The sequence below is a fragment of the Mesorhizobium sp. B2-3-15 genome, assembly GCF_006442875.1.
GTDB lineage: Bacteria > Pseudomonadota > Alphaproteobacteria > Rhizobiales > Rhizobiaceae > Mesorhizobium > Mesorhizobium australicum.
Genome location: NZ_VFVO01000014.1, coordinates 1 through 57,671, shown reverse-complemented (window position 1 = coordinate 57,671; position 57,671 = coordinate 1). Strand labels below are relative to the sequence as shown.

Sequence of the window (57,671 nt, the reverse complement as noted above, 5' to 3'; positions counted from 1 at the left end):
GATCGAGACCACGGGCAACGAGCATGCCGCCAATGCCTTTGGCCGCCAGGTCGCCATGCATGTCGCCGCCACCAACCCGATGGCGCTGACCGCCGAGCAGATCGATCCGGCCGCGGTCGAGCGTGAGAAGGCAATCTTCTCCGACCAGGCGCGCCAGTCCGGCAAGCCGGAAGCCATCATCGAGAAGATGGTCGAGGGTCGCCTGCGCAAATTCTATGAGGAAGTCGTGCTCCTGAAGCAGGCCTTCGTGCTCAATCCCGACATCACCGTCGAGAAGGCGCTGCAGGATGCCGAAAAGGAAATCGGCGCGCCGGCCAAGATCACGGCCTATTTGCGCTTCGCCCTTGGCGAGGGCATCGAGAAGGAAGAGACGGATTTCGCCGCGGAAGTCGCGGCGGCGGTCAAGAAGTAACTTCTTACCGGTCCATTTCGCCTGTGTTTTTTCGGCCGGACATCCGCTGGGATGCCCGGCCGATTTCGTTCGCGGTGTCGATAAAGGCCCTGAGTTTGGGCGCCATCGCCGCGCGACGCGGAAAGTAGAGGAAAAGGCCGGGTTCCTCGATCGCTGATTGCGGCAGAACCTGCACCAGGCGACCGGCCGCGAGATCGGCGCGCGCCAGCGGCTCGAACATGTAGGCAAGGCCCACTCCGGCGAGAGCCAGATCGATTGCCGCAAGCGAGTCCGTCACGATGGCCGTACCGCTGGTTTCCATGACCACGTCCTTGCCGTCCCAGGTCAAATCCCAGCGATAGAGGGCACCGGAGCGAACGAGACGGTATCCGATGCAATTGTGGTTCGCGAGATCGGCCACGCTGCGCGGACGGCCATGTCGCCCGATATAGGCGGGCGAGGCGACGATAACGGCTTTGAAGGGCTGCGTCAGTCGGATGGCCACCATGTCCTGGGCGATCATCTCGCCGAGCCGGATGCCGGCGTCAAAACCTTCGCCGACGATATCGACCAACCCTTGATCGGCAAAAATCTCGACCGTGATGTCGGGATATCGCTCGGCCATCGCCGCCACGACCGGCGTCACAGCCAACGGCATTGCAATGTTGGAGGCGTTGATCCTGAGCAGCCCGGACGGCCTGCCCTTGACGCTGCGGATACGATCCATCCGCTCGGCGATATCCTGGAGGGCAGGGGCCGCCGTTTCCACCAGCGCCTTGCCCGCCTCGGTGAGCGAAACGCTGCGCGTCGTGCGCGCAAACAGCGGCTGGCCGATCCGCTCCTCGACGAGGCGCACTGCATGGCTGACCGCCGAAGGGCTCATGCCCAGTTCGGCCGCGGCAAGGGCAAAACCGCCGCGCCGGGCGACCGCAATGATGACAGGCAGATGGCTGAGCAGATCCCGGTCCATTCATGAACAGTATCGCATAGTCTTTGCGGACAATGCAATCTTATCGACGCCGAGGCAGAGGTCCACATTGTCGCCAACACATCGGCGATCGGGCTGATGGTATCGAGGAGAAGAGACATGAACGCCTTGAAACACGCTACCTTCGCCGCAGGGCTTGCCTTGGCGCCGCTCGACGCCGGCGGGGCCGAACCGATGGGCTGGCAGGCGCTTGCCGATGACCGCGCCATCATCCGCATCGCCGATGCCATCGACCGTGCGGTCGACGCGCAGGACTGGAAACGCGCGCGCAGCTATTTCGCGGATAGGGTCACCGCCGACTTCAGCAGCCTGTCCGGGCAGCCCGCAGCCAACATCGCCTCCGACGATCTGATCGGCGCCTGGGCCGGCAATCTCAAAGGCAGCAAGACCAGCCTGCATCTGCGCACCAATCACCAGGTCGTCCTTGAAGCGGACACGGCGACCGTTCTGTCGAACGGCTACGCCTGGAACCGGATGGAGGGTAATGGCGACCCGCTCTGGGAGGTCTGGGGCACGTATGAGCATCACCTCACGCGCTCCGCGGCTGGCTGGAAGGTCGATGGCTTCACCTTCCGCATGACGCATGAGCGCGGCAATCCCTGGGTCAAGGCGACACCTGGCCAATGACGCCCGCATCAACCGGACCAAGATCGGAAAAGACAATGACGATGAGCTACTACACACTCGGCAACAGCGGCCTGCGCGTCAGCCGGCTGGCACTGGGCACGATGACTTTCGGGACGGAATGGGGCTGGGGCGCGGACCGGGATACGGCGCGCGCGATGTTCGACGCCTATGTCGAGGCCGGAGGCAATTTCTTCGACACCGCCGACCTTTACACCGGCGGCACGGCCGAGACCTGGCTCGGTGAATTCGTGGCCGAGCGGGGCTTGCGCGACAAGGCGGTGATCGCCACCAAATTCACCATGAACTCGAACCCCGGCAATCCGAACGCCGGCGGCAATGGCCGCAAGAACATCATGCGTGCCGTCGACGCATCGCTGAAGCGGCTGGGTACCGACTATATCGATCTCTATCTCATGCATATCTGGGACAGGCTGACGCCGGCCGAAGAAGTGCTGCGTACGCTCGACGATCTGGTTCGGGCAGGCAAGATACGTCACATCGGCCTGTCCGACGTGCCGGCCTGGTATGCCGGGCGGGCGCAGGCGATCGCCGAACTGCGCGGCTATGAGCCGATCTCGGCGTTGCAGCTTGAATACTCTCTGGCGGAGCGTGCCATCGAGCATGAATTCGTGCCGTTCGGGACACGCCATGGCGCCGGCATCATGGTCTGGAGCCCGCTGGCAAGCGGACTGCTAAGTGGCAAATACCGCCCGGCGCAGGCGGGCAATGCCGGCCGGCTCGACGGCTTCCGCAACACCACCCACCCAGGCTTCCAGAAATTCAGCGAGCACAACTGGGCTGTGGTGGCGGAGCTGGAGAAAGTCGCCGCCGAACTCGGCCGCGGCATGGCTCAGGTCGCGCTGAACTGGGTGGCGACTCAGCCAGGAGTTGCCACCGTCATTCTCGGAGCAACGCGGCTTTCGCAGCTGCAGGATAATCTTGCGGCGCTCGATTTCTCCATACCGCCCGCGCTTCGCCAGCGCCTGGACAAGGTGAGCGGCACGCCGGCACCGTTCCCGCATTCTTATTTCGGTCCCGAGATCCAGGTCCGTGTCGCGGGCGGTGTCGTGACCGGCGACAAGCCGTCAGGCTACGCATTGCCGGTAGTGGTCGAAGGCGAGGCGGTTGCCATCAGCAGCAACTGATCCAGAAAGCCTGGAATTTTGCACAAGGGCGCGGCGTGACATCGCCGCGCCCTTCGTGTATCCGGTCAACCCGTCATGACAGCACCGCCGGGCGAAGCAGGGGGCGTTTTCGCCTTCAGAGCTTGCCACGCCGGAATTTCGAGGAACCAGATGACGGTCAAGCCCCGCTACCGACGTGTTCTGCTGAAAGCTTCGGGCGAAGCGTTGATGGGCGAACAGCATTTCGGCATCGACGTCTCGGTCGTCGACCGCATCGCCGGCGACATTGCCGAGGCCCGTGCGCTGGGCATCGAGGTGGGTGTCGTTATCGGCGGCGGCAATATCTTTCGCGGCGTGGCGGTCGCCTCCAAGGGAGGCGACCGCGTTACCGGCGATCACATGGGCATGCTTGCCACGGTCATCAATTCGCTGGCGTTGCGCACGTCGCTGAACAAGATCGGTGTCGATGCCGTCGTGCTGTCCGCAATTGCCATGCCCGAGCTTTGCGAGAGTTTTTCGCAGCGCCAGGCGACCGCCTACATGAACCAGGGCAAGGTGGTGATCTTCGCCGGCGGCACCGGCAATCCGTTCTTCACCACTGATTCGGCGGCGGCACTTCGCGCGGCCGAAATCGGCGCCGACGCGCTGTTCAAGGGTACACAGGTTGACGGCGTCTATTCGGCCGACCCGAAAAAGGACCCGAATGCGACACGTTTCGAGCGCATCAGCCACGCCGAAGTCATAAATCGCGGGCTTTCCATCATGGATACCGCTGCGATTGCACTTGCGCGCGAAAACAACATTCCGATAATCGTCTATTCGATCCACGAAAAGGGTGGTTTCGGCGATATTCTAAGGGGCGGCGGCCGCTGCACGGTCGTCGCGGACGAATGATCGGGGCCGATCCCTGGAAGGGGAAACCGGCTTTCGAAAATCAGGCTCGAACACGGGGCCCTTGCCCCGAAGCAGTGAACCCGCGGCAGACGGGTCGAGGAGACTAAGATGAGTGGTGAGTACGACGATCTGAAGCGGCGCATGGATGGGGCCATCGCCGCGTTCAAGCATGACCTGGCTTCGCTGCGGACCGGTCGCGCCTCCAGCAACCTGCTCGATGCGATCCAGGTGCAGGCCTATGGCACCACCATGCCGATCAACCAGGTGGCCAACGTTTCGGTGCCGGAGCCGCGCATGATCTCGGTCTCGGTCTGGGACAAATCGATGGTCGGCGCGGTCGACCGCGCGATCCGGGAATCCAATCTGGGCTTCAACCCGATCGTCGATGGCACCAATCTGAGGATTCCGCTGCCGGAGCTCAACGAACAGCGCCGCAAGGAACTGGTCAAGATCTCGCACGGCTACGCAGAGAACGCCCGTGTCGCCGCGCGCCATGTGCGCCGCGACGGCATGGATTTCCTGAAGAAGGCGGAGAAGGACGGCGACATCAGCGAGGACGATCAGCGCAAGCGTTCCGACCAGGTCCAGAAACTTACCGACGAAACCATCAGCACCATCGATCATCTGCTTTCCGACAAGGAAGCTGAAATCATGCAGGTTTAGGGTTGGCCCTTGGCTGACCCGAAAGCGAGATCATGACAACGCCCGCGCATGTCGCGATCATCATGGATGGAAATGGACGCTGGGCCAAGGCGCGCGGTATGCCGAGGCTCGCCGGTCATCGCGCCGGCGTCGAGGCCCTGCGCAAGGCGGTGCGCGCCGCCCCGGGTCTCGGCATCTCCTTCCTGACCGTCTACGCTTTCTCGTCGGAGAACTGGTCGCGGCCGAAGTCCGAGGTCAGCGACCTTATGGGTCTGTTGAAGCTGTTCATCCGTCGCGACCTTGCCGAGCTGCACCAGAGCGGCGTACGGGTCAGGATCATCGGCGACCGCACAGGGCTGCAGGCGGACATCAGAGGGCTGCTCGACGAGGCCGAATCGCTGACGATCCACAACACCTCGCTGACGCTGGTGATCGCCTTCAATTACGGCGGGCGCGACGAGATCGTCCGCACGGCGCGCAAGCTTGCGGCGGCCGTGGCCCGCGGCGAAATGGACAGCGAGGCTATATCGGCTGAAAGCTTTGCCGGCTCTCTCGACACGCAAGGCATTCCCGATCCGGAGCTGGTCATCCGCACCAGCGGCGAACTGCGCCTGTCCAACTTCCTCTTGTGGCAGGCCGCCTACAGCGAACTCGTCTTCCTGCCGTGCTACTGGCCGGATTTCAACCGCGAGCATTTCGCCGAGGCCTTGCGCGAATATGCCGGCCGCGAGCGCCGCTTCGGCGGACTGGGGCCGCAGGACGTCGCTTCGCGGCCGGCCGCGGGATGAGCAACCTTCAGCTGCGCGTCATCTCGGCCGTCGTGCTGGCCATTGTCGCCCTCGGCCTGACCTGGCTCGGTAGCCTGCCGTTCCGGCTGCTGTGCGCCATCATGGCGGCAATGATCTTCTACGAGTGGACACGCATGTCGCGGCCCGCCGCCGCCGACGGGCTTGGTTTTCTGCCGGAAGCGCTGATGGTCCTTTTCGTCGGCGCCTTGATTGCCGGCCTGCCCGCACGGTGGCTGCTGCCGCTCGTCGTGATTCTGGTTGCGACAGCTGCGATCACCGCCGGAGTTCGCAAGATCGGCCAGTGGGACGCCAGCGGCCTTGCCTATGCCTGCATGTCGGGCCTGTCGCTTGCCCTGCTGCGGGACGGCGACCATTCGGGCCTCGTCGCCATCCTGTTCCTGTTCGCGGTCGTCTGGGCAACCGACATTTTTGCCTATTTTGTCGGGCGTGCCGTCGGCGGGCCCAAACTGGCGCCTTCGATCTCGCCCGGCAAGACCCGCAGCGGCGCCCTCGGCGGGGCGGTCGGTGGTGTCGTGGCAGGGCTTCTGCTTGCCGCCTTCGCCGGCGCCGGCAACCTGGCGTTGCTGGGTGTTGTGGCGCTGGTGCTGTCGATCGTCGCCCAGGCCGGCGACCTCTTCGAATCCTGGGTCAAGCGGCGGCACGGCCGCAAGGATTCTGGCGTGCTCATCCCTGGGCATGGCGGCGTCATGGACCGTGTCGACGGGCTTGTCGCGGCCGCTCTTGCCCTATACGTCATCGGCTGGATCGCGGCGGGCGCCGAGCATCCGGCACAGGGGCTGTTTCCCATTTGAACGGTGTCATTCCACGATCTGGCGCGGGCGCCTTGGATTCGCCTGTATTGATGTCACAGTCACGCAGCGACGCGGAAGAACTTGAGGGCCTGAATTGAACGAGATTCTTCACGCGATTTTCAGCACGGAAGGCCTCTTTCTCGGCACGCTCGTGCCGTTTCTCTTCGTTCTGACCGTCGTGGTGTTCGTTCACGAGATGGGCCACTATCTCGTCGGCCGCTGGTGCGGCATCGGGGTCAGGGCCTTCTCAATCGGCTTCGGTCCGGAGCTCATCGGCTTCAACGACAGGCATGGTACGCGCTGGAAGCTTTGCGCCATACCGCTTGGCGGCTATGTCAAGTTTGTCGGCGACATGAACGCCACCTCCAGCCAGCCGACATCGGAAGAACTCGAAACGCTGACCGACGAGGAACGCAAGGTTGCCTTCCACACCCAGGCGATCTGGAAGCGCGCGGCAACGGTGGTGGCCGGGCCGCTGTTCAACTTCCTGCTGACGATCGTCGTCTTTTCCGTGCTGTTTGCCGCCTATGGGCGTTATGTCGCGGAGCCCATGGTGGCGGAGGTTACAACAGACAGTCCCGCGGCCAAGGCCGGCATCTTGCCAGGCGACAGATTCGTCAGCGTTGACGGCAGCAAGGTCGAAACCTTCGGCGACGTGCAGCGGCTGGTCTCGGGCCGCGCCGGCGACACCATCACCTTCGTCATGCTGCGCGGCGGCAAGGAGGTCACGGTGACCGCGTCGCCGCAGCTGATGGAGCAGGAGGACGCGCTCGGCAACAAGGTCAAGGTCGCCGTGATCGGCGTCGTCAACAACAAGGAACTCGGCCAGCCCCGCCTCATCACCTACACCCCGGTCGGAGCCGTTGCGGCGGCCGTTGCGGAAACCGGCCACGTCATCGAGCGCACAGGACAGTTCCTGCAGCGCTTCGCCGTCGGGCGCGAGGACAAGTGCCAGTTGGGTGGCCCGGTCAAGATCGCCGACATGGCCGGCAAGGCGGCCAAACTCGGTTTCGAATGGCTGGTGCAGCTCGTCGCGCTGCTGTCCGTGGGGATAGGCATTCTAAACCTTTTGCCGATTCCCCCCCTCGACGGCGGCCATCTGTTGTTCTACGGGGTGGAGGCCGTCATCCGCCGGCCGGTGTCGGAACGGATGATGGAAATGGCCTATCGGGCCGGTCTGCTTCTGGTGCTGTGCTTCATGGGGTTCGTGTTCTGGAACGATCTCTTTGGGTGCTGAAATCATGAAGGAATTTGGCCTGAGCATGGCGGATGTTGAGACGCCGTTTACCATGCACGGGGATATGAGTGACGCGAAAGCCACGCACCAGGGTTAAGTAAATACAAATTAACCAGAAGCCTTGCGTGTAGGGAAAATCCGGTTAATACGGTAGGGGAAATGACCGCACGTCCGGTTTTCTCGCCGTGGGGACTACGAGAAAAGGTTATTAAGCCCGATGAAGGCAGCATCCAAGTTTCTAAACGCCGCGTCAGCGGCGGCACTGTCCGCCGCTCTGGTCGTACCAGGTGCGCTCGCAGTGCAGTTCGTTGCCACATCGGCGGCCGAAGCCGCTGTCGTAAGCAGGGTGGAGGTGAGCGGCAACCAGCGTGTCGACGCCGATACCATCCGCAACTACATCACCATCAAGCCCGGCAAGGCCTTCTCCAGCTCCGATGTCGATAGCGCGGTCAAGGCGCTGTTCGGCACCGGCCTGTTCTCGGATGTCCAGATCAACCAGGTCGGCTCGACCCTGGTGGTCAAGGTTTCGGAATACAAGGTCGTCAACCAGGTGCTGTTCCAGGGCAATAAGAAGCTCAAGGACAACGCGCTTCAGGCAGCGGTTCAGCTGAAGCCGCGCGGCACGTTCTCTCAAGCTACGCTGGATTCGGATGTCGAGGCGGTCAAGGCCGCCTACAGGCGTATCGGCCGTGACGATGCCGGCGTGACCGCGCAGATCATGGAGCTTGGCGACAACCGCGTGAACGTGGTCTTCCACATCACCGAAGGCGATCGCACGCAGATCGCGGCAATCAATTTCGTTGGCAACAGCGCCTATTCCAGCCGCCGCCTGTCTGATGTGATCAACACCAAGCGCTCGTCCTGGGTCTCGTTCATCCTGCGCGACGACGTCTACGACGAAGACAAGCTGCGCGCCGACCAGGAGCTGCTGCGCCGCTTCTATTACAATCACGGTTATGCCGACTTCCAGGTCGTGTCCGCCGTCGGCGAGCTCGACAATGCGACCAACAAATACACGGTCACCATCACCGTCCAGGAAGGCGAGCGCTACAATTTTGGCGACATCAGCGTCGAAAGCACGATTCCGGAAGTCGACTCCAAGTCGCTGGAATCGGTGGTCGAAACCCGCAAGGGCGATGTCTACAATGCCAAGAACGTCGAAGACTCCATCATTGCGCTGACGGAGAAGGTGGCTGGTTCCGGCTATGCTTTCGCCCAGGTGACACCGCGCGGCGACCGCAACTTCGAGAGCCACACGATCTCGGTGGTCTACACCGTCGACCAGGGCACCAAGGCCTATGTCGAGCGCATCGAGATCCGCGGCAACGACCGCACGCGTGACTATGTCATCCGTCGCGAATTCGATGTCAGCGAAGGCGATGCGTTCAACCAGGTACTCATCCAGCGCGCGAAGAAGCGTCTGGAAGACCTGAACTATTTTGACAAAGTCGACATTTCGACTGTGCCCGGCTCGGCCCCTGACCAGGTCGTGCTGGTGGTCGACGTGGTCGAGAAGTCGACGGGTGAATTCTCGGTTGGCGCCGGCTATTCGACCGGCGGCGATTCGGCTGGACCGTCCGTCGAAGGATCGATCACCGAGCGCAACTTCCTCGGCCGCGGCCAGTTCATCAAGCTGTCGGCCGGTGGCGGCAAGAACTCGCGCGACTACAGCCTGTCCTTCACCGAGCCCTATTTCCTCGGGCGGCGTATCGCCGCCGGCTTCGACATCTTCAAGTCGACGCGGGAATACAACAACAATTACGACAGCGACACCACCGGCGCGACGATCCGCTTCGGGTTGCCGATCACCAACAGCATCACGACCCAGTTGGCGTACAACATCTCGCAGGAGAAATATAAGGTCGACGATAGTTGCGGCCCTACCGATCCTCCAAATCCTCCCGGCGGCACCTGTAACATCTCGCAGGCCATCCTGGACGGCATCGATCAGAGTCCGTGGATTAAGTCCTCGGTCAGCCTGGGACTGGTTTATAATACGATCGACGACATGAAGAACCCGCATGAGGGTATCTACGCCAACACGACCGTGGAGGTCGCGGGTCTCGGCGGCGATGCCAAATTCGTGAAGATCACCGGGCGCGGCAGCATCTACCAGACGCTGTCCGAGCAGCTTGACCTTGTCGGCCTCCTTTCGGGTGGTGCAGGACATGTCGAGGGTTACGGCAGCGACGGCGATCTGCGCATCTTCGACCACTTCCAGAGCACCGATCGAATGATCCGCGGCTTTGCCTACGGTGGCATCGGCCCCGTCGCTTCCGGCACCAGTGGCGATCACCTTGGCGGTACGACCTATTTCAACGCTTCGGCCGAGGCGCAATTTCCACTCCCGGTTATTCCCGAGAGCTTCGGCTTGCGTGGCGCGGTGTTCGCCGATGCGGCGACGCTCTACGGCAACAAGATTGCCGATCAGTCACTGGTCAATCAGGACTCGACCGGCTTGCAGATACGCGCCTCGGTTGGTCTCGGCCTGATGTGGGCGTCTCCGTTCGGCCCAATCCGTATCGACTATGCAATCCCGGTCAAAAAGGAAGCGAGCGACGACGTGCAGGAATTCAACTTCGGCATATCGACCCGCTTCTGATCGGCGGCCAACGATGCTCCCGGGTTTTGGGTCCGGGAGAAATGTTCCGACCTAGCTGGATATAGCTTCTGGAATGACCGATCCGGTGTTCTTCGCGCCATCACGCCGGTATACGGCGGCCGAAGTCGCGAATCTGACCGGCTCGGTGCTTGTCGATTCCGGCCAATCCGACGTTTTGATCGAAGCGCTGGCGCCGGCCAATGAAGGCGGCGCCAATGCGCTTGTCTTCGTCGACGGCAGGCGTAATTCCGCGCTGATGCCGTCGCTGCGCGCGGCAGCGGTCCTATGCACGGCCGAATTCGCAAACAAGGCGCCTTCCAGCGTCGCTGTCTTGACTCATCCACGGCCGCAGCAGGCTTTCGCGCTGGTTGGGCGCCTGCTGTTCCCGACAGCCGCCACGCCGGGGCCAATGACCAGTGAAACTGGTGTTTCGCCGCATGCCCATGTCGATCCGACGGCGCATGTCGAAGCCGGCGCTATCATCGAGGCCGGCGCGGTCATCGGGCCTGGTGTCTCGATCGGCAGCGGCACAGTCATTGCGCCCAACGCCGTCATCGGACAGTCCTGCCAGATTGGCCGTGACGGTTATGTCGGCCCGGGCGCCAGTATCCAGTACGCTCTGATCGGCAATCGGGTCATCATCCATGGTGGCGCCAGGATCGGCCAGGACGGCTTTGGCTTTGTCGGCGGCGCCAAGGGGCCGGAGCGTGTTCCACAGATCGGACGCGTCGTCATCCAGGATGATGTCGAGATCGGCTCCAATTCCACCGTCGATCGTGGCGCCATGTCCGATACGATCATCGGGCAAGGCACCAAGATCGACAATCTCGTTCAGATCGCCCATAACGTCCGCATCGGTCGCAATTGCATAGTGGCCGGGCTGTCGGGTATTTCCGGTTCCGTGGTGGTGGGTGACAATGTCACCATGGGCGGCGGCGTCGGGCTTGCGGATCATCTGACGATTGGTACAGGTGCCAAGCTTGCAGCCAGAAGTGGATTTATGAGCAATGTTCCCGCCGGCGAGATCTGGGGTGGCTATCCGGCGCAGCCGATGGCGGAAGCCATGCGAGAGATAGCCATGTTGCGCACGATGGCCAGGGCACGCAAGCAGGGCAAGGACAATGGCTGACATGGTGGCGGCGACAACGCTGGAAGCGGTCGACATATTGGGGCTGATGAAGCTCCTGCCGCACCGCTATCCCTTCCTGATGATCGACCGCATCGTGGACATCGACGGCGACGACTCCGCCATCGGCATCAAGAACGTGACCATAAACGAGCCGCATTTTCAGGGGCATTTCCCGGAGCAGCCGGTGATGCCTGGCGTGCTGATCGTCGAGGCCATGGCCCAGACGGCCGGAGCCATCTGCATCCGCAGCCTCGGGGCGTCGAAGCCATCGCTGGTCTATTTTCTGACCATCGACAACGCCAAATTCCGCAAACCGGTCGTCCCCGGCGACCAGTTGAAGATCCATGTCAAGAAAATCAAGAAGCGCGGCAACCTGCTCAAATTCGCCTGTGAAGCCCTGGTCGAAGGTACCAAGGCGGCCGAGGCCGAGATTTCAGCCATGATGGTCACCGGCGACTGACGATCGAGTGCCTATGAAAATCAAGACGTCAATCCATCCTTCCTCCGTCGTGGAAGAAGGCGCCCAGATCGGCCAGGGTGTGCGCATAGGGCCGTTCTGCCATGTCAGCGCCGATGCCGTGATCGGCGACGGGGTCGAACTGGTCAGCCATGTCTCGGTGATGGGCGCGACCACTATCGGGGCGTCGACCAAGGTCTATCCGATGGCGACACTGGGCGCACCGCCGCAAAACACCAAGCACAAGGGCGGCCGCACGACGCTGGTCATCGGCGCCAACTGCACCATCCGCGAAGGCGTGACCATGCATGTCGGCACCGACACCAGCCGTGGCGAAACCACGGTCGGCGACAATGGCAATTTCCTCGCCTACGCCCATATCGCCCATGACTGTGCCGTCGGCAACAACGCCACCTTCGCCAATGGGGCGACATTGGGCGGCCACTGCGAGATCGGCAACAACGTCTATATTGGCGGCCTCAGCGCCGTCCATCAATTCGTGCGCGTGGGTGACAACGCCTTTCTTGGCGGGTGCTCGGCTTTTGTCGGTGATGTCATTCCCTATGCCATCGCCGTCGGTAACCGCGCCAGCCTGCGCGGCTTGAACATCATCGGCCTCAAGCGCGCCGGTCTGCCGCGTTCCGAAATCCATCTGCTGCGCAAGGCCTACAAGACGATCTTCGACCGCTCCCGCACCGTGGGCGAGAACATCGAGTTCGCCAAGGTGGAGTTCGCCTCGTCGCCGACAGCGATGAAGATCATCGACTTCATCACCAGTCGCGGCAAGCGGCACTATGCGGTGCCATCGCTCAAGGGCGGCGATGGCGACGATGCCGATGACGAAGGCTGAGACAGCCGCGGCTGGTCTTGATCTCCCGCCTGGTGCCAGGGTCGGCATCATCGCCGGCGGCGGCAGCCTTCCGGTCGAAGTCGCTGCCGGTTTGGCCGGACAGGGTCATCCGCCCTTCGTCGTGCTCATGGACGGTGAGGCCGACCGCCTGGCTGAATTGTGCCGTTACGAGCATGAGACCCTTGCCCTGGAGGCGATAGGATCGCTCATTCCGCTGCTCAAGCGTAACCGGATTACGCATCTGGTGCTTGCCGGCGAGATTAAGCGCAGGCCAAGGCTGACACAGATGCGCCCAAGCCTCAGCCTGCTCGCTGTGATACCCGTCGTCGTCATGGCGTTGGCGCGCGGCGACGATGGACTGCTCAAGGTGGTGGCGCGCGGGCTCGAGGCCCGGGGGATAAAGGTCGTGGGCGCCCACGAGATCGTGCCGAACCTTGTCGCCGCCGAAGGGGTGTTGACCAGGGCCACGCCCCGGAAGTCGGACTGGCGCGACATCGAGGCAGGTTTTGCCGCGGCAAAAGCCATCGGGGCGCTGGATATCGGCCAGGCGGCGATCGCGGTCGGCGGCCGGACCATTGCGCTTGAAGGCATCGAGGGCACGGCCGGATTGCTGGACCGCGCCAGGCTGCTGCGCGGCCACGGCCGTATCGCCGGCAAGACGCGCGGTGTGCTGGTCAAATGCGCCAAGCCTGGCCAGGAGCTGCGCGCGGATCTTCCTTCCATAGGGCCCCAGACGGTAGAAGCAGCGCATGCGGCCGGGCTTGCCGGCATTGCCGTCGAGGCGGGACGCTCCCTGATCCTCGAAGGTCCCGCAACCCTCTCGCGTGCCAATGACCTTGGGCTGTTCATTGTCGGTCTGGCCGCAACGGAGTCAGGTCATGGCTGACAGGGCGCTGAAGATCGCGATCGTCGCGGGCGAGGAGTCAGGCGACCTGCTTGGCGCCGACATTGTCCAGTCGCTGCGCCAAATAACGGGGCGCGAGGTGCAACTCGTCGGCCTCGGTGGCCGCCACCTGCAGGCGCTTGGGCTGGTTTCGCCGTTCGACGCCAGCGAGGTCGCGCTGATGGGGTTTAGCGCCGTCCTGCGTGACCTGCCGCGCCTGATGCGGCGGATCGGTCAGCTGGCGGGGCTGGTTGCGGATGCCAAGCCGGACTGCCTCGTCACCATCGACAGCCCCGATTTTTCGCTGCGCGTCGCCAAAAAGGTGCGCGCCGCCAACCCGACGATCCCGATCGTCCACTATGTCTGCCCGAGCGTCTGGGCATGGCGGCCGGGCAGGGCGGTGGCGATGAAGCCGTATGTCGATCACATCCTGTGCATCCTGCCGTTCGAAGTGAAGGAGCTCGATCGGCTGGGTGGCCCGCCCGGCACCTATGTCGGCCATCGCCTGACGCATGATCCCGGCGTGCTGTCGGCCGCCAGGGCGCAGGCCCAGCCGCGTGATCTTTCACCAGACCGCGTGAAGACGCTGCTTGTCCTGCCCGGCTCGCGGCGCGGCGAGGTGCGACGGCTGCTCGAGCCGTTCGGCGAGACCGTGTCGATGCTGCGGGCACGCGGGCATCGGCTTCGGCTGATGTTGCCGACGGTGCCGCATGTCGCGGACACCGTACGATCCGCGGTCACGCGCTGGGATGAAAAACCCGAGATTATCCTGGAGCCGGAACGCAAATGGCAGGCCTTCGGCAAGGCCGACGCGGCGTTGATCGCGTCCGGCACCGTCTCCCTGGAACTGGCACTGTCCGGCGTGCCGATGATCTCTTGCTACCGGCTCGACCCTGTCGCACGCGCCGTGGCGCGATATCTCGTTTCGGTCTGGTCGGCGCTGCTGCCCAACCTGATCTCGGATCGCGCGTTGATCCCGGAGTTCTACGACGAATACGTCAGACCGAACAATCTGGCACGCCAACTGGAAGCGCTGTTGGCCGACAGTGGCATGCGCGCCTGGCAGAAAGACGGGTTCGCCGAGATTTCACGGCGCATGGCAACGGACAACCCGTCCGGTGAGATCGCGGCGCAGGTGGTGATGGGGTGTATCAAGAGAGTGAGTAGGCAGTAGTGAGTGGTGAATAGTGAGTAGTGAGTAGTGAGTAGTGAGTAGTGGTTAGTGAGTAGTGAGTAGTGAATAGTGAGTTAGAAAACTCTCTAACCTGACTACTCACTAGTCACTACTCACTACTCACTACTCACTCTACTCACTCGTCTCAGCGCTTGGCGATCGGCACGTAGTCGCGCTCCGGCGCGCCGGTGTAGAGCTGGCGCGGACGGCCGATCTTCTGGCGTGGATCCTCGATCATTTCCTTCCACTGGGCGATCCAGCCGACCGTGCGGGCAACCGCGAACAGCACAGTGAACATGGTGGTGGGGAAGCCCAGCGCCTTCAGCGTGATGCCGGAATAGAAGTCGACGTTCGGGTAGAGTTTCTTCTCGATGAAATAGGGATCGGTCAGCGCGATCTTTTCCAGTTCCATCGCGATGTCGAGCAGCGGATCATCCTTGATGCCGAGTTCGCCCAGAACCTCATGCGCCGTCTTCTGCATGATCTTTGCACGCGGATCGTAGTTCTTGTAGACGCGGTGGCCAAAGCCCATCAGGCGGAATGGATCGTTCTTGTCCTTGGCGCGAGCGATGAATTCCGGGATGTGATCGACATGGCCGATCTCGCCCAGCATGTTGAGCGCCGCTTCGTTGGCGCCGCCATGGGCCGGGCCCCACAGGCAAGCAATGCCGGCGGCGATGCAGGCGAACGGGTTGGCGCCCGAGGAGCCGGCGAGGCGAACGGTCGAGGTCGAAGCGTTCTGCTCATGATCGGCATGCAGGATGAAGATACGCTCCATGGCGCGCGCCAGCACCGGGTTGATCTTGTACTCCTCGCACGGCACGGCAAAGCACATGTGCAGGAAGTTTGCCGCGAAACCGAGATCGTTCTTCGGGTAAATAAAGGGCTGGCCGATGTGGTATTTGTAGGCCATGGCCGCGATCGTCGGCATTTTGGCGATCAGGCGCATGGAGGCAACCATGCGCTGGTACGGGTCGGAGATGTCGGTCGAGTCGTGATAGAAGGCCGACAGCGCGCCAACCACGCCGCACATCACCGCCATCGGGTGCGCGTCGCGGCGGAAGCCGGTGAAAAAGCGCGACATCTGCTCGTGCACCATTGTGTGGCGCGTCACGCGGTAGTCGAAATCGTCCTTCTGCGCCTTGGTCGGCAATTCGCCGTAGAGCAGGAGGTAGCAGACTTCGAGGAAGTCGCCATGTTCGGCCAACTGGTCGATCGGATAGCCCCGATGCAGGAGGATGCCGGCGTCGCCATCGATGAAGGTGATTTCCGACTCGCAGCTTGCCGTCGAGGTAAAGCCGGGGTCATAGGTGAAGGCGCCGGTGGTGCTGTAGAGCGAGGCGATGTCGATGACGTCAGGTCCGACCGAGCCGCTTCGCACCTTGAATTCGTGAGTCTTGCCGGCGAATTCCAGCGTTGCCGTGGCCTCTTGGCCGCCCACATCCAGTTTTTTCGCAGCTTCGGTCATTGCAAACTCCTTCTTGTTTCCTCATGCCGGCAAAGGCAAATTCCGCAGAGCGACACGTCGAAATCACCGCAATGCGCGTATTCGCCACCGCATTCTAGGAGGTGCGTGCCAGATTGGGCCAAGGCCTAATGTTGCACTGCGAAACCCGCCTTTCAATGCCAATCTTCTTGGGCCAGTTTGCTCCTAATCGATTTGATCCGCTACGCGCGCCAGGCTTTCCTCACGCCCCAGAACGGCAAGCACGTCGAATACGCCCGGTGACGTGCTCTTGCCGGTCAACGCAGCCCGCAACGGCTGGGCCACGGCGCCAAGCTTGTGCCCGCCAGCCAGCGCAAAGTCGCGGATCGCGGCCTCGGCCGTGGCCGCCGTCCAGTCGCCTGACAGCGACTTCAAAGCTTCGTGAGCGCCACGCAGGATCTTGCGCGCGTCGTCATTGAGCAGGAGTGCCGCCTTGTCGTCGATCGGCAGCGGCCGCGCGGCAAACAGGAAGGCGGCGCCGTCGACAAGCTCGACCAGCGTCTTGGCGCGCTCCTTCAGGCCCGGAAGTGCTGCCAGCAGCTGCGCCTTGTTCTTCTCGTTGAGCCGAGCCGCCATCGCCGGGCCGCCCTCCAGATAGGGCAAGGTGGCGATAAAGATATCGAACAGCTCGGTGTCGGCCATACGTCGCATATGCGCGCCGTTGATCGCTTCCAGCTTGGCGAAATCGAAGCGCGCCGCGCCCTTGTTGACGTCGCCAATGTCGAACCACGAGACCATGTCCTCGATCGACATGATCTCGTCGTCGCCATGGCTCCAGCCGAGCCGCGCAAGATAATTGAGCAGCGCCTCCGGCAGATAGCCCATGGCGCGATAGGCTTCGACGCCGAGCGCGCCGTGGCGCTTCGACAGCTTGGCGCCGTCGGCGCCGTGGATCAGCGGGATATGCGACATCGACGGCACGTCCCAGCCCATGGCGTTGTAGATCACGGTCTGGCGGGCGGCGTTGGTCAGGTGATCGTCGCCACGGATGATGTGGGTGACGCCCATGTCGTGATCGTCGACGACGACGGCATGCATGTAGGTCGGGTTGCCGTCCGAACGCAGGATGATGAAGTCGTCGAGATCCTTGTTGGGGAAGCGCACGTCTCCCTGGACCCGGTCCTGCACCACCGTCTCGCCCTCGGTCGGTGCCTTGATGCGGATGGCGCCCTTGACGCCGGACGGCGCCTCCGAGGGGTCGCGGTCACGCCAATGGCCGTTATAGCGTGGCGGTAGGCCCTTGGCGCGTGCAGCTTCGCGCATTGCCTCGAGCTCGGCTGAAGTCTCGTAGCTGTAATAGGCCTTGCCCAGGCGCACCAGCTCCTCGGCCACCTCGCGATGGCGCGGCGCGCGCTCGAATTGGGAGACCGCGTCACCGTCCCACGAAAGGCCAAGCCAGGTCAGGCCATCGAGAATGGCCGATGTGGCCGCATCGGTCGAACGCTCGCGATCGGTGTCCTCGATGCGCAGCAGCATCGTGCCGCCGGTATGCTTTGCATAGAGCCAGTTGAAGAGCGCCGTGCGCGCGCCGCCGATGTGCAGATAGCCGGTCGGCGAGGGGGCAAAACGGGTGATGACCTTGTCGGGCATGGAACTCTCGGAAAACGTCTGAAGCTGGGTGCAGAGCGTGCGGACTTTCGCGCGTTGCGCGTTCATGTAGCATAGGACGTCGAGGGTGCAAGGGGCAGACCCGATGACTGGACGAGGCCGGGGCTCGGATCGGGGCGAGGATGCCGCTATCGGCGTCAGCGAGCGATCCCTGTTTGCGGCGCCTGCGACGATCCCACTGCCATCTCCGCTCGTGGCTGCACCCGAAACCAGGTCGCTGCAGGCAGGTGGGCAGGCGCCGGCGCCGGCTCCTGCCGCGGGCAGGATCGCGCGCGTGCGCCGGCAAATCGGCCTGGTATCCTTGCCTCGCCTGCGCCATGGCGTGACCCGGGCGGCGGAGCTTGAACTCGACCGAGGCATCGCGTTCCTGCTGGTGCCGGTCTGTCTGGCCGTTGGGGCGATCGCCTATTTCTCGCTGGCGTCCGAGCCCGACTTTGCAAAGCCCGTCGCGGTCGTGGTGCTGATGGCGGTCTGTGCCTTCGTCTCGCGTTCCTGGCCCAAAACCCATCTGTGTCTCATGGCAGTGCTGTTGTGCGCGCTGGGCCTGCTCGCGGCGAAGGTCGAAACATGGCGAGCCGGAACCCGGATGCTGGGTTCGGAAATCTCCACGCAACTGACCGGCCGCGTGGTCTCGATCGAGGAGATGGAGAGCGGCCGCATCCGGCTGACCATGGACGTGATTTCGACCGCCCGGCCGAAACTGCGCTATGCGCCGGAAAGGGTCCGGCTTTCCGCACGCAAGATACCGCCGGGAATGACCGCCGGCTCGCTCATCACAGGCTACGCCAAACTGTTGCCGCCGACCGGCCCGGTGCGGCCGGACAGCTACGACTTCTCTTTTGACAGCTATTTCGCCGGCATCGGCGGCAGCGGCTTCTTTCTCGGCAATCCAACGGTTGTTTCCGCCGACGACGGTGAGATGCCGCTATCGGCTCGCCTTTTTTCAGGCATCGAAAATGCCCGCGAAGCCATCGCCGACCACATCAGGGGCAGCGTCGGCGGCGCTGAAGGCGAGATCGCGGCGGCGCTGATCGTCGGCGTGCGCGCCGGCATACCCGATGAAATCAATGAAGCGATGCGGCGTACCGGCATCTATCACATCATCTCTATTTCGGGACTGCATATGGCGCTTGTGGCCGGCACCATCATGGGTCTGCTGCGTGGTGCCTTCGCGCTGTTTCCAGACTTTTCCGCGCGCCGGCCGGTGAAGAAATACGCGGCCGCCGCCGCACTGTTCTCGATCGCGGCCTATCTCATCATTTCCGGTGTCGTCGTTGCCGCCGAACGCAGCTTCATCATGCTGGCGGTGATGCTGATTGCCGTCTTCTTCGATCGCGCTGCGCTGACCATGCGCAATCTGGGGATCTCGGCGATCGCCGTCATCCTGGTCTCGCCTCACGAGGTCGTCGGCCCGAGCTTTCAGATGTCGTTCGCCGCGACCGCGGCCCTGGTTGGCGCTTATGCCGGCTGGGCCGATCACCGTGCGGGAAAGACGCGGCCACCGCCGCCAAAGCGATCGCTGCCCGGGTTCCTGACGCGAAAATTCCTGCTGGCGACAGGTGGATTGGCCATGACGTCCATTATCGCCGGCAGCGCCACGGCGTTGTTTGCCATCTGGCATTTCCAGCGGGTATCGCCGCTCAGCCTGTTCGCCAATCTGGCCGTGATGCCTATCGTGTCGGTCGTGATGTTCCTGGCCGTCGCCAGCGCGCTGTTGATGCCATTCGGACTGGATTGGCCGGCTCTCTACCTCATGGGCAAGGGCCTGACCGCAATGATCGCCGTGTCGGCGTGGATATCGGAGCGCTCTCCGGTCGATGGAGTCGGGCTGATTTCGCAGCAATCCGTGCTGCTGGTCACCGTCGCGCTGGTTATCGCGACGATGGCGACGACATGGCTGCGGCTCGCGGCGCTGCCATTCGCGCTCGCCGGCCTGTTGACTGTGTCGCACACACGCGCGCCCGATGTGCTGATCTCGGAAGATGCGCGGCTGGTCGCGCTGCCGATCGGCAATGGCGAACTGGCCGTCAACCGGGAACGTCCGAACGAATTCGCAACCGACAACTGGAAACGCGCCCTGATCTCCGAAACAATCGTCAAACCGGAAATGTTCGACACGACAGACAGGCAATTCGATGTTGCCAGTCCCACCGACCTGCCGCCGGGATCGCCCTTCTACTGCCGCGAAGGCCTGTGCCTTGCCAGGCACCCTTCCGGCGCGATCATTGCCTATGTCGAGGACCGCAAGACCACCTGGAAAGCCTGCGCTTTCGCCGACCTGATCATCGTCAATGACGCAACCGCCTATGACGCCTGCCACAATCCACTGGTTCTCGTCGTCACCAAACGGCAGCTCGCCCGCAAGGGAAGCGCTGCCGTCTTCTTCAATCCCCAGTCGGCCACGACCCGGGCCGCGATCGCATTTGCCGTCGACGGACCATACCGGCCCTGGCACGAACAGCGAAAATTCTCACGCGAGGCGAGGGGGCTGCCGCCGTACAAAAAACCCGACAAGCCCGATAACAAGCCGGTTCAGTAGCGCCTGATCAACCCGACCAGCTTGCCTTGTACCTTGACCCTGTCCGGCCCGAAAATGCGCGTTTCGTAGGCTGGATTGGCGGCTTCGAGCGCGATCGAAGCGCCTTTGCGGCGGAACCGCTTCAGTGTCGCTTCCTCTTCGTCGACCAGTGCCACGATAATTTCGCCCGGGCTTGCCGTGTCGGCATTGCGGATAATGACCGTGTCTCCATCGAAGATACCAGCCTCGATCATCGAGTCGCCCTTAACCTCCAACGCATAGTGCTCGCCGCCCATGATCATGTCCGGCGGCACCGAGATCGAATGCGTCTGATGCTGGATGGCATCGATCGGCACACCGGCGGCGATACGGCCCATGACCGGGATGGACACGGCTGAAACCGCGTCGTCGTCGTTGCCGGCCGCGGGCAGGCGCGAAGGCGCAGCGGCCGGCCTGATCTGGCGTCCGAGACTGCCTTGGCCAAGGCTGCCTTGGATGATGCTTGGCGAGAACTTCTTTGCCGCATTGAGGCCCGGCGCGATCGAGTCCGGCAGCCGCAGCACTTCCAGCGCGCGCGCCCGATTGGGTAGCCGGCGAATGAAGCCGCGCTCCTCCAGGGCCGTGATCAGGCGATGGATCCCCGACTTGGAGGCAAGATCGAGTGCTTCCTTCATCTCGTCGAAGGAAGGCGGTATCCCGCTTTCCTTGAGCCGTTCGTGGATGAACATCAGCAGTTCATGTTGCTTGCGTGTCAGCATGGCGGCCCCCAAGACATTGAACGAAAGGTTGAACCAGAATCGAAAAAACAAACCCAGAACAAACACTATCTGTTCCAGTTGTGTTCTGCAACCGTTTAAAGTTTAATGAATTTGTTAAGGGGTCTGAAGTTTTTTGCCCGCGACGGCGGGCGGCAACCAGTCCTTTCCGCCGTCGGCAGGCGCATTGAAATCGTTTTGGTTAATGGCCTGTGGCCCATCCGCCGACGAGGCTTTGGCATCAGTTAGTTGGAAGGCTTCTCCTCGGAGGGACGTATAATTCGCGGAGCCATTATTCGCGGAACGAAACGAAACCAAAATGCCAACGATTGGTAGCTTCGGGCGGCCATGGATCGGGGCGTTCGGCGCACTCCGGCCAGCGCGTTCGAATAGGCGTCGCGGAAGCGCTGAAGTTATCCCGAACCCGCCTTCAAGCTGCCGGCGCGAGCGGCGTATCTGGTAGCGCCGCTGTCTTCGCTGTGGACATAGACGTGCAGTGTGTAGCCGATATGCGCCGTCATCAGCGCCTTGGCCCGCTCGACGTCACGGTCGAGCGCCGCTTCCATGATCGCGGTATGGTGTTCGATCGCAATCGCTTCGCGTAGCGCTTCGATTGCCTCTTCATAGCCATCCTTGAGGCCGGCCGCGGCCCGCAGTGTCGGCGCCAGACCAAGAAAGCGATGATGCCGGCGCAGCTGATCCGAGATCGTCGAGCGGAACCGCAACAGCCAGTCGCATGTGGCGGCGCTCAGCAGCGCCGCATGGAAAGCCTCGTGGTTCTCGTCCCATCTGTCGACGGCCGCGTCCGAGGGATCGTCGACCGCCGTCTTGCAACGCGAGAGCCGGTAGTGGGCGGTGACCACGGCATCCTCCCACTCCCTGCCGCCTTTTTCCATCGATTCGAGGAACAGGGGTATCTCGACCACCATCCTGGCGCGTGCCAGATCCTCCAGCTCGGCCCGCGACACCGGAGCCACGGCAAAACCACGATTGCTGATCGCGGTGACCAGGCGTTCGGCCTCGAGCCGCGACAGGGCTTCGCGCAACGGTGTCCAGCCGACGCCATAGGTGCCGCGCAGCGCACTCAGTTTGAGCGGGGCGCCCGGCATGAGGCGCGTGGTCAGGATGTCGCGCCGCAACAGCTGATAGGCGGCTTCCGTTTTTGTGGAACTTGTTTCATCCAGCATCGTGATCAATCCGTCGTCTGGCGAAAGTATATATGATACCGGGTCCTAGCAACAATTATATATAATGTTTGACACAGACCGGCGGACTGACCATGATCGCCGTAGTAGCCGCGTTTCCGAGCGGCCCTGATCAAATCTGGGAGGAAATGATGTTGAAGTCGAAATCCGCTTGGTTGTCGGGTTTGGCCCTGGCGGGCGCATTGATGGTCGGCGCCGGCAGTGCCGCGGCCGATCAGATCCGTATCGGCATTGCCAATTTCGGCGAGCATCCGCAATTGAACGCCGCCATAGCCGGCTTCAAGAAGGCGCTGACGGACAATGGCTTCGTCGAGGGCAAGGACGTCGTCTACACGGAGAGCCACACCAATTTCGATGCATCGCTGGTGCCGCAGATGATCGCCAAGCTGCAGGCCGAGCAACCCAAGCTGATCTACACCATCACCACGCCGGTCTCACAGATCGCCAAGAAAGCGCTCGCCGGTTCCGGCATTCCGATCGTTTTTGCCGCGGTCACCGATCCGGTGGCGGCCAAGCTGGTGCCGTCATGGGACGCCGGAGACGAAGGCATGACCGGCGCCAGCGATCTGCAGGACGTCGCCGCGGTGATGGCCTTCACCAAGAAGCTGCTGCCGAACGCCAAGCGCTTCGGCGTGCCTTATAATCCCGGTGAGGCCAATGACGTTGCCTTGGTCGAAAAGATCAAGGCGGCGGCACCGGCCGCGGGCTTCGAGGTGGTGGAGGTCGGCATCGACAACGTCAATGACATCCAGCAACGCATCGCTTCGCTCGCCGGCAAGGCCGACGTGATCTACGGCCCGGCCTCGAACCTGATACAGCCGGCGATCGCAGCTGTCTCCGCGGCCGCGCGCCAGGCCGGTATCCCGGTCGTCAACTCCGATGACAGTGCGGTCCGTAACGGCACCGTGCCGGCGAGCTTCGCGGTCAATTACACGCAGGTCGGCGTCAACGCCGGCAACATCGCCGCCGAGATCCTCAAGGGCAAGGATCCCAAGACGATCGCGCCGTCGCGCCCGGCCTACAAGGACCACATGGCAACGATCTCGCGCAAGGCGATGGCCGCGTTCGGCATCGAGATACCGGCTTCAATGGCCGATTGCGGCTGCATCGTCGACTAACATCGGAACTGCTGGGGTGACGGCGTCGGCGCCGTCATCCCGAGGTCAGGGAGAAACGATGCTCGAGATTCGATCCGCGCGCAAAGTGTTCTACAAGGGCCAGGCCGACGAGAAGGTCGCGCTGGACGGTCTCAGCCTGTCCTTGGCCACCGGAGAGTTCGGCATCGTCATCGGCTCCAACGGGGCCGGCAAGAGCAGCATGCTCAACGCCATTTCCGGCGCCCTGATCCTCGATTCCGGCCAGATCCTGATCAACGGCGCCGACGTGACTGCAATGCCGGTGCACAAGCGCGCCGCGAAACTGGCGCGCGTGTTCCAGGACCCGATGCGCGGCACCGCCGCCAGCATGACGGTTGCGGAAAACATGCTGCTGGCCGATTTGCGCTGCCAAAAGCGCACCTTGCGCCCGGGGCTGAACACCACCCGGCTTGCATCCTACAGGGAACGCCTGTCGATCCTGGGTCTCGGTCTGGAAAATCGTCTCGACACGCGCGTCGACCTGCTCTCCGGCGGGCAGCGGCAATCCTTGTCGCTGATCATGGCGGTCGGCGGATCGCCGGACTTGCTGCTGCTCGACGAGCATACCGCGGCCCTCGACCCGCGCACGGCCGAAATCGTCATGCAAGCGACCGTGCGCGCCGTCAACGCGCTGAAACTGACGACTTTGATGGTGACCCACAACATGCAACACGCCGTCGATTATGGCAGCCGGGTGATCATGCTCGATGCGGGCCGGGTGCTCCTGGAAGTCGCCGGGCAGGAGAAGGCGAGGGTCACGGTTATTGATCTGATCGGCCATTTCTCCGTCAAGACCGATCGCATGTTGCTGGCGAGCTGATCATCATGGATTTTGTTGGGGACGTTCTCACCAGCTTCGTCGCGATCATGCCGGTCACCCTGGCGCAAAGTCTGATCCTGGCCTTTGTCGTGCTCGGGATCATGATCCCGTTTCGCATGCTGAATTTTCCCGATCTCACCAGCGAAGGCGCTTTTCCGCTGGGCGGCTGCGTCTGCGGCGTTCTCCTTGCCGCCGGCGCATCGCCGCTGATGGGCGTTGCTGCCGCCCTTGTCGCCGGCTTCGCGGCGGGCTGCTGCACCGCCTTCATCCATCTGCGCTTCCGCATCCACACGCTGCTTGCGGGCATCCTGATGATGACGATGCTCTACAGCATCAACCTTCGCATTATGGGCAAGTCCAACCTGTCCGTCTTCGGTTCGCCCTCGGTGTTCGACTGGGTGCCGTTCGCGCGGCCGGGTTTCCCCGCCAGCAAGATTGTCGTCGCGGGTCTCCTCGCGCTTGCCGCCTTCATGCTGCTCTACATGTTCTTCAGGACCGAGAAGGGGACTGCCGTGCGCGCCGTGGGCGCCAATCCTGACATGGCCGAGGCGCAAGGCATCAATGTCTGGGCCGCGACCATAGGCGGTGTCGGGCTGGCCAGCGCTTTTTCGGCGTCAAGCGGTGCGCTGATGGTGCAGTCGCAAGGGTTCGCCGACGTCAATATGGGCCTGGGAATTCTCATCAACGGCCTTGCCGCGCTGATGATCGGCGAAGCCGTCGTCGGCAAGCAGACGGTGTGGCGGCAATTGCTAGCGCCCTTCGCCGGCGCGATCATCTACTACCAGCTGGTGTCGTTCTGCCTGGCGGCCGGCATGCCGCCGCCTGACCTGAAGCTTGCCACGGGCCTGTTCGTACTGGCCATGCTTGCCTTGCCCAGCCTCAAGCGCAGCCGGGGGCCCGCACCGGTTCGCGAAGCGATTCGTGAGTAACCCGGCGTGAATGACCAAGGCGTGAATAACCAGGGAATGTCACAAATGATGCCTACGACGCTCGATCTCGCAGCTGTCGATGCCATGGATGCGGCGGACCCGCTGCGTGCCATGCGCGACCGGTTCATCTTGCCGGAAGGCGTCATCTATCTCGACGGCAATTCACTCGGCGCCGCGGCACCCGCCGTCTTCGACGAGCTGCGGAAGGCCGCGACCCAGGAGTGGGCGCAGGATCTGATCCGTGCCTGGAACACCGCCGGCTGGTTCGACATGCCGGTCGCGCTCGGCGACCAACTGGGGCGGCTGATCGGCGCGGCGGCCGGCCAGACGGTGGTCTGCGATACGACCTCGATCAACATCTACAAGGTGCTGCATGCCGCACTCGGCATGCGGCCGGACCGCTCGGTCATCGTCGCCGAGGGCGACAGCTTTCCAACCGATCTCTACATGGCCGAAGGCGTGGCCTCGACGCGCCCCGGCACGGTGTTGCGGCTTGAGGGCGTTGATGCGCCGACCATTGAGGAGCTCATCGACGAGCGCGTTGCGGTCATCCTGGTCAACCACGTCAACTACAAGTCCGGCCAGCTGCGCGACATGGCGGCACTGACATGCAAGGCCCATCAGGTCGGAGCGCTGATCGTCTGGGATCTCTGCCACACCGCCGGCGCGCTGCCTGTCGAGCTCGACAGCGCCAATGCCGATTTCGCCATCGGCTGCACCTACAAATATCTCAATGGCGGCCCGGGCGCGCCGGCCTTCATCTACGCCGCCGAGCGTCATCACGATAAAGTCCAGCAGCCGCTCAGCGGTTGGTGGGGCCATGCGCGGCCCTTCGCCTTCGAGCAGGGTTATGCGGCCGGGAGCGGTATCCGCCGGTTCCTGTGCGGCACGCAGCCGGTGTTATCGATGCGAGCGCTGAAGGGGGCGCTGGATATCTGGGACGATGTCGACATGGCGACGGTGCGCAAGAAGAGCGTCGCGCTCACCGACCTGTTCATCCAGCTCGTCGAGACCAGATGCGGCGCCTACGGCCTGGAGCTGGAAAGCCCGCGCGACGGCAATCAGCGTGGCAGCCAGGTGTCCTTCCTCCATCCCAACGGTTACCAGGTGATGCGGGCCTTGATCGAGCGCGGTGTGATCGGCGATTTCCGTGCGCCGTCGACGATCCGCTTCGGCTTCACCCCGCTCTATGTCGGCTACGCCGATGTATGGCAGGCGGTCGAGGTCCTGGAAGATATCCTGCGCACTGGCGCCTGGCAGGATGCACGCTTCGCGGTCAAGACGGCGGTGACCTGAAGCCGGCGCGAAGCCGGGAAAAATGTGACGCGGTTTCCCACAGGAATTGCGTCAGACGAGAGTTCAGAGCCGGGTGCGAACCGTCCACAGTTCCGGAAACAGGACGACTTCGAGCATCTTCTTGAGATAGGAGGCGCCCGACGTGCCGCCGGTGCCGCGCTTCAGGCCGATGATGCGCTCGACAGTGGTGACGTGGTTGAAGCGCCAGCGGCGGAAATAGTCCTCGAAGTCGACCAGCTTCTCGGCCAGTTCATAAAACATCCAGTAGCGCTGTGGATCGCGGTACACCGTCTGCCAGGCGACCAGGACTTCTTCGTTCCCGGTCCGCGTCTCGCGCCAATCCGTGCGCTTTGCGTCCGCCCCGATCTCGAAGCCGTTGCGCGCCAGAAGCAGCAGCGCTTCATCGTAGAGCGACGGCTCGGCCAGGATCGCCTCCAGCTTCTGGCTGAGGTCCGGCCGATGCTTGTGCGGCCCGAGCATGGCGAGGTTGCGGTTACCGGCCATGAACTCGATGGCGCGATACTGCCAGGACTGGAAACCCGAGGACTGGCCGAGCGCGTCGCGGAACTCGGTGTATTCGCTGGGCGTCATCGTGCGCAGCACGTCCCAGGCATTGTTCAACTGCTCGAAAATGCGGGCGACACGCGACAGCATCTTAAAGCTCGGTTCGAGGCGGTCGGCACGGATCGAGCGGATCGCCGCGCCAATCTCGTGCAAAGCGAGTTTCATCCACAATTCCGATGTCTGGTGCTGGATGATGAACAGCATTTCGTCATGCGCCGAGGACAGCGGTGTCTGGGCCTCCAGCACTTTCTCCAGGTGCAGATAGTCGCTGTAGGACATGCGCTCCTTGAACGACATCTCTGCGCCTTCAGAGGCCGGATCGTAAGGCTCGCTCAATTGATCTTCTCCGTGCGCAGCCGAAACCGCTGGATCTTGCCGGTCTGGGTCTTCGGCAGAGCGGCGATGAATTTGACCGATCGGGGGTATTTGTAGGGCGCGATGGCTGCCTTGACGTGGTCCTGGAGGCGCTTGACGGTCATTGCGTCTGGCGGGACACCTTGCACCAGCACGACATGCGCCTCGACGATCTGGCCGCGCTCGCCATCCTCGGCACCGATGACCGCGCATTCGGCGACATCGGGATGCGACAGCAGCGCCGCTTCGACCTCGGGTCCGGCGATGTTGTAGCCGGCGCTGACGATCATGTCGTCGGAACGCGCGGCGAAGTGGAAGAAGCCGTCCTCATCCTGCGTGAAGGTATCGCCGGTGAGGTTCCAGCCATCGCGCACATAGTCCTTCTGCCTGTCATCGGCCATGTAGCGGCAGCCGGTCGGCCCGCGCACCGCCAGCCGTCCGGTCTCGCCACGCGGCACCTCGCGCATCTCCTCGTCGACGATGCGCGCCTCGTAACCGCCCACCGGCTTGCCCGTCGAAGCGGGCTTCCTGTCGTCAAAGCGGTTGGAGATGAAGATGTGCAGCATTTCGGTGGCGCCGATGCCGTCAAGGATAGGCTTGCCGGTCTTTCGCGTCCACTCTTCGAAGACCGGGGCCGGCAAGGTCTCGCCGGCCGAGACGGCAACGCGCAATGATGACAGATCGGCGCCTTCGTCCATGGCCTTCAGCATGGCCCGGTAGGCGGTCGGCGCGGTGAAGGAAATGGTCGCTTTGTAGGTCTCGATGATGTGGACCATGTTGGGTGGCGTCGCCTGTTCCAGAAGCGTTGCCGCCGCGCCGAAGCGCAGGGGGAAGATGGCAAGCCCGCCAAGGCCGAAAGTGAAGGCGAGCGGCGGCGAGCCGACGAAGATGTCGTCGGGCGTCACCTGCAGGACTTCACGGGCGTAGGCATCGGCGATGATCAGCAGGTCGCGGTGGAAATGCATCGTCGCCTTCGGCACGCCGGTCGTGCCCGAAGTGAAGCCGAGCAGGGCGACATCGTCGCGGCCGGTGCTGACGGCGGTGAAGGTAACCGGCTTGTCGAGGGCGGCGCGGTCGATCTCGGCGTCATGGTTGGCGGTGCCGTCGAAGCCGATCACCTGCTTCAGGAACGCGCTGTCCTTGGCGCAGGCGGTCATCTCGTCCATCAGCCTGGTGTCGCAGAGCGCGGTCGTGATCTCGGCCTTGTCGACGATCTTGGTGAGTTCACCGGCGCGCAACATCGGCATGGTGTTGACGACGACAGCACCGACCTTGGTGGCGGCCAGCCAGCAGGCGACCATTGCCGGGTTGTTGGCGGAGCGGATCAGCACCCGGTTCCCCGGCTTGACGCCGTAGTTCTCGACCAGCGCATGGGCAAGCCGGTTCGTCCAGTCGGACAGTTCCTTGTAAGTGCGGCGGCGGCCATTGCCGATCAGCGCGGTGTGGTCACCAAGGCCCTTCTCGACCAGCCTGTCGGTCAATTCGACACCGGCATTGAGGTGTTCTGGATAATCGAAGCCGTCGAGCAGGAAGTCGGGCCATTGCTCGGGTGGCGGCAGATTATCGCGCGTGAACGTGTCGGTATGCGCTGAAGGCCCAAGCATGTCGTCGCTGTCCCTGTCTGCCGCTTGGCAGTGTGCGTGGCACCTGGCCGGCGGCGGTGGATCTGAATTCCTGTCTCTCGCGGAAGGCTTCGTGCGGCCGGCTACACCCTTGTCGACATGTCACCGGAAAGGTGACCATCGGCGGGTTCGGACGGCACAGCGGACCTCCCATTTTGTCGGCTGTTCCGAAGGCAGGATCGCACCAGTCGAAATTTGTTTCAAGCCTAAAATGTTTCATCCCAAAGCCTTGACGCACGGCCTGGTGGCGGCCATTGCTAGCACTGAGACGACGCTTTTGGGGAGGGTGCCGATGCTCGACCATCGCATTGCCGATTGGGATAATGCCTATGCCAACGGCGCGAATATTGCCGGCAGCGACCGGTGGCCGGCCGCCTGGTCGGAACCAGCGCAAGCGTTCCGTGACGCACTGTCGGGGGAGGGCCGGGCACGGTTCGGCATCGCGTATGGCAATCGGCCACGCAACCGGCTCGATCTTTTCCTGCCGGAGGCCACGCCCAAGGGGCTCGTCGTGTTCATCCATGGCGGCTACTGGCTGGAGTCCGATAAAAGCGGATGGTCGCATCTCGCCAAGGGCGCGGTCGGCAACGGCTTTGCGGTGGCTATGCCTTCCTACACGCTGTGCCCGGACATCCGCATTGCCGGCATTGTCAGCGAAATCGGGGCGGCGATCGGCAAAGCGGCGGCAATGGTCGGGGGACCGCTGATGTTGACCGGACATTCGGCCGGTGGACATCTCGCCAGCCGCATGGTGACCACAACCACACCGCTCGCCACCGATGTCGTGCGGCGCATACGCCACGTCGTTTCGATTTCCGGCTTGCATGATTTGCGCCCGCTGATGCGCACCGGCATGAACGCCGTGCTGAAAATCGATGAGCATGAGGCGCTGACGGAAAGCCCGGCACTGCTGCGGCCAATCGATGGTGCCCGCATCACCTGCTGGGCCGGCGGCGGCGAGCGCTCGGAGTTCCTGCGACAGAATGCGTTGCTGGCCAACATCTGGACCGGGCTTGGCGCCACCACCAGTGCCGTGGTCGAGCCCGACCGGCATCACTACGATGTAGTTGATGGCCTGGCCGATCCGGCGCATGCATTGACGCGGACCTTGATCTCGGAATAAGCCCTGTGATCAGTAAGTTATTACGAAATACTTCAGCGCAACATCAGAACGCTGCAAGCGTCGCCCGCAGCGGATGCAGGGGCAAAAGGCGCGCGAACGACCAGTCCGTTGGCATCGGCCAGCATCCTCAGCATCGAGGAATCCTGGATGCCGAACGGCGTCGCCACCAGTTCGCCGTCATCCTCCCTGACCACCGCCCTCACATAATCCTGGCGCAGATCATTCGCCGCCATTGCGGCGCCCAGCCGAGCCGGGCGGATGTCCTGACGATGGTCGCGACCGCCCAGCCTTGCCAGAAGCGGCTTCAGGAACAATTGCGAGCAGACCAGGCTTGCTACCGGGTTGCCGGGCAGGCCGATGCATCTGATATCGCCGAGGCGCCCGAACATCAGCGGCTTGCCGGGACGCATGGCGATCTTCCAGAAGCCGAGCGTCATGCCTTCGCCGGTCAGCACGTCATGGATCAGGTCGTGGTCGCCGACCGAGGCGCCGCCCAGCGTGACGATGACATCGGCACCCGCCGCGACCGCTTTCCTGACCAGGCCGGCGATGTCGTCCTTGCGGTCGGCGGCGATCCCGAGATCGAGCGCACAGGCACCGACCGATTGTGCCGCCGCGGCGACGCCGTAGGCGTTGGACGAGATAATCTGGTCGGGCCCGAGTTCGCTGCCGGGCGGCAACAACTCGTCACCGGTGGCGATGATGGCGACCAGCGGCCGTTTCACCACGCCTACTCGGGGATGATTGGCCGATGCCGTCAGCGACAGTGCCGCCGGGTCGAGCACGCGCCCCTTCTCCAGCAGCACGTCGCCCTTGGAAAAATCGAGGCCGACGCGGCGAATGTTACGCCACACGGCGGTTGGCTCGATCACTTCGATGTTGCCGCCGCCGAGATCCCGGACGTTTTCCTGGATGACGATGGTGTCGGCGCCGTCAGGCAGCGGTGCGCCGGTGAAGATACGCACTGCCTGTGCCTGGCCGACCGCGCCGTCAAAGCCGCGTCCGGCCGGCGCCATGCCGATCACCGAGAGTTTCGACGGCACCGACGCGATATCGGCGGCTCGCACCGCATAGCCGTCCATGGCCGAAGCGTCGAAGGGTGGCTGGGTGCGCAGCGCCATGACCGATTCCGCCAGCACACGATCGATCGCCTCGATGAGCGGGACGCTTTCGCCGGCCAGCGGCACGGCGCCGTCGAGCAGGCGCTCGAGCGCGTCGGCGACCGGAACCAGTGCCATCAGAGCCCTGCCTTGTAGTCGCCGGACTTGCCGCCGGTCTTTTCGACCAGCCGTATGCCGGAGATGACCATGGCGCGGTCAACCGCCTTGGCCATGTCGTAAATGGTCAGGCAGGCCACCGAGGCTGCCGTCAATGCTTCCATTTCGACGCCGGTCTTGCCGGTGACGCGTGCAAGGGCGGTGACCTTCAGGCCGGGCAGAGCATGGTCAGGCTCTATGTCGACGGAAACCTTGGTCAGCAGCAGGGGGTGGCAGAGCGGGATCAACTCATGGGTCTTCTTCGCTGCCATGATGCCGGCGATGCGCGCCGTGCCGAGCACATCGCCTTTTTTGGCATTGCCGGCGAGGATGGTCTTCAACGTCTCTGGCTGCATCGAGACGAAACCCTCGGCGATCGCGGTGCGCGTCGTCTCGTCCTTGCCGCCGACATCGACCATGTTGGCCTCGCCCTGTGCGCCAAGATGGGTGAGAGCGCCTGTCATCGTCAAATCGCCATAGAGCGACGTGCGTCCATTCGGACGCACAGAGTGCGCTCTGTCACTTTGACTCTATGCATCGTGCTCTCCGAAAATCGATTCCGATTTTCGGCCCGCATCGGACGCCTTGCCCGTGAGCAGCGAGCGCGTTGCAGCGGTCACGTCCCGTTGGCGCATCAAGCTCTCGCCCACCAGGAAGGCACCGATGTCCATCCTTTGCAGTCTAAGGCAATCGTCATGCGAGAAAATGCCGCTTTCGCTGACCAGCAAATGACCCCCCGGCACCATCGCCCGCAGCCGCTCCGACGTATCGAGGCTGGTCTCGAATGTCCGCAGATTGCGGTTGTTGATGCCGATCAATTGCGATGACAGTTTCAGCGCTCGCTCGGTCTCGGCTTCATCGTGCACCTCGATCAGGGCGTCCATGCCGAGCTCGAACGCAGTCGATTCGAGTTGGCTGGCCATGGCATCATCGACGCTGGCCATGATGATCAAAATGGCGTCCGCGCCCCAGGCCCGCGCCTCGTAGACCTGGTAGGGGTCGAACAGGAAATCCTTGCGCAGGGCGGGCAGCGTCACGGCGGCTCGCGCCTCGGTCAGAAACTCCGGTGCGCCCTGAAAGGAGGGCGCATCGGTCAGCACGGAAAGACAGGCCGCGCCGCCTTTTTCATAGGCCCTGGCCAGGCTCGGCGGATCGAAATCGGCACGGATCAGCCCTTTGGACGGACTTGCCTTCTTGATCTCGGCTATCAGTGCGAAGCCACCCGATCCGCGCTTGGCTTCGAGCGCGGCGAGGAACCCGCGCGGCGCGTCGGCGTCCTTCGCGCGCGCCTTGATCTCTGCCAGCGGCACGCTTGCCTTGGCGGCGGCGATCTCGTCGCGCTTGTAGACTTCGATCTTGCGCAGAATGTCAGACACGGTTCACCCGTTCGAAATCTCGACCAGCCGGTCGAGCACCTGCAGCGACCGGCCGCTGTCGATGGCCTGTGCGGCGATGGCGATGCCGTCACCGAGCGTCGTCGCCTTGCCCGCAATCACCAGTCCGGCGCCGGCATTCATCAACACCGTGTCGCGATAGGCGCCGGCGGTGCCGCCCAGCATATCGCGCAAGGCCTTGGCATTGTAGGCGGCATCACCGCCACGCAACTCATCCTTGGTATGACGCTTCAGTCCAACCTCTTCCGGGGTCAGCGTGAAGCTGCGGATTTCGCCGCCAACCAGTTCGGCTACCTGTGTGTCGCCTGTGGTGGTGATCTCGTCATAACCATCGCCGTGGGCGACCCAGGCATGCTCGGTGCCGAGCGCCTTCAGCGTTTCGGCCACCGGCATGATCCATTCCGGCATGAACACGCCGACCATCTGCCGCCTGACGCTAGCCGGGTTCGAAAGCGGGCCGAGCAGGTTGAAGATGGTGCGCGTACCAAGCTCGCCACGAACCGGACCGACATGCTTCATCGCCGGATGGTGCGCTGGCGCGAACATGAAGCCGACGCCGGCTTCATGGATGCACTTGCCGATTAGCTCCGGCGCGATGTCGATCCTGACGCCAAGGGCAATTAGCACGTCGGCCGCGCCGGTCAGCGAGGACAGGCCGCGATTGCCGTGCTTGGCGACCGGCACGCCGCTGCCGGCAATGACAAAGGCGGAAGCCGTCGAGATGTTGACCGAGTGCGAATTATCGCCGCCGGTGCCGACGATGTCGATGGCGCCGTCAGGAGCATCGACGCGCAGCATCTTGGCGCGCATCGTGGCGACAGCGCCCGATATTTCGCTCACCGTCTCGCCGCGTACGCGCAACGCCATCAGGAAGCCGCCGATCTGCCCTGGGGTCGCATCGCCCGACATGATGATGTCGAAGGCCTCGCAGGCCTCCTCGAAGGACAGTGCGGTGCCGGTCGCGACCTTGGCGATATGGGTTTTCAGCGCGCTCATCTTGTCGAGGCTTGGGCAACGGCGGCCTGGTCGACGCGGACGTCGTACTGCGTCTGCAACTGCGCCACCAACTGGTCGAGCAGGTCGTCGGACATGCCGGAGGTGAATGATTTCTGCGCGTCGTCCGGCACCGAGCTGGCGTCGGCGCCGGCCGGTTCGAACACTTCGGCGACCTTGAACAGGATCTGGCCGTCGCCGGTGGGCGAGGGGATCAATCCGGTGCCGCCTTCGCCGACGCCGAACATGACGGCGGCGCCTTCCTTGCCGAAATCGGCATCGTCGGCTTCGCGCTTCAAGCCGCGCTTGGTCTGCTTCTCCAGCTTGAGTTCGCCGGCGATGACGTCGAGCGTGGTGCCGGCCTTGAGGCGCTTCTCGAGTTCGTCCGCCTTGGCGGCGAGCCGCTTGGCGGTCTCGGCCGCCGTCCAGTCGGCGACAACCTTTTGGCGCACCTCATCAAGAGTGCGGTCGCGGGCCGGTGTGATCGAACCGACCTCATAGAAGACGAAGCCGTTGTCCGCCGTGGTCAGCGCCTCGTTTTCGGTGTTCGGTTCCGCATCGAAGACGGCCTTGATCAGCGCCGGCGATTCCGGCAGGTCCTTGACGATGGAGCCATCGGGCCTCAGGCCGTTGCGATCGATGGCGTCGATGGTGATGTCCTTAAGCTTCAATTTGGCGGCGGCATCGGCCAGCGAACTGCCCGATGCGCGGGTGTCTTCATAATTGTCGTGCACATCCAGAAGGATGCGGCTTGCCTCGCCCAGCGCCAGGTCCTTGCGGATCTGGTCCGACACTTCGGCGAGCGGCTTCACCACCTCGGGCTTGATCTCGGTCACGCGCAGCAGCACCGGACCGAAGGCGCCCTGCACGACCTGGCTGACTTCGTTGGCGTTGAGCGCGAAGGCGGCATCGGCAACAGCCTTGTCGGCGATCTTGTCCTTGGCGAGCGTGCCAAGCAGCGTGTCGGCCGGGGTCTTGCCCTCGGCGGTCACCAGCTTGTCGAAGGTAGCGCCGGCCTTGAGCGAATCGAGTGCCGCCTTGGCGGCATCCGGTGTCTTGAACACAAGCTGCTCGATGGTGCGCATTTCGGGCGTGGTGTAGCGTGACTTGTTCTTGTTGTAGTCGTCACTGACCTGCTGGTCGGTGACCGCGGTCGTATCCATTATGTCCGCCGGTTCGAGGCGAACATACGAGAATTTGCGGTATTCAGGTGCGGCGTAGCTCTTCTTGTTGGCCTCGAAATAGGCCTGAAGCACGCTGTCGCTCGGCGCCGCGATCGGCTCGACCAGCGCCTTCGGCAAAGTCAAATAGTCGACGGTGCGGTCTTCACCGCGGTAGAGCGCGACCGCCTTGAAGAACGTGTCCGGCGCCTTGAGGCCGTCCGAGACCGCCTCGACGATCTGCTGGCGCACCGCTACCTGGGCACGGTTCTTCAGATAATCCTCGGGCCGCATGCCGACCTGGTGCAGCATGTAGTCGAATGTCCTTCGGTCGAACTGACCGCCAGGGCCCTTGAAAGCCGGGTCTTCGCGGGTGAGTTCGGCCAGCCGATCCTTGGAAAGGCCGAGGCCGAGCTTGCGTGCCTGCTCGTCGAGGACGGCACCGGAAACGAGTTGCGCCAGCACATGGTTGTCGATGCCGAGCGCCTTTGCCTGTTCATGCGTGAGGCGCTGACCAAACTGCTGCGACATGACGGCGAGCTGGCGGTCATAGGCGAGGCGGTATTCGTTGATCGATACCTTGGTGCCGCCGGCCGTTATTACCGAATCGTGGCCCGCGAAGCCGCCCATCAGCCGTCCGGAGATGCCCCAGGCGGCGAAACTGACCACCAGCAGCGAAAGCAATGTTTTCGCGACCCAGGTACCCGCCGCGCTTCTCAATATACCAAGCATGGTTACTTCCGATTTATGCGCATTTTCGCATGCGCCGAGTCTGAACCAAGCGCAATAGCGCCCTTCCTGCCCACTGTCGATTGCTTTGTGGCCTGATTTTGGTAGTGAGGGCCAGAGCTTGATATCGCCCGGAGAAGCACACCATGACACCAGGAATTCGCCCGCTTGTCGCCGGCAACTGGAAAATGAACGGCACCAGCGCCTCGCTGAACGAGCTCAGGATGATCGGCAACGGTTTCATGAGCGGGCTCGACGCCGAAACCGAAGCGCTGGTCTGCGTTCCCGCGACGCTGCTTTCCCATGCCGCGGAGATTTTGTCGCGCACGCCGGTCCATGCCGGTGGCGAGGACTGCCATCCCAAGGAAAGCGGTGCCTATACCGGCTGTATCTCCGCGGAGATGCTGAAGGACGCAGGCGCCAGCCATGTCATTGTCGGCCATTCCGAATGCCGCGAGCAAAGCGGCGAGGACGATGCGACGGTCCAGGCCAAGGCCACCGCCGCCTGGCGGGCCGGGCTCGTGGCCATCGTGTGCATAGGCGAGACGCGGCAGGAGCGTGAGGCTGGAGCGACGCTGGAGGTGCTGTCGCGCCAGGTCGCCGGCTCGGTGCCGCCAAGCGCCACGCCATCGAACACCGTCATTGCCTATGAGCCGGTGTGGGCGATCGGCACCGGCCTGACGCCAACCGCGGCCGATGTGGCCGAGGCGCATGCGCATATCCGCGAAAAGCTGGCGGAAAAACTTGGGACCGCCGCCGCCAGGATGCGCATCCTCTACGGTGGCTCGGTCAAGCCTTCCAACGCCGTTGAACTGCTGGGCGTCAGGAATGTCGACGGCGCGCTGGTCGGCGGCGCCAGCCTGAAAGCGGCTGATTTCCTGGGTATCGCCGAAGCCTATCGCAGCATTGCTGGCTGAAATTCACGAGGATGGACGGGTCTCGTCCCGTCCAAATTCGTTGCAAAGAGGGCGTTGCTTCCCATATTCCGGCCACGGGCTTGGAAATGCCGTGAAAGCATTGTATTGAGCCGCCTCCAATTCACCGGCCGTGTCCGCGGCCGGGCAGGGCCTTGCCAGGATAAATTATGCAAACCGTACTGATCGTCATTCATCTCATGGTCGTGCTCGCCCTTGTCGGCGTGGTGCTGCTGCAGCGCTCCGAAGGCGGCGGTCTCGGCATTGGTGGCGGATCGGGCTTCATGACCGCGCGCGGCGCGGCCAACGCATTGACCCGGGCGACGGCGATCCTGGCGGCAGCGTTCTTTGTGACGTCGCTGACCTTGTCGATCATTGCCCGCTACGGCGAAAAGCCGATCGACATTCTCGATCGGGTTCCCGCGACCTCGGATGGCGCCGGCAAGGGCGTGCTCAACCAATTGCCGGGTACGGCCACGCCGGCACCCGCCGGCAACATCACGCCGACGCCTCCGTCCGGCAACGACGCCGCGACAAAACCGCTGGCAACGGCCCCGGCCACCGCGCCCGCCGGCAGCACCACGCCGCCAGCGGCCAATGGAACCACCAACACCGCGCCGGCGTCGCCTCAGGTTCCGAACCAATAACCTTATGTTCTAAACCGCGATCTGTGTTCGTTTGAACACAGTCGCGGCAAATGCTGCGCAATCACGAAGATTCGACAGACCGCGGCGCGGTCTCGCGCTTGAGGCATACGCGCTTATTCGACTATAGATTGCACGCGGCATTTTCGGCGTCCTTGGGGGACGCCGGGCGACGCCGTGGGCAACAAGCATTGAACGATCGGATCTTCGCCATGCAGCTTCGCAGCTTCATTTTCCTGGGACTTTGCGCCGCAATCGGCATAAGTTCCCCGGCCTCCGCCGCCATGCCGGCAAACATGGCCGCACAACAGTCGGTGTCGCTCGAAAAGACCGACGCCATCCCCGTCGCTGCCAAAAGCGATGCGACGCAGTTGAAGCTTCTCAAGAAGAAGAAAAACCCCACGCCGGAGGATCTTGCCCAGATCAAGAAGATCGAGGCCAAGATCGTTGCCGACAAGGAGGATGCCAAGGCCAAGGCGCTTGAGGCCAGGAAAATGGCGATGCGCGAGGCGGCCAAGGCCAGGGCTGACGCAGATCGGCAGGCGTTCCTGGCCAGCAAGGGCCAGAAAGCAGCGGCAACCGAAGTGGCCGATGCCAAGCCGGCCAAGAAGACCGTCAAGATCATCGAACCGATCGAACCTGTCACCCCGATCCCGGCGGCCGAGCCGATCCCAGCCGAGGCGATGAATGTCGCTTTGACGGGCAACAATGGCGAACTGCGCAGCGAGGTCGTCGGCGGCCAGAAGCAGTCAAGCGGCGGCCTGTTCGCGGGTCTGTTCGGTGGAACATCGTCTGGCTCATCGATCAGCTATCTGCCCGAGACACGCGCGCTCGACTCGGCACTTGCCCAGAAGAACGCCAAGAAGCCGTTCAAGGTGAAGCCGGAATTCGTGCCTCAGGACGTGGAATTCACCGGCTATGACGCCGGCACAATCGTCATCGACACCAGCGCTCGCCGACTCTACCTCGTCGAATCATCGACCACCGCACGCCGTTACGCCATCGCGGTCGGCCGCGAAGGCCTGCAGTTCAAGGGCACGGTCGCGGTCGGGGACAAGCAGGAGTGGCCGCGCTGGATCCCGACGCTCGACATGCAGAAGCGCGAGCCCAAGCACTACGGCCAGTACAAGGACGGCATGGCAGGCGGCGGCCAGAACCCGCTCGGCGCCCGCGCCATCTATCTCTACGATGGCAGGAAGGACACGCATCTGCGTATCCACGGCACCATCGCGCCGCAGTCGATCGGCACCAGCGCGTCCAATGGCTGCTTCCGCATGATGAACGAGCACGTCATGGATCTATACAGCCGCGTCCGGATCGGCACCAAAGTCGTCATCATCTGACGTTTCCGTCATCATGCCGAAGGGCCGGCTCAGCCGGCCCTTTTGTTTTGCTTAGAGCGATTCAAAACCCTTTGGCCGTGATGCCTGTCCGTAAGCCGGATCCCACTTTTCGGGATCATGGTCCGAGCGCCTTTTTGGGAAAAAGCCTTCGCGGCGGTTTTTTCTCTGGCGGAATCAATCCGGCCGCGTTAAGCGATGACTCCCATGGCGCGATATGTATTCATCACAGGCGGCGTGGTTTCCTCACTTGGAAAAGGCATTGCCGCAGCGGCCCTTGGGGCTCTCCTGCAGGCGCGAGGTTATCGCGCACGCATCAAAAAACTCGACCCTTATCTGAACGTCGATCCCGGCACGATGTCGCCGTACCAGCACGGGGAGGTGTTCGTCACCGATGACGGTGCCGAGACCGACCTCGATCTTGGCCATTACGAGCGCTTCACCGGCCGGTCCGCCAATCAGCAGGACAACATCACGACCGGGCGTATCTACAAGAACATCATCGAGCGCGAGCGGCGCGGCGATTATCTCGGCGCCACCGTACAGGTCATCCCGCACGTCACCGACGAGATCAAGAATTTCGTCCTCGACGGCAATGACGATTATGATTTCGTGCTGTGCGAGATCGGCGGCACCGTCGGCGACATCGAGGCGATGCCGTTCCTCGAGGCGATCCGCCAGCTCGGCAACGATCTGCCGCGCAACAACGCCGTCTATGTCCACCTGACGCTGATGCCCTATATCCCGACGGCGGGCGAACTGAAGACCAAGCCGACCCAGCATTCGGTCAAAGAGCTGCGCGGCATAGGCATCGCGCCCGACATTCTTCTGGTGCGCGCCGACCGCGCCATCCCCAAGGAAGAGCGCCGCAAGCTGTCGCTGTTCTGTAATGTCAGGGAAAGCGCCGTCATCCAGGCGCTCGACGTGCCACATATCTACGATGTGCCGATGGCCTATCACAAGGAAGGTCTGGATTCGGAAGTGCTCGCTGCCTTCGGCATCGAGCCGGCGCCCAAGCCGCGCATGGAGCCGTGGCAGGCAGTCTCCAACCGCATCCACAATCCGGAGGGCGAGGTCACCATAGCCATCGTCGGCAAGTATACCGGCCTCAAGGATGCCTACAAATCGCTGATCGAGGCGCTTTCGCATGGCGGGCTGGCCAACCACGTCAAGGTCAAGCTCGACTGGATCGAATCGGAAATCTTCGAAAAGGAAGACCCGACGCCTTGGCTGGAGAAGGTGCACGGCATATTGGTGCCCGGCGGCTTCGGCGAACGCGGCTCAGAAGGCAAGATTCTGGCGGCCAAATTCGCACGCGAGCGCAAGGTGCCGTATTTCGGCATCTGCTTCGGCATGCAGATGGCGTGCATCGAGGCGGCGCGATCGCTGGCCGGTGTCGAACATGCCTCGTCGACCGAATTCGGCCCGGCCAAGGAGCCGGTCGTCGGTTTGATGACCGAATGGCTGAAAGGCAACATGCTGGAAAAGCGCAGGGCGACTGGCGATCTCGGCGGCACCATGCGGCTCGGCGCCTATCAGGCCGAGCTCGCCAAGGGTTCGAAGATCGCCGACATCTACGGCGACACCCAGATTTCCGAACGTCACCGGCACCGCTACGAGGTCAATATCGACTACAAGCAGCGCCTGGAGGATTGCGGGCTGGTGTTTGCAGGCATGTCGCCCGACGGTGTGCTGCCGGAGACGGTCGAATACCCCGACCATCCCTGGTTCATCGGCGTGCAATATCACCCCGAACTGAAGAGCCGGCCGCTCGATCCGCATCCGCTGTTTGCCAGCTTCATCGAGGCGGCGGTGGAGCAGAGCCGCCTGGTCTGATCGCTCCCATGCGGACCTATGTCGCGCTTCTCTACAGCATCGTCCTGGGAGAGGGGCGGCGGGTCGTCATGTCCGACCTCAAGGCCATGGCGGAAAGTCTCGGCCTGAAGAATGTCCGCACCTTGGTGGCGACCGGCAACCTGGTCTTCGAGAGTGAAAAGACCTCGATCACTACGCTTGAGACACGCCTGGAATCCGCCTTCGAACAGGCCTTTGGCCGCCACGTCGATATCATCGTGCGTGCCGCCGAAGACTGGCGCAAACTCGCAAGCGGCAATCCATTCCCGACCGAGTCGGTGGAAGCCGGCGACCAGGTGGCGGTGCGCGTAATGCGCAAACCTGTAGCCGAAGACGCCATATCCGGGCTTCAGGCCTGTGCCGCCATGGACGAGAAGGTATTTCTGGTCGGCGGCGACATCTGGGTCGCCTTTTCAAGGGAGAGGCCTAGCTCGCGCCTGCTTGCCGCCGCCAACCACAAGCGCATGGGCGTCGGCACCTCGCGCAACTGGAACACCGTGCGCAAGCTGGCCGAAATGGTCGCGCGGTAGAGCGGGGCGGCTCGGGCCACCCCGCTCTGGTTCATCAAGCTTTCGCCACCTTGGCGCCGGCGCTCACGGCCGCGGCGCGCAGCACGTAGTAGATGACGCCGGCAATCGCCACGCCGACGAACCAGCCATAGACGCCCCACCAGGACGGCAGCCAGTTGGTGAAGTTGGGCAGGATCGACGAGAAGATGGCGCCAATGCCGGCGGCGATGAACGCATTGACGTGCCAGCCACCCTGGAAGCGGAACTCGCCGTCCTCGCGATACAGCGCCTCGACGTCGACTTCACCTTTGCGGATCAGATAGTAATCGACCATCATCACGCCGAAGATCGGCCCCATCGTTGCGCCGATGACGTTGACGAAGGAAGCCGCACTGCCTTCCCACGGTGCGAAGGGATAGAGCACCAGCGCGATGACGGCCGCGATGTAGCCGCCTTTCTTGAAGTCGATCTGGCGGGGAAAGACATTGGAAAAGTCGAAGGCCGGCGAGACGAAGTTGGCCACGACATTGATGCCGAGCGTCGCCACCGCGAAGGTGAGCGCCGCGAGCGCGGCCAGGAACCAGCTGTCGAACTTGGCCGAGATCTGGTCGGGGTGCAGCAGCACCTCATGGTAGACGTCGTATGCGGCGATGGTGGTGACGCCGGCGACCAGCGAGAACAGGATCAGGTTGATCGGCAGGCCCCAGATATTGCCCTTGCGCAGCGATGCCTGGTCGGGGGCATAACGGGCGAAATCGCAGAAGTTTAGATAGAGCGCCGAGAAGTACGTCACCCAGATCGCCGCCACGGCAAACAGTGCGGTCCAAGACCCTGGAGTACCAGGGACGCCCGCATCCTTGGTCTTTTCCAGCAGTACATCCATTGGGATATCGCTGGTGAAAGCGAAGGTTCCTGATTTGACGCAGAGATAGATGGCCAGGATCAGCATCATCACCCAGACCGCCGGGCCGGCCCAGTCCTGGAAGCGGCGCACCGTTTCCATACCGCGCTGGATGATCAGCAGTTGCAGTGCCCATATGATCACGAAGCAGATCACCTCCAGGCCGGAATGGCCAAGGAAATGGGTATTGGCGTTGAAATCGGCGAACCATTGCGAGCGGATCAGCAATGCGACGATGGCGCCTGAGGCGGCCGCTGTCTGCGCGCCGTACCAGAAGCAGGCGACGATGGCGCGCACCAGTGCCGGAATGTTGGCGCCCCAGATGCCGAAGGAGGCGCGGGCGAGCACGGGGTAAGGCACACCGGTCTTCACACCGGCATAACCGACCATGTTCATCAGTGCGTAGATGATCAGCGAACCGATGCCGATGGCGATGATGAAATTGACGAAGCCGCCACAGAACAGAAACAGGCTGGCGGCGAGGTAGTAGCCCCACAGGCTATGGACGTCCGACGTCCAGACGTTGAAGATCGAGAACGGTCCCCAGTTTCGAACCTTGGCAGGAGCGAGGTCTTCATTATACAGGTCAGGCGATGCGCCTTGTATCGTCATTGCAATGTCCCCTTCTTGCAGCACGCGCCCTCACGCGTTGACCGCAGAGGTTACGCCTGACGCAGGGGAACCGGCAAGCAATCGATTTGCCGGCTTTGGCCTTAAAGATATTCAATGCGAACCGCGATTATCGAGAGCCCGTGATGGTGAGCCGCTTTTGAAACAGGCCTGCCTGTCGATTCGAATTCTCGATCCACGGCTTCCAAGCTGGACAAACCCGCGTTCCCGACGCCTATCGGCAAGCAAGGCTGCCTAGCCGATGGCCATCACCCGCTTGTGGTCCTCGACTTCGGAAAGCAGCCAATCCTGAAACAGGCCCGTACCCGGCTTGTTGCCGATGCTGCGGCGCTGATGCAGGTAGATGCCGGCCGGGTAGGTATGGCGGGCGCTGAACGGGGCGACCAGTTTGCCCTGCTGCAGCAGATCCTGGGCCATCATCGTGTCGGCGAGCGCTATTCCAGCGCCATTGATCGCCTCGCGCATGATCAGCGTACAATCATCCAGCGTCGTGCTGGATTTCGGCGTCGTGTCCAACACGCCTTCCTGCTCCAGCCAGCGCTTCCATCGCATGGTCTCGCATTCGTGGATCAGGTGGTGGTTGACCAGGTCGGCGGGCGATCGCAGCGGCATCGGCCCTTCAAGCAGCGAGGGCGCACAGACCGGCGTCAGGACCAGCGGGATCAGCAGCGTCAGAGCCGGGCCGGCCTTGTAGACGAACTCGTCGACGATGGCCAAATCGAAATTGGCCCGCTTGCCCGATGTCGAGATCTCCAGATCCACGGACGGATGCCGCCGGCGAAAATTCGGCAGCCGGTCCGCCAGCCAAAGGTTCAGGACGGCAGGGACGCACAAAACCCGGACACGCTGGGTCCTGCCGTGGCTTGGGGCCCCGGCGAGACTGACATCATCGGTGGCCCGCCAGATGGCTTCGAATGCTTCGGAGAGGCTGCGTGCGTAATAAGAGCCCCGAATGGTCGGCGTTATCTGCCGAAAGCCGCGCTCGAACAGGTCCTGGCCGAGATTCCGTTCGAGTGCGCGGATGTGACGGCTGATAGCCGAGGGTGTCAGATGCAGCTCTTCGGCTGCGTCCTTGACGCTGCCGAGACGGGCGGCGGCCTCGAAAGCGCGCATGCCATTGAGTGAGGGTAGGGCCATCGGCCGATCATGAATTGCCAGTTGAGTTTTTGTCAATCGATATGGACAAAATTGGCGTTTGATCGCCTGACCCATTCGGGGATACCCAAGAGGCAAGAGCAATTAAGTCGTCTCAAGAACGACAATTTGGGGACTTCGGCACGATCCAACCAGAGGTGACGGCCGGTTTGACCGGTTTCCACCGGCGGCAGGAGAAGCCTTGCGCAAACTGCAAGCCGCGCCTCGGCCAAAGCCCCGCAAAGAGGAGAACGCCTACCTATGCCTCAATCGCCAGTGCCGGTCTTTGAAACGGCGGACGAGCTTTCCGCTGAAACCTCCGTCGTCGTGATCTTGCAGGCCGCTCAAACCGGCTTTGGCCCGCGGGCAACGGCCCTGGACACCGAAATGGGCGGGATCCTCTCCCGGGCCTGTGCCGATGCGGCTGCCTTGGCTGAATCCGGCGCCTGTATCGATGTCATCGCCCCCCAGGCGGTATCGGCGCGGCGCGTGATTGTCCTGGCCATGGGCAAGGCCGAGGCCGTCACCGCACTCTCCTTGGCGCGTGCCGGCGGCCTGCTTGCCGCGCATCTGGAGGGCAAAGGGGAATGCGCGGCCACCCTGGTCCTGGACCCCATTGCCGGCATAAGTCTGCCGGGAGCGGAAATCCTGGCAAGGGTCGCGCTTGGCATGCGGCTGCGGCGCTATCGTTTCGATATGCGCAACCGGCGCCAAGGGGCGGGGGCCGATCGGACCCTGCGGGTGCAACTGGTCGGGGCCGGCGGTCCGGAGCTGAATTCGGCGCTGGCGCGGATCAATGCCATCGCGGATGGCGTCGAATATGCGCGCACACTGGTCAACCTGCCGCCGAACCACCTCCATCCCGACAATTTCCACGATCACCTGGAGCCTCTGCGCGAAGCCGGCATCGACGTCGAGATACTCGATACGGCGAAGCTCAGGGAATTCGGCATGAACGCGATCCTGGCCGTGGGGGCGGGTTCGGGGCGGCCGCCTCGGGTCGCCGTCCTGCGCTATCGCGGCAAGGGCGCCCCCGCGCAGCCGCTGGCGTTCGTCGGCAAGGGTGTCTGTTTTGATTCCGGCGGTCTCTGCATAAAGCGCGGCGAGCAGATGTTCGATATGAAGGCCGATATGGGCGGTGCGGCCGCGGTGGTCGGCCTGCTGATCGCGCTGGCCCGGCAAGGCAGCCCGGTGCACGCCGTCGGCGTGCTCGGCATTGCCGAGAACATGCCGTCAAGCACCGCGCTCAAGCCGCGCGACATCATCACGACAGCTTCCGGGCAAACCGTGGAAGTGTTCGACACGGATGCGGAAGGCCGGCTGATCCTGGCCGACTGCCTCTATTATACCGCCTCGCGCTTCAATCCGTCGGTGATCGTCGACCTCGCCACTTTGACCTATTCGGTGATGAGAGGTCTTGGATCGGTATTCGCCGGTCTCTTCAGCACCGACGATACCATCGCCTCGCGGATGATCGCGGCCGGAGAAATGGTCGGCGAGCGGTTCTGGCAGCTGCCGCTCGACCGGGCTTATGACGAGGGCCTGCAATCGCCGTTCGCGGACCTGCGACATCACGCCAAGGACATGGAAGACGGTGACGCTCCCTACGCCGCGGCGTTCCTGCGCCACTTCACGGAAGACCGCCCCTGGGTGCATCTCGACATCGCCGGCAAGGAACTGACCGAGAAGGATCAGCCCCTGGGCCGGGAAGGCGCTACCGCATTCGGCGTGCAGATGCTGGAAGAATGGGTTCGCTCCAGCCGGGTTGCAAACTAGGTGACCAGCGGCATGCCTTCAAACATTCAGGAGATCGGGATGTCATCGGAGATCGTCACCAGGGAAGGGCGGGCCGATTTCGGCGACTACGAAACCTGGTATCGCGTCAGCGGTAGCCTCGATGCCCACAAGGCTCCGATCGTCATTCTGCATGGCGGGCCGGGCGCCGCCCACAATTACGTCGATGCCTACAAGCTTCTTGCCCGAAGAGGCCGCGCCGTCATCCACTACGACCAGCTGGGCTGCGGCAATTCCACCTTGCTGCCGGACAAAGGCGCCGATTTCTGGACACCCAGGCTGTTCATCGACGAGCTTGAAAACCTTGTCGACCATCTCGGCATCCGCGGCGGCTTCCATGTGCTCGGGCAGAGCTGGGGCGGCATGTTGGGCGCCGAGTATGGGGTGACGCGGCCGAAGGGCCTGAAGTCGCTGACCATCGCCAACTCGCCGGCGTCCATGAAGCTCTGGGTAGAAGAGGCCAACCGGCTGCGCGCCGACCTGCCCATGGACGTACAGGAGACGCTGACCCGGCACGAACAGGCTGGCACGACGGATCATCCGGACTACCAGCAAGCGACGATGGTGTTCTACGAGCGGCATGTCTGCCGGATCGTTCCGTTCCCCGCCGAAGTGACCGAGACCTTCGCCCAGGTCGTGCGCAATCCGACCGTTTACAACGTCATGAACGGGCCGAACGAGTTCCATGTCATCGGTACGCTGAAGAACTGGAGCATCATCGATCGGCTGCCCGCCGTCGATGTTCCGACGCTGATCATTTCCGGCCGTTACGACGAAGCCACGCCCGCGACCGTGCAGCCGTTCAAGGACGGCATCGAGGGATCGCGCTGGCAGGTATTCGAGCATTCCAGCCATATGCCGCATGTCGAAGAGCAGGATCTATGCATGCGGGTGGTGGGAGACTTCCTGGACGACAACGACAACTGAAAAAAGGGGAACTGCGACATGAAGAAACTGCTCTTGGCGGCGTCAGCCGCGGCATTGCTGGCCGGCTCGTGGCTGGCTCCGGCACAGGCCGAATACCTCAAGGAACATCGCGGCGGCACTATTCGCCTGCTGGCCCGCTCGGCCGCCGGAACGCTCGATCCGCACATCAATTACACCGACCAGGGCTGGCAGATGTATCAGCCGATCTATGACGGGCTGGTCGCCTTCCGCAAGGCCGAGGGCATGGACGGCTTCACCATCGTCCCCGATCTGGCCGAGGCGCTGCCCGAGGTGACCAATGACGGCAAGACCTTCACCTTCAAACTGCGCAAGGGCATCAAGTTCTCCGACGGGAAGGATCTCGGCGTGAAGGACGTCGTTGCTTCCTTCCAGCGCATCTTCAAGGTCTCCGGACCGACCTCCGGCACCTTCTATGCCGGCATCGTCGGCGCCGACAAATGCCTTGCCGAAACCAAGAGCTGCACGCTGGAAGGCGGCGTTGTCGGCGACGAAGCGGCAGGCACCATTACGTTGAATCTCACCAAGCCGGACGCCGAGATCCTCTACAAGCTTGCGTTGCCGCATGCCGTGGTCCTGCCGGCGGACACGCCTGCGGAAGACATGGGCTCCAAGCCCATCCCCAGCACCGGCGCCTACATGATCTCCGCCTTCGATCCCAACAAGGGCATGACGGTGACCCGCAACCCCAATTTCAAGCAATGGAGCGAGGACGCCCAGCCGGACGGCTATCCTGATGTCGTCCAGTATGATTTCGGCCTCTCCGAGGAAGCTGCCGTCACCGCGATCCAGAACGGGGAAGCCGACTGGATGTTCGACGCGCTGCCCAGCGATCGTCTCGGCGAACTCGGTACCAAGGCCATGGACCAGTTGCATATCTCGCCGCTCTCGGCCTGGTGGTATGCGCCGCTCAACAACCGGCTGGCGCCGTTCGACAATGAAAAGGCGCGCCAGGCCGTTGCCTACGCGGTCGACCGCAACACGCTGGTCAAGCTGTTTGGCGGCAAGGTGCTGGCCTCGCCGGTGTGTCAGGTCCTGCCTCCGGATTTCCCCGGCCACGAAGACTACTGCCCCTTCACCAAGAACCCCGGCGCCAAGTGGTCGGCGCCTGACCTCGACAAGGCAAAGCAGCTCGTCGAGGAATCGGGCACCAAGGGCCAGAAGGTGACCATCATCGTCGAGGACACGGCCATTTCCCGCTCCATCGGCGTCTATCTGCAGAGCGTGCTGACCACCATCGGCTATGTCGCCGACGTCAAGCCGATCTCGTCGAACATCCAGTTCACCTACATCCAGAACACCAACAACAAAGTGCAGATGTCCGTCACCCAATGGTACAAGGACTATCCCGCGGCTTCGGACTTCCTGAACATCCTGTTCAGCTGCGCATCTTTCCGTGAAGGCTCGGACGCTTCGATCAACATCGCCGGCTTCTGCGACAAGGATATCGACGCCAAAATGCAGAAGGCATTGGACCTCGGTGTGACCGACCAGAAAGCCGCCGACAAAATGTGGGCCGAAATCGACAGGCAAGTCACGGACAAGGCACCGGCCGTCGGCCTCTTCACGCCGAAGCGGCTTGACTTCGTCAGCAAGCGCGTCGGCAATTTCAAGTTCAACCGGCAGTTCAACTGGATGATCACCCAGTCGTGGGTACAGTAATGGCCTGGGTACAGTAGTGGCCTGGGTGCAGTAACGAACCGCGGAGGGGCACGTCCGTGTCGTACCAAGTCGCTGCCGTGCCGCGCAAAACGCGAGGGCCCTGGGCCGTCGCGTTTGCGAAGCTGGCAAGAAACAGGGCCGCCATGGCGTCCCTGGCCGTGTTCCTCCTCATCGTCCTTGCCTGCCTCAGTGCGCCTCTCTACGCGAAATGGACAGGGACAGACCCCTTCGCCTCGACGCTCGACGCCGTCATTCAGATCGACGGTGCCGACGTTCCGGTGATGGAACAATCGACAGAGGGGCTCGGGCTTGGCTACACGCCGCTCGGCCCGACCTGGCGGGTCGGCAACTATTTCCTCGGCGCCGACAGCCAGGGGCGCGATGTCATGGCCCGGATGCTCTATGGCGGGCTGAGCTCGCTGCTGATCTCCGGGGCAGCGACCATCTTCACGCTGGTTCTCGGCACGGCGGCGGGATTGATCGCGGGGTATTTCGGCGGCGTTACCGACACGGTTCTGTCGCGCTTGCTGGATGTGCTCTGGGCATTTCCGATCTATCTCCTGGCGATTTCGCTTTCCATTGTCACAATTTCGCAAGGCATCTCGATCGGACCGATCGAGATCGAGTCCGGCAGCCTGTGGTTGCCGGTCATCATCATCGGTATCGTCTATATACCCTATGTGGCGCGTCCGATCCGGGGGCAGGTTCTGTCGCTGCGGCACAGCGAGTTCGTGCTGGCCGCGATCAATCTGGGCGTACCGGGATGGCGGATATTGTGGCGCGACATCCTGCCCAACATCACCACCACCCTCATCGTGTTCATACCGCTGATGATGGCGCTGAACATGCTTACCGAATCGGCGCTCTCCTTCCTCTCGATTGGCGTCCAGCCGCCCGCGGCGAGCTGGGGAACGATCATCCAGGACGGGCAGGCGCTGCTTTACACCAGGCCACTCGTGGCGCTGGTGCCGGGCCTGGCGATCGCGATTTCCGTCATGACCCTCAATGTCTTCGGCGACGGCCTGCGCGACGCGCTCGACCCGCGCTCGAAGGTTCGGCTGGGGCGCGACTGATGATCTACGCCATCCTGCGCCGTTTCGGTCAGATGCTGTTCGTGATGTTCGGCATCTCGGTCATCGTCTTCCTGATTTTCTTCGCCACGCCCGGCGCCGACCCCGCGGCCCGTATCGCCGGCCGCAATGCATCGCCCGAAGTGCTCGAGGCGGTACGCCACAGCTTCGGCTTCGACCGGCCGCTCTACGTGCAATACGTGACCATGATGGAGAAGATCTTCGTCACGGGCGATCTGACTTCTTTCGTCAATCGCGGCTGGAAGGTGGTGCCGGCGGTGCTGGATTCGATCCCGGTCACGCTCTCGCTGGTGTTCGGGGCGGCGATCCTGTGGGTGGTTGTCTCCATCGGCATAGGCATCATCGCCGCCGCCACACGCGACAGTTGGCTGGACAGGCTGCTGATGGCGTTGGGCTTGCTCGGCATTTCCATGCCGGTCTACTGGCTGGGCGAGGTGATGAACCTGATCACCCAGAGCCGCTATCACGACAGCTGGGCATTTTCCTGGGTGCCGCCGCTTGGCTACAAGAATTTTTCCGACGACCCGAAAGGCTGGTTCCTGACGCTGGTCATACCCTGGATCACCCTCGCCATCCTCTACATCGGCATCTACGGCCGCGTCTTGCGCGCGGCGATCATCGAATCCCTGCAGGAAGACTATATCCGCACGGCCCGCGCCAAGGGCCTTTCGGAGACCCGCATCCTGCTGCGCCATGCCTTGCGCACGTCGCTCATCGCCTTCGTCACCTTGTTCGGTCTCGACTTCGGCGCACTGGTGGGCGGCTCGGCCCTCCTGACCGAAGTGGTGTTCGGGCTGCACGGCATCGGCAAGCTCACCTATGACGCGCTGCAGAACCTCGATTTGCCAATGATCATGGCGACGGTGATGTACGCTTCCATGTTCGTGGTGGTCGCCAACGCGGTCGTCGATTTCGTCTACATCCTTCTTGATCCGCGCCTGAGGACATCATGATATTGTCGGTGCGTGATCTCCGTGTATCCTTCCGGACCGATGATGGCCTGGTGAGGGCCATCGATGGCGTTTCCTTCGACCTCGCGGAAAGCGAAATTCTCGGTGTCGTCGGCGAGTCCGGCTCCGGCAAGACCGTGTCGCTGCTTGCGGTGATGGGGCTTATCACCGATCCCAACGCCATCATCGAAGGCTCGATCCGCTACAAGGGTCGCGAGTTGGTCGGATTGCCACCGCGCGAACTGAGGCGCCTGCGAGGCAATGAGATCGCAATGATCTTCCAGGATCCGATGACGGCGCTGACGCCGGTCTACACCATCGGCTGGCAGATCGCCGAACAGATCCGCGCGCATCGCAACATCAGCAAATCCAAGGCCATGGAGCGGGTGGAGGAACTTCTGGCGGAGGTGAATTTCCCCAATCCGCACGAAGCAATGTCGCGCTATCCGCACCAGCTCTCCGGCGGCATGCGCCAACGGGCGGTGATCGCGATGGCGCTGTCCTGCAACCCGGCGCTACTGGTGGCGGATGAGCCGACCACGGCGCTCGACGTCACGGTGCAGGCAGGCATTCTCGATCTGGTGCGCAAGCTGCGCGCCACGCACAAATCGGCGGTGGTCTTCATCACCCATGACATGGGCGTGGTCTCCGAACTCGCCGACCGGGTCATGGTCATGTATGCGGGCCGCATCGTGGAACGCGGCAGCCGCACGGAGCTGTTCTCCGACCCGCGACACCCCTATACGCGTGCATTGCTTGGTTCGATCCCGCCGCTGACCGGTGCCAAACCCCGCCGCCTGCCGGCCATTCCCGGGTCTCCGCCATCGCTGCTGCGATTGCCGCAAGGCTGCGCCTTCGGTCCGCGTTGCCCCGTCGGGTACGAGCCCTGCCTAACCGGCAAGCCCGAGCTTGGCGCCGCCACGCACGCGGCGGCCTGTTTCCGGGTGGCGCAGACATGAGCGGACCGATGATCGACAAAGACCGTCCAATCCTCGAAACGCGCGGGCTCGGCAAACGCTTCTCGATCGGCAGCCGTTTTTCCGCGGAGGGCAGGCGAACCGTCCACGCGGTCGACAATGTCTCCCTGACAGTGCGGCGCGGCGAAACCGTTGGATTGGTCGGCGAGTCCGGATGCGGCAAGTCCACGCTGGCGCGATGCCTGGTCAGGCTTTACGACATTTCGGACGGCAAGCTCCTGTTCGAAGGCGACGACATCACCTCGAAATCGCTGTCTGAACTGAGGCCGCTGCGGCGGCGCCTGCAAATGGTCTTCCAGGACCCGTCGGCCTCGCTCAATCCGCGCCGGCGCGTCGGCGACCTGGTGGCCGAACCGCTGCGCATCCATGGCAGGCTTTCATCGCGCGAGATCGCCAGCCGCGTCGCGGAACTCTTCGACCTCGTCGGACTGTTGCCGGACCATGTCATGCGCTTTCCCCATGAATTCTCGGGCGGGCAGCGCCAGCGTGTCGGCATTGCACGCGCCATCGCCCTCAATCCCGATCTTGTCGTTCTCGATGAACCGGTCTCCGCGCTCGACGTGTCCGTACAGGCGCAGATCGTCAACCTGCTTGCCGATCTCCAGGAGAAGTTGGACCTCACCTATGTCTTCATCGCCCACGACCTGTCCGTGGTGCGTCAGGTCTCGACCCGCATCGCGGTCATGTATCTCGGCTCGATCGTCGAGGAAGGGCCGGCGGAACAGGTGTTTTCAGCCCCGGCCCACCCTTACAGCCAAGCCCTGATCTCGGCCGTTCCCGTCGTGCAGACGACGCCCACTGGGACGCGCAAGCGTATCATCCTGACAGGCGACGTACCGAGCCCGCTCAATCCGCCATCCGGCTGCCGTTTCCATCCCCGATGCCCAATCGCGGTCGAGCGCTGCCGTTCGGAACGGCCGGAGCTGAGGGAGCACCAATCCGGCCGCAAAGCGGCTTGCCACTTCCCGACGGTATAGCCGACCTCATTCCGATCGCCAGAATCTTTAAAAAATTCTTCTTCGCATGGAACAAATCGCCAAGCGGGGCGTTCCATAGGGTTCGATCGAGCGCATCTCGATCGACCGGGAGGAAACAATGGACTACCTGCATTTCTTTGCGCCCGTGCGGATATCGCGCGGGCAGGGGCATCCTGTAGAAGAAGTGGATAGTGTCGCCGAGGCGATGGTTTTCTTGCGTAAATGGCCGACGGGACGACGTGGGCCAGTATATCAGTGCGCGCTGAATTGCTGCTCGGCTGCCCTGTCGGGACAGATGTCGGCGGAGGAAGCTAGAAAGGCGTTCACCGGATTTGCCCGGATCACGCGGCTTCTCGACGATGACATGGCACTGCCGATGGGCAGCGACAGCATGGCGAGCATACACGCGCTGCGGCGATAGCCGCCACGCCCCTCTGCCTCTGGTGGATCGCGCCCCTTACGGGCGCGATGGAGGTTATGCTTGACCCTCGGGGCAGGTCGGTGAGTATCGCTTCTCAATTCTCCCTGAACCCACGATTGAGCGAATCGCGAACCGGCGCCAACATATAGTCCAGCAGCGTGTGCTCGCCGGTCAGGATCATGACTTCCGCCGGCATGCCGGGCGATAGATGGATGTCATGCAGATCCCTGAGATCGGCCGCGTCGATCTTGACCTTGGCAAGGAAATAAGGCTCTCCGGTTCTCTCGTCCGTCAGCCGGTCAGCCGAAATCGAGGTCAGCAGGCCATGGATTTGCGGCAGGTGTCTGGTTGGATAGGCCGACAGCACCACACGGGCCGGCATGTCCGGATGCACCACGTCGATATCCGTGGGCTTGATGCGGGAATCGATGATCAGACTGGCCTCGTTCGGGACGATATCGAGCAGCGCCTGACCGCTGGAGATCACGCCCGATTCCGTTGTTACGCGCAGGTTCATCACCGTTCCGGCGATTGGCGCGACGATGTCGGTCCTCGCCAGCACATCCTGTCGCGAAGGCAATTGGCTGCGCAATTCGGCGAGGTCCGTGCGCGCTTTGGCAAGATCCTCGTTGGCGCTCTCGCTGTCCTGCTGACGCAGGTTGAGGAGTTGGAACTGGGTCTCGCCGATCTGCTGATCGTTCTTCGCTATCTGCGCCCGGTTCGATGCCTGGTTGGCCCGAATGTCGGCCTGGGAGCGCTGAAGCGCCAATATCCGCGGCAGGCGTTCGAGGCCCTTCCTGTACATCTCCTGCGCGGAGGCGATCTCCTGGTCGATCAGGCCGAGTTGCTCGGCCTCGGCCGCCATGACATCCCTCGCTCCCGTGCTTTGCTCTTCGATCTGCGCGATGCGTTTGTTGAGGATCTGTGTGCGGCCTTGGCGGGTTGCGAGGCGGCTGTCGAGCAGCGCCTGTTCTTCGGCGACCACCTTGCGCGCGCTCTCGCTGTCGATCGAGGTCAGCTCGTTGGGGAAGGTTATCCGGTCCTGACCGGCAAGCTCCGAAACAAGTCGCGCCTCGGTCGCCAGCAGGCGAATATAGCGCCCCTCCAGCTCGTCATATCGCCCTTGCGCATCGGTCGTCTTCAGGCCGATCAGCACTTGGCCGACGCTGACTTTATCGCCCTCCTTGACGTGGATCGCGCCGATGATGCCGCCCTCCAGATGCTGGATGGTCTTACGATAACCCTCGGGGCTGACGACGCCGTTGGCAACGACGGCGCTCGCCAGCAGGGCGACGCTTGACCAAGCAGCGGTGCCGCCTACGAAAAGGATGGCCGAAGCGTAGCCCAGCATTCGCGCCGGCCGCGTCCGCAGCTTCAGATTGCGCCTGCTGGCACGGTAGGCGCGCGAGCGTCGCCGGAGCAATCCCGCAATCAAGAGCAGGAAGAGCGCGCCAGCCACCGCCAGCAACATTAACCGAGACGGCGTGTCGGTCCCATCCAACCAAACCGATACCGCTGTGCTGAGGTCGTTGGCGGAGGCGGTCAGCCTGTCAGTGAGTTCGTGCAAGCTGTCCGTCAGCCGGTTCAGCGTCGTCGAGAAGTCGCCAAATCGATCGCTCATGGCTCACTCCGCTGCGTTCAGTTTCGCTGCCGCGTTGGCAACAAGCTTTTCCCGCAAGGCCGCCGGAACCGGAATGCGCCTGGGCGGTCCGCCGAGCGCGCCGAGCACCTCGTCGCGCGTGCCGAACATCGAAACCGATCCGTCATGGAGGAAGACGACATGATCGGCGGTGCGCAGGAGATTGGTCTGGTGGCTGACGAGAATGACGGTGCGGCCCCGCTCCTTCAGTTGCTGGAGGACGTTGAACAGCGCCACTTCGCCTTCACCGTCCAGGCCGGTGTTCGGTTCGTCGAGAACGATCAGCTGCGGATCGCCGAACAGTGCCCGGGCCAGCGCGATACGCTGGCGCTGGCCGCGCGAAATGCGAGCGCCATGCGGTCCCACTTCGGTCCGGTAGCCGTTCGGCAGCCGCAGGATCATATCATGGATGCCGGCAAGCTGCGCCGCGGCGATGACCGCGTCGCTGTCGACGTCACGCAGGCGCGCGATGTTCTCGCCGATCGTTCCGGGGAACAGCTCGACCTGCTGCGGCAGATAGCCGAGATGCATGCCAAGTTCGTCTGAAGGCCAGTTGCACACCTCCGCACCATCCAGCCTGACATGGCCGAGCGAAGGCCGCAGCGCGCCGACGATAAGACGACAGAGCGTGGTCTTGCCGGAACCGGACTGGCCGATCACACCGCAGGTCTGGCCCGGCTCAACGCCGAAGCTTATGGCATTGACAAGCGCCTGGGACGTTCCCGGCGCGCAGTAATGCAGGTTCTCGAGCTTCAGCCTGCCTTGTGGGCGGGGCAATGTGACGCCAACCGTTTGCATCGATCTGGTGTCGGCGAAAAGCTTCATGAGATTGCGGCGCGCGGTTCGCGCGCTGACCAGGCCGCGCCAGGCGCCGATAGAGCGCTCGATCGGCGCCAACGCGCGGCTGAGCAGGATCGAGGCCGCAATCATCGAGCCTGGCGTCAGCTCGCGACGCAGGACGAGATAGGCGCCGAGCCCGAGCACCGCCACTTGGAGCGCTAGGCGAAGCGAACGCGACAAGCTGCCGATGACGGTGGTGCGCCGCAGGAGCCGGGTCTGGATATCCATCAGCGACTGCTGGTTTTCCTCCCAGCGCCGCAGCGCCGGCTCGGACATGCCGAGCGAGCGCAATGTCTCGGCGCCGTCGATAAACTGCCCTACGGCGGTCTGGCTGCGGCGCAGTCCGGCCGCGGCCTCCTGGCTCTTGCGGCGTGTGAGGAAATCATTGGCGAGCGCTGCACAGAACAAAAGCACAGCGCCGGCAAGACCGACCACGCCCAGCGCGGGATGCAGCAACCACATGAACGCCAGGAAGACCGGTGTCCATGGGGCGTCGAGAAAGGTCAGGATGCCGTCGCCGGCGATGAAACCGCGCAGGTCCGCTACGTCCTTCAGGCCGGCTTCGAGGCTGCTGCCGGCGAGCCGCGCGTCCATGGCGCGTTCGATCACCGGAACGCTGAGCTGGTCGTCCAGCCATTGGCTGATATGCCCCAGCATCATCCGGCGGGCATGTTCCAGAAGGCCGTAGACGGCGATGGCGCCGATGACGGCCAATGTGAGCCAGAACAATGTGTCGATGGAACCGCTCGACAGTACCCGGTCGTAGATTTGCAGCATGTAAACGGTGCTGGCGAGCAGGAGAAGATTGGAGACCAGGCTGAAGAGGAGGAGGGCGGGGACCTGGTGGCGTGCCAGATGCATTACCTCCTGGAATTCCGGTCTTGGCTGCATCACGGATACCCCACTTCGATGCTTGCCGGCACCCGGCCGGTGTGAAACGGGGACAGCTGATGCCGCCCCCGTCGGGTCTGGTGTCAGGCGATGTCGACAAGGATGTGCTGCATCGCTGTGTGATCGGCATCCGCGTCCGCCACCTGGAAAGCGAAGTCGAGGTGAGCGTCCGGCGTCTGCGTCACGGTCGAGGTGAAGCCGATATCCGTGATCTTCAGCACGTCGTTGTCGACGGGGTCGAAGTTGACCAGACTGGCGGTCGTGTTGCTCCCACCGCTAGCGCCGGTCGCTCCGTTCAAGTCGATTGCCTGGCCGGTGATGCCGTTGCCGGACTGCATGATCTGAACGCCTTGCAGCGAGTAATGTTCGCCGGCCGCGTTGTAGTCGTTCTGCTCGATGATCACGAGGCCGTCATTGTTGTCGAGTGTGAACTCGCCATTGTAAGGGGCCGGCACCTGACCCTTCTTGAAGATGTCGGAGTTCGAGACATACACGGCCCGTGTGATCTCGTTTGTGCCGTCGGTCAGGTCGAGGATTAGCATCAGGTCTTCGCTGTTGCCGATGCCGTCGAACTTGATGGCCATCGCGCCGGCCGTCGCGGTCGGATCGGTAGCCTCGGTCTGGATGCCGACACTGCTGTCGAAGAACCGCAGGGTCAGCAGTTCGCCTTTCTGGATCGTGTCGCCGGCGACACCGTTAGTGCTCTGGGTGGCAGAAACCCAGGTTTCATTGCTGTTGCTGACCATATCGTGGGTACCGGCCGTCGGCAGCGAGTTGAACGTGGAGTCGCCGGAAGACCCCTCTCCATTATTCGTCAGGCTGAACGGATGGCTTCTGTCGATCAGGTTGCCGGTGAACTGCACGTAAAAGTCTTCGTCGGCCGCCGTGCCCGGGTCATCCGCCTGCAACTTCTCCACCACGATCGGAGGGTGGCCTGCATTGCTCAAGGGCTCCTTGGACAGGAGTTGGCTGGTGTGAATCACGTCGAAAGTGAAGCCTTCGAGTGGGTCGGTCAGGGTGATAGCGTAAGTGTCGTTGACCTTGTCGAAGACGAGGGTGCCGCCCGCCGTGCCGGTCTGGAGCCCGGCAGCCGAATCCTTGTCGTAGGTGAAGTTGAAGTTGAATGTTGCGTTGGTGTCGGTCTCCGATGCGAGCGTCACATCCGGGGTGAGGACATTGCCGCCGCCACCGCCGACGATCGTGCCGCTCAGCCCGATCTGGACGCCGGCAAGCGCGCCGTTCTGATCGACAAAGTCGGAACCGCCGCCGGTGTAGAACGCAGCCGGGTGCGCATCGGCGCCGATGTCGTAGCCGAAGGCTCCGGAGGCGGATGCATTCAGCGTGTTGGCCAGGTTTTCGTTCTGGATACCCGCGGTACCCGGGTCGCCGTCGAACGGCACGGTGATCGTTGGCGCGTCGTCCTTGAAGATGAGGCTGGTGCCGATATTGACATGGTCCGAGGCCTGATCGCCGTCACCATCGGTGATGGTGGCGGTCAAAGTGACAAGATTATCAGCCGCCAAAGTTGTTGCCTGGTCCGGTCCGGAGTCGGGCGAATGCATGACCGCACGTTCCTGGTCGAGGGTCACGTTGCCGTCGGCGGCCACGCTCACCGTGAATACCACGGCGCCCGCGGCCGATCCGGCCCGGCCAACCACCTCGCCGCTTTCGACGAAGAGCAGAATCGACAGGCCGCTCAAGGTGTCTGTCAGGCCGCTGACGTTGGTGACCTGATTGATGTCGAGCGTGTAGCTCATGGCACCGCCATCCGCACCGGCATGCGGGGTAAAGACAGCCGCGAAATCGGCGGCGTTGCTGCCGAGGCTCGACTCGTCGACGGTTAGCGTCGGCTCGGTGCCGGTCGTCGATATGCTCGGCCCGTCATCGTGGAAGTTGAGGTTCTGGCCGATGTTGAGCGTTGCCGACTGGTGGTCACCGTCCTTGTCGGTAACGGTTGCGGTGAGCTTGACCAGGTTGTCGGCGGAAAGCGTGGCATTGTCATTGGGGTCGTT

The 57,671-nt window shown here is 63.0% G+C and carries 50 protein-coding genes (1 of these 50 running past the window's edge); 33 read left to right on the top strand and 17 right to left on the bottom strand.

Annotated elements, in window-relative coordinates; translation table 11 throughout:
* Positions 1-412 carry the 3' end of a translation elongation factor Ts gene (tsf, locus tag FJ954_RS25335; RefSeq protein WP_140664126.1) on the top strand. The gene continues 509 nt to the left of window position 1, outside the view, so only the last 412 of its 921 coding nucleotides appear in the window; its start codon lies beyond the left edge, outside the window; it ends in the stop codon at positions 410-412.
* A 4-nt stretch (positions 413-416) separates the two neighbouring features.
* On the opposite strand, the gene FJ954_RS25330 is transcribed toward tsf, so the two are convergent.
* The gene (locus tag FJ954_RS25330; RefSeq protein ID WP_140664123.1) at positions 417-1,361 is read right to left on the bottom strand and encodes a LysR family transcriptional regulator; all 945 of its coding nucleotides are present in this window, start codon (positions 1,359-1,361) and stop codon (positions 417-419) included.
* Between the two features lie 117 nt (positions 1,362-1,478).
* Between FJ954_RS25330 and FJ954_RS25325 the strand changes: the two genes are divergently transcribed.
* From FJ954_RS25325 to lpxB, 13 genes are all read left to right on the top strand, one after another.
* The gene (locus FJ954_RS25325; RefSeq protein ID WP_015317781.1) at positions 1,479-2,006 is read left to right on the top strand and encodes a nuclear transport factor 2 family protein; all 528 of its coding nucleotides are present in this window, start codon (positions 1,479-1,481) and stop codon (positions 2,004-2,006) included.
* 35 nt (positions 2,007-2,041) lie between these two features.
* Entirely contained in the window at positions 2,042-3,151 is a 1,110-nt protein-coding gene (locus tag FJ954_RS25320; protein WP_015317782.1) for an aldo/keto reductase, read from the top strand.
* A 150-nt stretch (positions 3,152-3,301) separates the two neighbouring features.
* Positions 3,302-4,024 carry a UMP kinase gene (gene pyrH, locus FJ954_RS25315; protein ID WP_015317783.1) on the top strand — a complete coding sequence of 241 codons (723 nt, stop codon included), beginning with the start codon at positions 3,302-3,304 and terminating at the stop codon, positions 4,022-4,024.
* Between the two features lie 108 nt (positions 4,025-4,132).
* Positions 4,133-4,687, top strand: coding sequence for a ribosome recycling factor (gene frr / locus FJ954_RS25310; RefSeq protein WP_015317784.1), 555 nt, complete (start codon positions 4,133-4,135; stop codon positions 4,685-4,687).
* Positions 4,688-4,719: 32 nt separating this feature from the next.
* Positions 4,720-5,454 (top strand): isoprenyl transferase, encoded by a 735-nt coding sequence (locus FJ954_RS25305; RefSeq protein ID WP_140664120.1) that lies wholly within the window; start codon positions 4,720-4,722, stop codon positions 5,452-5,454.
* Positions 5,451-6,266 carry a phosphatidate cytidylyltransferase gene (locus tag FJ954_RS25300; RefSeq protein WP_140664117.1) on the top strand — a complete coding sequence of 272 codons (816 nt, stop codon included), beginning with the start codon at positions 5,451-5,453 and terminating at the stop codon, positions 6,264-6,266. The genes FJ954_RS25305 and FJ954_RS25300 overlap by 4 nt, the downstream gene beginning before the upstream one ends.
* 94 nt (positions 6,267-6,360) lie before the next feature.
* Positions 6,361-7,503, top strand: coding sequence for an RIP metalloprotease RseP (rseP, locus tag FJ954_RS25295; protein WP_140664114.1), 1,143 nt, complete (start codon positions 6,361-6,363; stop codon positions 7,501-7,503).
* A 217-nt stretch (positions 7,504-7,720) separates the two neighbouring features.
* Positions 7,721-10,105 carry an outer membrane protein assembly factor BamA gene (bamA, locus tag FJ954_RS25290; protein ID WP_140664111.1) on the top strand — a complete coding sequence of 795 codons (2,385 nt, stop codon included), beginning with the start codon at positions 7,721-7,723 and terminating at the stop codon, positions 10,103-10,105.
* 73 nt (positions 10,106-10,178) lie between these two features.
* Positions 10,179-11,234, top strand: a complete 1,056-nt coding sequence (lpxD, locus tag FJ954_RS25285; RefSeq protein ID WP_015317789.1) for a UDP-3-O-(3-hydroxymyristoyl)glucosamine N-acyltransferase — start codon at positions 10,179-10,181, stop codon at positions 11,232-11,234.
* Positions 11,227-11,694, top strand: a complete 468-nt coding sequence (fabZ, locus tag FJ954_RS25280) for a 3-hydroxyacyl-ACP dehydratase FabZ (protein WP_015317790.1) — start codon at positions 11,227-11,229, stop codon at positions 11,692-11,694. Before lpxD ends, fabZ begins: the two co-directional genes overlap by 8 nt.
* A gap of 13 nt (positions 11,695-11,707) precedes the next feature.
* Positions 11,708-12,541: an acyl-ACP--UDP-N-acetylglucosamine O-acyltransferase gene (lpxA, locus tag FJ954_RS25275; protein ID WP_140664109.1), complete on the top strand. Its 834-nt coding sequence runs from the start codon at positions 11,708-11,710 to the stop codon at positions 12,539-12,541.
* Complete coding sequence (locus FJ954_RS25270) at positions 12,528-13,427, top strand: LpxI family protein (RefSeq protein WP_246681151.1); 900 nt, start codon at positions 12,528-12,530, stop codon at positions 13,425-13,427. Before lpxA ends, FJ954_RS25270 begins: the two co-directional genes overlap by 14 nt.
* Complete coding sequence (gene lpxB, locus FJ954_RS25265; RefSeq protein ID WP_140664103.1) at positions 13,420-14,598, top strand: lipid-A-disaccharide synthase; 1,179 nt, start codon at positions 13,420-13,422, stop codon at positions 14,596-14,598. The genes FJ954_RS25270 and lpxB overlap by 8 nt, the downstream gene beginning before the upstream one ends.
* A 145-nt stretch (positions 14,599-14,743) precedes the next feature.
* On the opposite strand, the gene gltA is transcribed toward lpxB, so the two are convergent.
* Both gltA and gltX read right to left on the bottom strand, forming a co-directional pair.
* Positions 14,744-16,066, bottom strand: a complete 1,323-nt coding sequence (gene gltA / locus FJ954_RS25260; RefSeq protein WP_015317794.1) for a citrate synthase — start codon at positions 16,064-16,066, stop codon at positions 14,744-14,746.
* A gap of 183 nt (positions 16,067-16,249) precedes the next feature.
* Positions 16,250-17,674 carry a glutamate--tRNA ligase gene (gene gltX, locus FJ954_RS25255; protein WP_140664100.1) on the bottom strand — a complete coding sequence of 475 codons (1,425 nt, stop codon included), beginning with the start codon at positions 17,672-17,674 and terminating at the stop codon, positions 16,250-16,252.
* 103 nt (positions 17,675-17,777) lie between these two features.
* On the opposite strand from gltX, the gene FJ954_RS25250 reads away from it, so the two are divergent.
* Positions 17,778-20,231 carry a ComEC/Rec2 family competence protein gene (locus tag FJ954_RS25250; protein ID WP_140664097.1) on the top strand — a complete coding sequence of 818 codons (2,454 nt, stop codon included), beginning with the start codon at positions 17,778-17,780 and terminating at the stop codon, positions 20,229-20,231.
* Here FJ954_RS25250 and lexA read toward each other — a convergent pair.
* On the bottom strand, positions 20,225-20,968 hold the full coding sequence (gene lexA / locus FJ954_RS25245; protein ID WP_140664094.1) for a transcriptional repressor LexA: 744 nt from the start codon (positions 20,966-20,968) through the stop codon (positions 20,225-20,227). The two genes, FJ954_RS25250 and lexA, sit on opposite strands and share 7 nt — an antisense overlap.
* Before the next feature lie 410 nt (positions 20,969-21,378).
* Positions 21,379-22,152, bottom strand: coding sequence for a GntR family transcriptional regulator (locus FJ954_RS25240; protein ID WP_140664092.1), 774 nt, complete (start codon positions 22,150-22,152; stop codon positions 21,379-21,381).
* 149 nt (positions 22,153-22,301) lie between these two features.
* Between FJ954_RS25240 and FJ954_RS25235 the strand changes: the two genes are divergently transcribed.
* From FJ954_RS25235 to kynU, 4 genes are read left to right on the top strand one after another with little or no spacing between them, the layout of a single operon-like run.
* Complete coding sequence (locus FJ954_RS25235; RefSeq protein ID WP_140664089.1) at positions 22,302-23,288, top strand: ABC transporter substrate-binding protein; 987 nt, start codon at positions 22,302-22,304, stop codon at positions 23,286-23,288.
* Between the two features lie 58 nt (positions 23,289-23,346).
* Complete coding sequence (locus tag FJ954_RS25230; protein ID WP_140664086.1) at positions 23,347-24,126, top strand: ABC transporter ATP-binding protein; 780 nt, start codon at positions 23,347-23,349, stop codon at positions 24,124-24,126.
* 5 nt (positions 24,127-24,131) lie between these two features.
* Positions 24,132-25,055 carry an ABC transporter permease gene (locus FJ954_RS25225; RefSeq protein ID WP_140664083.1) on the top strand — a complete coding sequence of 308 codons (924 nt, stop codon included), beginning with the start codon at positions 24,132-24,134 and terminating at the stop codon, positions 25,053-25,055.
* Between the two features lie 48 nt (positions 25,056-25,103).
* A complete protein-coding gene (gene kynU / locus FJ954_RS25220; RefSeq protein WP_140664317.1) occupies positions 25,104-26,351 on the top strand; it encodes a kynureninase in 1,248 nt (415 codons plus the stop codon).
* A 63-nt stretch (positions 26,352-26,414) separates the two neighbouring features.
* Here the strand turns inward: kynU and kynA are convergent, their stop codons facing one another.
* Positions 26,415-27,251, bottom strand: a complete 837-nt coding sequence (gene kynA, locus FJ954_RS25215; RefSeq protein WP_140664080.1) for a tryptophan 2,3-dioxygenase — start codon at positions 27,249-27,251, stop codon at positions 26,415-26,417.
* Positions 27,248-28,873 (bottom strand): AMP-binding protein, encoded by a 1,626-nt coding sequence (locus FJ954_RS25210; RefSeq protein WP_140664078.1) that lies wholly within the window; start codon positions 28,871-28,873, stop codon positions 27,248-27,250. The genes kynA and FJ954_RS25210 overlap by 4 nt, the downstream gene beginning before the upstream one ends.
* 310 nt (positions 28,874-29,183) lie before the next feature.
* On the opposite strand from FJ954_RS25210, the gene FJ954_RS25205 reads away from it, so the two are divergent.
* A complete protein-coding gene (locus FJ954_RS25205; protein WP_140664075.1) occupies positions 29,184-30,014 on the top strand; it encodes an alpha/beta hydrolase in 831 nt (276 codons plus the stop codon).
* 32 nt (positions 30,015-30,046) lie between these two features.
* Here FJ954_RS25205 and glp read toward each other — a convergent pair whose 3' ends face one another.
* The 5 genes from glp to FJ954_RS25180 form a co-directional block, all read right to left on the bottom strand.
* Positions 30,047-31,252: a gephyrin-like molybdotransferase Glp gene (glp, locus tag FJ954_RS25200; protein WP_140664072.1), complete on the bottom strand. Its 1,206-nt coding sequence runs from the start codon at positions 31,250-31,252 to the stop codon at positions 30,047-30,049.
* A complete protein-coding gene (gene moaC / locus FJ954_RS25195; RefSeq protein ID WP_015317807.1) occupies positions 31,252-31,734 on the bottom strand; it encodes a cyclic pyranopterin monophosphate synthase MoaC in 483 nt (160 codons plus the stop codon). Before moaC ends, glp begins: the two co-directional genes overlap by 1 nt.
* A gap of 66 nt (positions 31,735-31,800) precedes the next feature.
* Positions 31,801-32,646, bottom strand: coding sequence for an indole-3-glycerol phosphate synthase TrpC (gene trpC, locus FJ954_RS25190; RefSeq protein ID WP_015317808.1), 846 nt, complete (start codon positions 32,644-32,646; stop codon positions 31,801-31,803).
* Positions 32,647-32,649: 3 nt separating this feature from the next.
* Positions 32,650-33,660 carry an anthranilate phosphoribosyltransferase gene (gene trpD / locus FJ954_RS25185; RefSeq protein WP_140664070.1) on the bottom strand — a complete coding sequence of 337 codons (1,011 nt, stop codon included), beginning with the start codon at positions 33,658-33,660 and terminating at the stop codon, positions 32,650-32,652.
* Entirely contained in the window at positions 33,657-35,549 is a 1,893-nt protein-coding gene (locus FJ954_RS25180; RefSeq protein WP_140664067.1) for a peptidyl-prolyl cis-trans isomerase, read from the bottom strand. Before FJ954_RS25180 ends, trpD begins: the two co-directional genes overlap by 4 nt.
* 143 nt (positions 35,550-35,692) lie before the next feature.
* On the opposite strand from FJ954_RS25180, the gene tpiA reads away from it, so the two are divergent.
* From tpiA to FJ954_RS25155, 5 genes are all read left to right on the top strand, one after another.
* Complete coding sequence (gene tpiA, locus FJ954_RS25175) at positions 35,693-36,463, top strand: triose-phosphate isomerase (protein ID WP_140664064.1); 771 nt, start codon at positions 35,693-35,695, stop codon at positions 36,461-36,463.
* A 167-nt stretch (positions 36,464-36,630) separates the two neighbouring features.
* Positions 36,631-37,107, top strand: a complete 477-nt coding sequence (gene secG / locus FJ954_RS25170; protein WP_015317812.1) for a preprotein translocase subunit SecG — start codon at positions 36,631-36,633, stop codon at positions 37,105-37,107.
* A gap of 209 nt (positions 37,108-37,316) precedes the next feature.
* Positions 37,317-38,447 (top strand): L,D-transpeptidase, encoded by a 1,131-nt coding sequence (locus FJ954_RS25165; protein WP_015317813.1) that lies wholly within the window; start codon positions 37,317-37,319, stop codon positions 38,445-38,447.
* A gap of 195 nt (positions 38,448-38,642) precedes the next feature.
* Positions 38,643-40,280: a CTP synthase gene (locus FJ954_RS25160; protein ID WP_140664061.1), complete on the top strand. Its 1,638-nt coding sequence runs from the start codon at positions 38,643-38,645 to the stop codon at positions 40,278-40,280.
* Positions 40,281-40,288: 8 nt separating this feature from the next.
* On the top strand, positions 40,289-40,828 hold the full coding sequence (locus tag FJ954_RS25155) for a DUF1697 domain-containing protein (RefSeq protein ID WP_140664059.1): 540 nt from the start codon (positions 40,289-40,291) through the stop codon (positions 40,826-40,828).
* A gap of 34 nt (positions 40,829-40,862) precedes the next feature.
* On the opposite strand, the gene FJ954_RS25150 is transcribed toward FJ954_RS25155, so the two are convergent.
* Together FJ954_RS25150 and FJ954_RS25145 are read right to left on the bottom strand one after the other, a co-directional pair.
* Positions 40,863-42,320: an NCS1 family nucleobase:cation symporter-1 gene (locus tag FJ954_RS25150; RefSeq protein WP_140664056.1), complete on the bottom strand. Its 1,458-nt coding sequence runs from the start codon at positions 42,318-42,320 to the stop codon at positions 40,863-40,865.
* Positions 42,321-42,572: 252 nt separating this feature from the next.
* The gene (locus FJ954_RS25145; RefSeq protein WP_140664053.1) at positions 42,573-43,475 is read right to left on the bottom strand and encodes a LysR substrate-binding domain-containing protein; all 903 of its coding nucleotides are present in this window, start codon (positions 43,473-43,475) and stop codon (positions 42,573-42,575) included.
* Positions 43,476-43,733: 258 nt separating this feature from the next.
* On the opposite strand from FJ954_RS25145, the gene FJ954_RS25140 reads away from it, so the two are divergent.
* The 8 genes from FJ954_RS25140 to FJ954_RS25105 all read left to right on the top strand — a co-directional run bounded on the left by FJ954_RS25140 (position 43,734) and on the right by FJ954_RS25105 (position 52,289).
* Positions 43,734-45,248, top strand: coding sequence for a leucyl aminopeptidase (locus FJ954_RS25140; RefSeq protein ID WP_140664050.1), 1,515 nt, complete (start codon positions 43,734-43,736; stop codon positions 45,246-45,248).
* 39 nt (positions 45,249-45,287) lie between these two features.
* Positions 45,288-46,193: a proline iminopeptidase-family hydrolase gene (locus FJ954_RS25135; protein ID WP_140664047.1), complete on the top strand. Its 906-nt coding sequence runs from the start codon at positions 45,288-45,290 to the stop codon at positions 46,191-46,193.
* An 18-nt stretch (positions 46,194-46,211) separates the two neighbouring features.
* Positions 46,212-47,873: an ABC transporter substrate-binding protein gene (locus FJ954_RS25130; RefSeq protein ID WP_140616442.1), complete on the top strand. Its 1,662-nt coding sequence runs from the start codon at positions 46,212-46,214 to the stop codon at positions 47,871-47,873.
* A 56-nt stretch (positions 47,874-47,929) separates the two neighbouring features.
* On the top strand, positions 47,930-48,946 hold the full coding sequence (locus FJ954_RS25125; RefSeq protein ID WP_140664044.1) for an ABC transporter permease: 1,017 nt from the start codon (positions 47,930-47,932) through the stop codon (positions 48,944-48,946).
* Positions 48,946-49,917: an ABC transporter permease gene (locus FJ954_RS25120; RefSeq protein WP_140664041.1), complete on the top strand. Its 972-nt coding sequence runs from the start codon at positions 48,946-48,948 to the stop codon at positions 49,915-49,917. The genes FJ954_RS25125 and FJ954_RS25120 overlap by 1 nt, the downstream gene beginning before the upstream one ends.
* Positions 49,914-50,873, top strand: a complete 960-nt coding sequence (locus FJ954_RS25115) for an ABC transporter ATP-binding protein (protein ID WP_140664038.1) — start codon at positions 49,914-49,916, stop codon at positions 50,871-50,873. The genes FJ954_RS25120 and FJ954_RS25115 overlap by 4 nt, the downstream gene beginning before the upstream one ends.
* Before the next feature lie 8 nt (positions 50,874-50,881).
* On the top strand, positions 50,882-51,868 hold the full coding sequence (locus FJ954_RS25110; protein ID WP_140664035.1) for a dipeptide ABC transporter ATP-binding protein: 987 nt from the start codon (positions 50,882-50,884) through the stop codon (positions 51,866-51,868).
* 118 nt (positions 51,869-51,986) lie between these two features.
* Positions 51,987-52,289 carry a DUF982 domain-containing protein gene (locus FJ954_RS25105; protein ID WP_015317826.1) on the top strand — a complete coding sequence of 101 codons (303 nt, stop codon included), beginning with the start codon at positions 51,987-51,989 and terminating at the stop codon, positions 52,287-52,289.
* 94 nt (positions 52,290-52,383) lie between these two features.
* Here the strand turns inward: FJ954_RS25105 and FJ954_RS25100 are convergent, their stop codons facing one another.
* The 3 genes from FJ954_RS25100 to FJ954_RS25090 all read right to left on the bottom strand — a co-directional run bounded on the left by FJ954_RS25100 (position 52,384) and on the right by FJ954_RS25090 (position 57,569).
* Positions 52,384-53,910, bottom strand: coding sequence for an HlyD family type I secretion periplasmic adaptor subunit (locus FJ954_RS25100; RefSeq protein ID WP_140664033.1), 1,527 nt, complete (start codon positions 53,908-53,910; stop codon positions 52,384-52,386).
* 3 nt (positions 53,911-53,913) lie between these two features.
* Complete coding sequence (locus FJ954_RS25095; RefSeq protein ID WP_140664030.1) at positions 53,914-55,629, bottom strand: type I secretion system permease/ATPase; 1,716 nt, start codon at positions 55,627-55,629, stop codon at positions 53,914-53,916.
* Positions 55,630-55,742: 113 nt separating this feature from the next.
* The gene (locus tag FJ954_RS25090; RefSeq protein ID WP_281407735.1) at positions 55,743-57,569 is read right to left on the bottom strand and encodes a DUF5801 repeats-in-toxin domain-containing protein; all 1,827 of its coding nucleotides are present in this window, start codon (positions 57,567-57,569) and stop codon (positions 55,743-55,745) included.
* Positions 57,570-57,671: the final 102 nt, after the last annotated feature.

Excerpts from the sequence above, each read along its gene's own strand:
- FJ954_RS25330 (WP_140664123.1), bottom strand. The coding sequence starts at position 1,361 with ATGGACCGGGATCTGCTCAGCCATCTGCCTGTCATCATTGCGGTCGCC.
- FJ954_RS25325 (WP_015317781.1), top strand. The coding sequence starts at position 1,479 with ATGAACGCCTTGAAACACGCTACCTTCGCCGCAGGGCTTGCCTTGGCG.
- FJ954_RS25320 (WP_015317782.1), top strand. The coding sequence starts at position 2,042 with ATGACGATGAGCTACTACACACTCGGCAACAGCGGCCTGCGCGTCAGC.
- pyrH (WP_015317783.1), top strand. The coding sequence starts at position 3,302 with ATGACGGTCAAGCCCCGCTACCGACGTGTTCTGCTGAAAGCTTCGGGC.
- frr (WP_015317784.1), top strand. The coding sequence starts at position 4,133 with ATGAGTGGTGAGTACGACGATCTGAAGCGGCGCATGGATGGGGCCATC.
- FJ954_RS25305 (WP_140664120.1), top strand. The coding sequence starts at position 4,720 with ATGACAACGCCCGCGCATGTCGCGATCATCATGGATGGAAATGGACGC.
- FJ954_RS25300 (WP_140664117.1), top strand. The coding sequence starts at position 5,451 with ATGAGCAACCTTCAGCTGCGCGTCATCTCGGCCGTCGTGCTGGCCATT.
- bamA (WP_140664111.1), top strand. The coding sequence starts at position 7,721 with ATGAAGGCAGCATCCAAGTTTCTAAACGCCGCGTCAGCGGCGGCACTG.
- lpxD (WP_015317789.1), top strand. The coding sequence starts at position 10,179 with ATGACCGATCCGGTGTTCTTCGCGCCATCACGCCGGTATACGGCGGCC.
- fabZ (WP_015317790.1), top strand. The coding sequence starts at position 11,227 with ATGGCTGACATGGTGGCGGCGACAACGCTGGAAGCGGTCGACATATTG.
- lpxA (WP_140664109.1), top strand. The coding sequence starts at position 11,708 with ATGAAAATCAAGACGTCAATCCATCCTTCCTCCGTCGTGGAAGAAGGC.
- FJ954_RS25270 (WP_246681151.1), top strand. The coding sequence starts at position 12,528 with ATGACGAAGGCTGAGACAGCCGCGGCTGGTCTTGATCTCCCGCCTGGT.
- lpxB (WP_140664103.1), top strand. The coding sequence starts at position 13,420 with ATGGCTGACAGGGCGCTGAAGATCGCGATCGTCGCGGGCGAGGAGTCA.
- gltA (WP_015317794.1), bottom strand. The coding sequence starts at position 16,066 with ATGACCGAAGCTGCGAAAAAACTGGATGTGGGCGGCCAAGAGGCCACG.
- gltX (WP_140664100.1), bottom strand. The coding sequence starts at position 17,674 with ATGCCCGACAAGGTCATCACCCGTTTTGCCCCCTCGCCGACCGGCTAT.
- FJ954_RS25250 (WP_140664097.1), top strand. The coding sequence starts at position 17,778 with ATGACTGGACGAGGCCGGGGCTCGGATCGGGGCGAGGATGCCGCTATC.
- lexA (WP_140664094.1), bottom strand. The coding sequence starts at position 20,968 with ATGCTGACACGCAAGCAACATGAACTGCTGATGTTCATCCACGAACGG.
- FJ954_RS25240 (WP_140664092.1), bottom strand. The coding sequence starts at position 22,152 with ATGCTGGATGAAACAAGTTCCACAAAAACGGAAGCCGCCTATCAGCTG.
- FJ954_RS25235 (WP_140664089.1), top strand. The coding sequence starts at position 22,302 with ATGTTGAAGTCGAAATCCGCTTGGTTGTCGGGTTTGGCCCTGGCGGGC.
- FJ954_RS25230 (WP_140664086.1), top strand. The coding sequence starts at position 23,347 with ATGCTCGAGATTCGATCCGCGCGCAAAGTGTTCTACAAGGGCCAGGCC.
- FJ954_RS25225 (WP_140664083.1), top strand. The coding sequence starts at position 24,132 with ATGGATTTTGTTGGGGACGTTCTCACCAGCTTCGTCGCGATCATGCCG.
- kynU (WP_140664317.1), top strand. The coding sequence starts at position 25,104 with ATGCCTACGACGCTCGATCTCGCAGCTGTCGATGCCATGGATGCGGCG.
- FJ954_RS25210 (WP_140664078.1), bottom strand. The coding sequence starts at position 28,873 with ATGCTTGGGCCTTCAGCGCATACCGACACGTTCACGCGCGATAATCTG.
- FJ954_RS25205 (WP_140664075.1), top strand. The coding sequence starts at position 29,184 with ATGCTCGACCATCGCATTGCCGATTGGGATAATGCCTATGCCAACGGC.
- glp (WP_140664072.1), bottom strand. The coding sequence starts at position 31,252 with ATGGCACTGGTTCCGGTCGCCGACGCGCTCGAGCGCCTGCTCGACGGC.
- moaC (WP_015317807.1), bottom strand. The coding sequence starts at position 31,734 with ATGACAGGCGCTCTCACCCATCTTGGCGCACAGGGCGAGGCCAACATG.
- trpD (WP_140664070.1), bottom strand. The coding sequence starts at position 33,660 with ATGAGCGCGCTGAAAACCCATATCGCCAAGGTCGCGACCGGCACCGCA.
- FJ954_RS25180 (WP_140664067.1), bottom strand. The coding sequence starts at position 35,549 with ATGCTTGGTATATTGAGAAGCGCGGCGGGTACCTGGGTCGCGAAAACA.
- tpiA (WP_140664064.1), top strand. The coding sequence starts at position 35,693 with ATGACACCAGGAATTCGCCCGCTTGTCGCCGGCAACTGGAAAATGAAC.
- secG (WP_015317812.1), top strand. The coding sequence starts at position 36,631 with ATGCAAACCGTACTGATCGTCATTCATCTCATGGTCGTGCTCGCCCTT.
- FJ954_RS25165 (WP_015317813.1), top strand. The coding sequence starts at position 37,317 with ATGCAGCTTCGCAGCTTCATTTTCCTGGGACTTTGCGCCGCAATCGGC.
- FJ954_RS25160 (WP_140664061.1), top strand. The coding sequence starts at position 38,643 with ATGACTCCCATGGCGCGATATGTATTCATCACAGGCGGCGTGGTTTCC.
- FJ954_RS25155 (WP_140664059.1), top strand. The coding sequence starts at position 40,289 with ATGCGGACCTATGTCGCGCTTCTCTACAGCATCGTCCTGGGAGAGGGG.
- FJ954_RS25150 (WP_140664056.1), bottom strand. The coding sequence starts at position 42,320 with ATGACGATACAAGGCGCATCGCCTGACCTGTATAATGAAGACCTCGCT.
- FJ954_RS25145 (WP_140664053.1), bottom strand. The coding sequence starts at position 43,475 with ATGGCCCTACCCTCACTCAATGGCATGCGCGCTTTCGAGGCCGCCGCC.
- FJ954_RS25140 (WP_140664050.1), top strand. The coding sequence starts at position 43,734 with ATGCCTCAATCGCCAGTGCCGGTCTTTGAAACGGCGGACGAGCTTTCC.
- FJ954_RS25135 (WP_140664047.1), top strand. The coding sequence starts at position 45,288 with ATGTCATCGGAGATCGTCACCAGGGAAGGGCGGGCCGATTTCGGCGAC.
- FJ954_RS25130 (WP_140616442.1), top strand. The coding sequence starts at position 46,212 with ATGAAGAAACTGCTCTTGGCGGCGTCAGCCGCGGCATTGCTGGCCGGC.
- FJ954_RS25120 (WP_140664041.1), top strand. The coding sequence starts at position 48,946 with ATGATCTACGCCATCCTGCGCCGTTTCGGTCAGATGCTGTTCGTGATG.
- FJ954_RS25115 (WP_140664038.1), top strand. The coding sequence starts at position 49,914 with ATGATATTGTCGGTGCGTGATCTCCGTGTATCCTTCCGGACCGATGAT.
- FJ954_RS25110 (WP_140664035.1), top strand. The coding sequence starts at position 50,882 with ATGATCGACAAAGACCGTCCAATCCTCGAAACGCGCGGGCTCGGCAAA.
- FJ954_RS25105 (WP_015317826.1), top strand. The coding sequence starts at position 51,987 with ATGGACTACCTGCATTTCTTTGCGCCCGTGCGGATATCGCGCGGGCAG.
- FJ954_RS25100 (WP_140664033.1), bottom strand. The coding sequence starts at position 53,910 with ATGAGCGATCGATTTGGCGACTTCTCGACGACGCTGAACCGGCTGACG.
- FJ954_RS25095 (WP_140664030.1), bottom strand. The coding sequence starts at position 55,629 with ATGCATCTGGCACGCCACCAGGTCCCCGCCCTCCTCCTCTTCAGCCTG.